Origin of the sequence: Actinomycetospora lutea, from assembly GCF_028737205.1 — a bacterium.
Taxonomy (GTDB): Bacteria; Actinomycetota; Actinomycetes; order Mycobacteriales; family Pseudonocardiaceae; genus Actinomycetospora; species Actinomycetospora lutea.
Genome location: NZ_JAQZAL010000023.1, coordinates 1 through 55963 on the forward strand (window position 1 = coordinate 1; position 55963 = coordinate 55963).

At 75.0% G+C, this 55963-nt stretch carries 58 protein-coding genes and 1 tRNA gene (1 of these 59 cut by a window edge); 24 read left to right on the forward strand and 35 right to left on the reverse strand.

Going from position 1 to position 55963, the window contains the following annotated elements:
• Positions 1-310: 310 nt before the first annotated feature.
• The 3 genes from PHK61_RS22825 (at position 311) to PHK61_RS22835 (ending at position 3159) form a co-directional block, all read left to right on the forward strand.
• On the forward strand, positions 311-1042 hold the full coding sequence (locus PHK61_RS22825; RefSeq protein WP_274283316.1) for a GntR family transcriptional regulator: 732 nt from the start codon (positions 311-313) through the stop codon (positions 1040-1042).
• A gap of 75 nt (positions 1043-1117) precedes the next feature.
• Positions 1118-2278, forward strand: a complete 1161-nt coding sequence (locus PHK61_RS22830; protein WP_274283317.1) for an acyl-CoA dehydrogenase family protein — start codon at positions 1118-1120, stop codon at positions 2276-2278.
• A complete protein-coding gene (locus tag PHK61_RS22835; protein ID WP_274283318.1) occupies positions 2275-3159 on the forward strand; it encodes an HTD2 family dehydratase in 885 nt (294 codons plus the stop codon). Before PHK61_RS22830 ends, PHK61_RS22835 begins: the two co-directional genes overlap by 4 nt.
• A 10-nt stretch (positions 3160-3169) precedes the next feature.
• Here the strand turns inward: PHK61_RS22835 and PHK61_RS22840 are convergent, their stop codons facing one another.
• The 3 genes from PHK61_RS22840 to PHK61_RS22850 all read right to left on the reverse strand — a co-directional run bounded on the left by PHK61_RS22840 (position 3170) and on the right by PHK61_RS22850 (position 5387).
• A complete protein-coding gene (locus PHK61_RS22840) occupies positions 3170-3499 on the reverse strand; it encodes a putative quinol monooxygenase (RefSeq protein WP_274283319.1) in 330 nt (109 codons plus the stop codon).
• Positions 3500-3521: 22 nt separating this feature from the next.
• Positions 3522-4253 carry a TetR/AcrR family transcriptional regulator gene (locus PHK61_RS22845; protein ID WP_274283320.1) on the reverse strand — a complete coding sequence of 244 codons (732 nt, stop codon included), beginning with the start codon at positions 4251-4253 and terminating at the stop codon, positions 3522-3524.
• 66 nt (positions 4254-4319) lie between these two features.
• Positions 4320-5387: a homocysteine S-methyltransferase family protein gene (locus PHK61_RS22850; RefSeq protein ID WP_274283321.1), complete on the reverse strand. Its 1068-nt coding sequence runs from the start codon at positions 5385-5387 to the stop codon at positions 4320-4322.
• A 252-nt stretch (positions 5388-5639) separates the two neighbouring features.
• Here PHK61_RS22850 and PHK61_RS22855 point away from each other — a divergent pair, with 252 nt between their 5' ends.
• Positions 5640-6425, forward strand: coding sequence for a hypothetical protein (locus PHK61_RS22855; RefSeq protein WP_274283322.1), 786 nt, complete (start codon positions 5640-5642; stop codon positions 6423-6425).
• Here PHK61_RS22855 and PHK61_RS22860 read toward each other — a convergent pair whose 3' ends face one another.
• Positions 6426-7256 (reverse strand): AraC family transcriptional regulator, encoded by an 831-nt coding sequence (locus tag PHK61_RS22860; protein ID WP_274283323.1) that lies wholly within the window; start codon positions 7254-7256, stop codon positions 6426-6428.
• A gap of 82 nt (positions 7257-7338) precedes the next feature.
• On the opposite strand from PHK61_RS22860, the gene PHK61_RS22865 reads away from it, so the two are divergent.
• Entirely contained in the window at positions 7339-7761 is a 423-nt protein-coding gene (locus PHK61_RS22865) for a pyridoxamine 5'-phosphate oxidase family protein (protein ID WP_274283324.1), read from the forward strand.
• A 132-nt stretch (positions 7762-7893) separates the two neighbouring features.
• Entirely contained in the window at positions 7894-8511 is a 618-nt protein-coding gene (locus PHK61_RS22870) for an amphi-Trp domain-containing protein (protein ID WP_274283325.1), read from the forward strand.
• On the opposite strand, the gene PHK61_RS22875 is transcribed toward PHK61_RS22870, so the two are convergent.
• Both PHK61_RS22875 and PHK61_RS22880 read right to left on the reverse strand, forming a co-directional pair.
• Positions 8512-8919 (reverse strand): VOC family protein, encoded by a 408-nt coding sequence (locus PHK61_RS22875; RefSeq protein ID WP_274283326.1) that lies wholly within the window; start codon positions 8917-8919, stop codon positions 8512-8514.
• 96 nt (positions 8920-9015) lie between these two features.
• Positions 9016-9495: a MarR family winged helix-turn-helix transcriptional regulator gene (locus PHK61_RS22880; RefSeq protein ID WP_274283327.1), complete on the reverse strand. Its 480-nt coding sequence runs from the start codon at positions 9493-9495 to the stop codon at positions 9016-9018.
• Positions 9496-9548: 53 nt separating this feature from the next.
• Between PHK61_RS22880 and PHK61_RS22885 the strand changes: the two genes are divergently transcribed.
• Entirely contained in the window at positions 9549-9926 is a 378-nt protein-coding gene (locus PHK61_RS22885; protein WP_274283328.1) for a cupin domain-containing protein, read from the forward strand.
• A gap of 2 nt (positions 9927-9928) precedes the next feature.
• Here PHK61_RS22885 and PHK61_RS22890 read toward each other — a convergent pair whose 3' ends face one another.
• The 3 genes from PHK61_RS22890 to PHK61_RS22900 are packed head-to-tail and all read right to left on the reverse strand — an operon-like array spanning position 9929 to position 11291.
• Positions 9929-10075 (reverse strand): hypothetical protein, encoded by a 147-nt coding sequence (locus tag PHK61_RS22890; RefSeq protein ID WP_274283329.1) that lies wholly within the window; start codon positions 10073-10075, stop codon positions 9929-9931.
• A gap of 5 nt (positions 10076-10080) precedes the next feature.
• Positions 10081-10455, reverse strand: a complete 375-nt coding sequence (locus PHK61_RS22895; protein WP_274283330.1) for a VOC family protein — start codon at positions 10453-10455, stop codon at positions 10081-10083.
• The gene (locus PHK61_RS22900) at positions 10452-11291 is read right to left on the reverse strand and encodes a helix-turn-helix domain-containing protein (RefSeq protein WP_274283331.1); all 840 of its coding nucleotides are present in this window, start codon (positions 11289-11291) and stop codon (positions 10452-10454) included. Before PHK61_RS22900 ends, PHK61_RS22895 begins: the two co-directional genes overlap by 4 nt.
• A 47-nt stretch (positions 11292-11338) precedes the next feature.
• On the opposite strand from PHK61_RS22900, the gene PHK61_RS22905 reads away from it, so the two are divergent.
• Positions 11339-12826, forward strand: a complete 1488-nt coding sequence (locus PHK61_RS22905) for a flavin-containing monooxygenase (protein WP_274283332.1) — start codon at positions 11339-11341, stop codon at positions 12824-12826.
• Positions 12827-12911: 85 nt separating this feature from the next.
• Positions 12912-13697 (forward strand): type I methionyl aminopeptidase, encoded by a 786-nt coding sequence (map, locus tag PHK61_RS22910; protein WP_274283333.1) that lies wholly within the window; start codon positions 12912-12914, stop codon positions 13695-13697.
• Positions 13698-13719: 22 nt separating this feature from the next.
• On the opposite strand, the gene PHK61_RS22915 is transcribed toward map, so the two are convergent.
• Entirely contained in the window at positions 13720-14352 is a 633-nt protein-coding gene (locus PHK61_RS22915) for a hypothetical protein (RefSeq protein WP_274283334.1), read from the reverse strand.
• A gap of 82 nt (positions 14353-14434) precedes the next feature.
• Here PHK61_RS22915 and PHK61_RS22920 point away from each other — a divergent pair, with 82 nt between their 5' ends.
• Positions 14435-14965 (forward strand): ester cyclase, encoded by a 531-nt coding sequence (locus PHK61_RS22920; RefSeq protein WP_274283335.1) that lies wholly within the window; start codon positions 14435-14437, stop codon positions 14963-14965.
• On the opposite strand, the gene PHK61_RS22925 is transcribed toward PHK61_RS22920, so the two are convergent.
• The 3 genes from PHK61_RS22925 to PHK61_RS22935 all read right to left on the reverse strand — a co-directional run bounded on the left by PHK61_RS22925 (position 14962) and on the right by PHK61_RS22935 (position 16842).
• Positions 14962-15201 (reverse strand): helix-turn-helix domain-containing protein, encoded by a 240-nt coding sequence (locus PHK61_RS22925; protein ID WP_274283336.1) that lies wholly within the window; start codon positions 15199-15201, stop codon positions 14962-14964. The two genes, PHK61_RS22920 and PHK61_RS22925, sit on opposite strands and share 4 nt — an antisense overlap.
• A 151-nt stretch (positions 15202-15352) precedes the next feature.
• A complete protein-coding gene (locus tag PHK61_RS22930) occupies positions 15353-16018 on the reverse strand; it encodes an MT-A70 family methyltransferase (RefSeq protein ID WP_274283337.1) in 666 nt (221 codons plus the stop codon).
• Between the two features lie 77 nt (positions 16019-16095).
• Positions 16096-16842, reverse strand: a complete 747-nt coding sequence (locus PHK61_RS22935; protein WP_274283338.1) for a BglII/BstYI family type II restriction endonuclease — start codon at positions 16840-16842, stop codon at positions 16096-16098.
• A 122-nt stretch (positions 16843-16964) separates the two neighbouring features.
• Between PHK61_RS22935 and PHK61_RS22940 the strand changes: the two genes are divergently transcribed.
• The 3 genes from PHK61_RS22940 (at position 16965) to PHK61_RS22950 (ending at position 20853) form a co-directional block, all read left to right on the forward strand.
• Entirely contained in the window at positions 16965-18479 is a 1515-nt protein-coding gene (locus PHK61_RS22940) for a glycosyltransferase family 39 protein (protein ID WP_274283339.1), read from the forward strand.
• A 21-nt stretch (positions 18480-18500) separates the two neighbouring features.
• Complete coding sequence (locus PHK61_RS22945; protein ID WP_274283340.1) at positions 18501-19991, forward strand: alpha/beta hydrolase; 1491 nt, start codon at positions 18501-18503, stop codon at positions 19989-19991.
• A 73-nt stretch (positions 19992-20064) separates the two neighbouring features.
• A complete protein-coding gene (locus PHK61_RS22950; RefSeq protein ID WP_274283341.1) occupies positions 20065-20853 on the forward strand; it encodes a class I SAM-dependent methyltransferase in 789 nt (262 codons plus the stop codon).
• On the opposite strand, the gene PHK61_RS22955 is transcribed toward PHK61_RS22950, so the two are convergent.
• The 7 genes from PHK61_RS22955 to mug form a co-directional block, all read right to left on the reverse strand.
• Positions 20850-21167, reverse strand: coding sequence for a DUF5313 family protein (locus PHK61_RS22955; protein WP_274283342.1), 318 nt, complete (start codon positions 21165-21167; stop codon positions 20850-20852). The two genes, PHK61_RS22950 and PHK61_RS22955, sit on opposite strands and share 4 nt — an antisense overlap.
• On the reverse strand, positions 21164-24118 hold the full coding sequence (locus PHK61_RS22960; RefSeq protein WP_274283343.1) for an FAD-binding and (Fe-S)-binding domain-containing protein: 2955 nt from the start codon (positions 24116-24118) through the stop codon (positions 21164-21166). Before PHK61_RS22960 ends, PHK61_RS22955 begins: the two co-directional genes overlap by 4 nt.
• A gap of 6 nt (positions 24119-24124) precedes the next feature.
• The gene (locus tag PHK61_RS22965; protein WP_274283344.1) at positions 24125-25348 is read right to left on the reverse strand and encodes an amidohydrolase family protein; all 1224 of its coding nucleotides are present in this window, start codon (positions 25346-25348) and stop codon (positions 24125-24127) included.
• Positions 25321-26046 carry a dipeptidase PepE gene (gene pepE, locus PHK61_RS22970; RefSeq protein WP_274283345.1) on the reverse strand — a complete coding sequence of 242 codons (726 nt, stop codon included), beginning with the start codon at positions 26044-26046 and terminating at the stop codon, positions 25321-25323. The genes PHK61_RS22965 and pepE overlap by 28 nt, the downstream gene beginning before the upstream one ends.
• A gap of 407 nt (positions 26047-26453) precedes the next feature.
• Positions 26454-28166, reverse strand: coding sequence for a GMC oxidoreductase (locus PHK61_RS22975; RefSeq protein ID WP_274283346.1), 1713 nt, complete (start codon positions 28164-28166; stop codon positions 26454-26456).
• Between the two features lie 48 nt (positions 28167-28214).
• The gene (locus tag PHK61_RS22980; RefSeq protein WP_274283347.1) at positions 28215-29195 is read right to left on the reverse strand and encodes an NADPH:quinone reductase; all 981 of its coding nucleotides are present in this window, start codon (positions 29193-29195) and stop codon (positions 28215-28217) included.
• A gap of 29 nt (positions 29196-29224) precedes the next feature.
• Positions 29225-29785, reverse strand: coding sequence for a G/U mismatch-specific DNA glycosylase (mug, locus tag PHK61_RS22985; protein ID WP_274283404.1), 561 nt, complete (start codon positions 29783-29785; stop codon positions 29225-29227).
• Positions 29786-29891: 106 nt separating this feature from the next.
• On the opposite strand from mug, the gene PHK61_RS22990 reads away from it, so the two are divergent.
• Together PHK61_RS22990 and PHK61_RS22995 are read left to right on the forward strand one after the other, a co-directional pair.
• Positions 29892-30194, forward strand: a complete 303-nt coding sequence (locus PHK61_RS22990; protein ID WP_274283348.1) for a hypothetical protein — start codon at positions 29892-29894, stop codon at positions 30192-30194.
• Positions 30191-31594 (forward strand): alpha/beta hydrolase, encoded by a 1404-nt coding sequence (locus tag PHK61_RS22995; RefSeq protein WP_274283349.1) that lies wholly within the window; start codon positions 30191-30193, stop codon positions 31592-31594. The genes PHK61_RS22990 and PHK61_RS22995 overlap by 4 nt, the downstream gene beginning before the upstream one ends.
• Positions 31595-31684: 90 nt before the next feature.
• Here the strand turns inward: PHK61_RS22995 and PHK61_RS23000 are convergent, their stop codons facing one another.
• The gene (locus PHK61_RS23000; RefSeq protein WP_274283350.1) at positions 31685-32476 is read right to left on the reverse strand and encodes a hypothetical protein; all 792 of its coding nucleotides are present in this window, start codon (positions 32474-32476) and stop codon (positions 31685-31687) included.
• 146 nt (positions 32477-32622) lie between these two features.
• Here PHK61_RS23000 and PHK61_RS23005 point away from each other — a divergent pair, with 146 nt between their 5' ends.
• Positions 32623-33150, forward strand: a complete 528-nt coding sequence (locus PHK61_RS23005; protein ID WP_274283351.1) for a peptidylprolyl isomerase — start codon at positions 32623-32625, stop codon at positions 33148-33150.
• Between the two features lie 22 nt (positions 33151-33172).
• Positions 33173-34051 (forward strand): rhomboid family intramembrane serine protease, encoded by an 879-nt coding sequence (locus PHK61_RS23010; protein ID WP_274283352.1) that lies wholly within the window; start codon positions 33173-33175, stop codon positions 34049-34051.
• On the opposite strand, the gene PHK61_RS23015 is transcribed toward PHK61_RS23010, so the two are convergent.
• Both PHK61_RS23015 and crgA read right to left on the reverse strand, forming a co-directional pair.
• On the reverse strand, positions 33959-34492 hold the full coding sequence (locus tag PHK61_RS23015) for a PH domain-containing protein (RefSeq protein ID WP_274283353.1): 534 nt from the start codon (positions 34490-34492) through the stop codon (positions 33959-33961). The genes PHK61_RS23010 and PHK61_RS23015 overlap by 93 nt on opposite strands.
• A gap of 55 nt (positions 34493-34547) precedes the next feature.
• Entirely contained in the window at positions 34548-34802 is a 255-nt protein-coding gene (gene crgA, locus PHK61_RS23020) for a cell division protein CrgA (protein WP_274283354.1), read from the reverse strand.
• A 75-nt stretch (positions 34803-34877) separates the two neighbouring features.
• On the opposite strand from crgA, the gene PHK61_RS23025 reads away from it, so the two are divergent.
• A complete protein-coding gene (locus PHK61_RS23025) occupies positions 34878-35528 on the forward strand; it encodes an aminodeoxychorismate/anthranilate synthase component II (RefSeq protein WP_274283355.1) in 651 nt (216 codons plus the stop codon).
• Between the two features lie 12 nt (positions 35529-35540).
• Here PHK61_RS23025 and pknB read toward each other — a convergent pair whose 3' ends face one another.
• The 7 genes from pknB to PHK61_RS23060 all read right to left on the reverse strand — a co-directional run bounded on the left by pknB (position 35541) and on the right by PHK61_RS23060 (position 45246).
• Positions 35541-37487 (reverse strand): Stk1 family PASTA domain-containing Ser/Thr kinase, encoded by a 1947-nt coding sequence (pknB, locus tag PHK61_RS23030; protein WP_274283356.1) that lies wholly within the window; start codon positions 37485-37487, stop codon positions 35541-35543.
• Positions 37488-37489: 2 nt separating this feature from the next.
• Positions 37490-38902: a serine/threonine-protein kinase gene (locus tag PHK61_RS23035; RefSeq protein WP_274283357.1), complete on the reverse strand. Its 1413-nt coding sequence runs from the start codon at positions 38900-38902 to the stop codon at positions 37490-37492.
• Positions 38902-40383 carry a peptidoglycan D,D-transpeptidase FtsI family protein gene (locus tag PHK61_RS23040; RefSeq protein WP_274283358.1) on the reverse strand — a complete coding sequence of 494 codons (1482 nt, stop codon included), beginning with the start codon at positions 40381-40383 and terminating at the stop codon, positions 38902-38904. Before PHK61_RS23040 ends, PHK61_RS23035 begins: the two co-directional genes overlap by 1 nt.
• Positions 40380-41936, reverse strand: a complete 1557-nt coding sequence (locus tag PHK61_RS23045) for an FtsW/RodA/SpoVE family cell cycle protein (protein ID WP_274283405.1) — start codon at positions 41934-41936, stop codon at positions 40380-40382. Before PHK61_RS23045 ends, PHK61_RS23040 begins: the two co-directional genes overlap by 4 nt.
• Before the next feature lie 53 nt (positions 41937-41989).
• Positions 41990-43366, reverse strand: coding sequence for a protein phosphatase 2C domain-containing protein (locus PHK61_RS23050; RefSeq protein WP_274283359.1), 1377 nt, complete (start codon positions 43364-43366; stop codon positions 41990-41992).
• A gap of 76 nt (positions 43367-43442) precedes the next feature.
• Positions 43443-43925 (reverse strand): FHA domain-containing protein FhaB/FipA, encoded by a 483-nt coding sequence (locus tag PHK61_RS23055; protein ID WP_274283360.1) that lies wholly within the window; start codon positions 43923-43925, stop codon positions 43443-43445.
• Positions 43926-43944: 19 nt separating this feature from the next.
• Positions 43945-45246 (reverse strand): DUF3662 and FHA domain-containing protein, encoded by a 1302-nt coding sequence (locus tag PHK61_RS23060; protein WP_274283361.1) that lies wholly within the window; start codon positions 45244-45246, stop codon positions 43945-43947.
• 173 nt (positions 45247-45419) lie between these two features.
• Here PHK61_RS23060 and PHK61_RS23065 point away from each other — a divergent pair.
• Both PHK61_RS23065 and serS read left to right on the forward strand, forming a co-directional pair.
• Positions 45420-45505: transfer RNA gene (locus tag PHK61_RS23065), tRNA-Leu, on the forward strand.
• A 73-nt stretch (positions 45506-45578) separates the two neighbouring features.
• Positions 45579-46877 (forward strand): serine--tRNA ligase, encoded by a 1299-nt coding sequence (serS, locus tag PHK61_RS23070; protein WP_274283362.1) that lies wholly within the window; start codon positions 45579-45581, stop codon positions 46875-46877.
• On the opposite strand, the gene PHK61_RS23075 is transcribed toward serS, so the two are convergent.
• Positions 46878-47690: a thioesterase family protein gene (locus tag PHK61_RS23075; RefSeq protein WP_274283363.1), complete on the reverse strand. Its 813-nt coding sequence runs from the start codon at positions 47688-47690 to the stop codon at positions 46878-46880.
• Between the two features lie 30 nt (positions 47691-47720).
• Complete coding sequence (locus PHK61_RS23080) at positions 47721-48266, reverse strand: antitoxin (protein ID WP_274283364.1); 546 nt, start codon at positions 48264-48266, stop codon at positions 47721-47723.
• Between the two features lie 308 nt (positions 48267-48574).
• Between PHK61_RS23080 and PHK61_RS23085 the strand changes: the two genes are divergently transcribed.
• On the forward strand, positions 48575-50041 hold the full coding sequence (locus PHK61_RS23085; RefSeq protein ID WP_274283365.1) for a serine/threonine-protein kinase: 1467 nt from the start codon (positions 48575-48577) through the stop codon (positions 50039-50041).
• Between the two features lie 9 nt (positions 50042-50050).
• On the opposite strand, the gene PHK61_RS23090 is transcribed toward PHK61_RS23085, so the two are convergent.
• Positions 50051-50389 carry a DUF397 domain-containing protein gene (locus tag PHK61_RS23090; RefSeq protein WP_274283366.1) on the reverse strand — a complete coding sequence of 113 codons (339 nt, stop codon included), beginning with the start codon at positions 50387-50389 and terminating at the stop codon, positions 50051-50053.
• 65 nt (positions 50390-50454) lie between these two features.
• Positions 50455-51357 carry a helix-turn-helix domain-containing protein gene (locus PHK61_RS23095; protein ID WP_274283367.1) on the reverse strand — a complete coding sequence of 301 codons (903 nt, stop codon included), beginning with the start codon at positions 51355-51357 and terminating at the stop codon, positions 50455-50457.
• 120 nt (positions 51358-51477) lie between these two features.
• On the opposite strand from PHK61_RS23095, the gene PHK61_RS23100 reads away from it, so the two are divergent.
• Positions 51478-51906, forward strand: a complete 429-nt coding sequence (locus PHK61_RS23100; protein WP_274283368.1) for a hypothetical protein — start codon at positions 51478-51480, stop codon at positions 51904-51906.
• Here the strand turns inward: PHK61_RS23100 and PHK61_RS23105 are convergent.
• A complete protein-coding gene (locus PHK61_RS23105; RefSeq protein WP_274283369.1) occupies positions 51903-54260 on the reverse strand; it encodes a glycoside hydrolase family 65 protein in 2358 nt (785 codons plus the stop codon). The genes PHK61_RS23100 and PHK61_RS23105 overlap by 4 nt on opposite strands.
• Before the next feature lie 90 nt (positions 54261-54350).
• Between PHK61_RS23105 and PHK61_RS23110 the strand changes: the two genes are divergently transcribed.
• Together PHK61_RS23110 and PHK61_RS23115 are read left to right on the forward strand one after the other, a co-directional pair.
• On the forward strand, positions 54351-55331 hold the full coding sequence (locus tag PHK61_RS23110) for an aldo/keto reductase (RefSeq protein WP_274283370.1): 981 nt from the start codon (positions 54351-54353) through the stop codon (positions 55329-55331).
• A gap of 25 nt (positions 55332-55356) precedes the next feature.
• A protein-coding gene (locus PHK61_RS23115) for an IclR family transcriptional regulator (protein WP_274283371.1) crosses the window boundary here: on the forward strand, positions 55357-55963 show its 5' portion. The gene runs 218 nt beyond the window's last position; the window shows 607 of its 825 coding nt (coding positions 1-607); its start codon is at positions 55357-55359; its stop codon lies beyond the right edge, outside the window.

The following is a 55963-nucleotide window of genomic DNA, read 5'->3' on the forward strand; positions in this document are numbered from 1 at the left end:
CGCAACGCCTCCGCAGCGACCGGATGGATGTTCTCCAGGAGCAGCGCCTTCACGCCGGGCAGCGTAGGCGCTCGCTCGCGGGGCCGTGGCCCGTCGGTGCGGCGCTACTGCTCGTCGTCGTGGGGCGCGTGGAGGTGCTGGGCCGTGTCCGGGGGCCGCGCCCGGCATCAGGGGCGCCGCGTCGCCGGGGCGCCGGCGTTCTTGCCGGAACGGCAAACCGTGGCCGTGCTGCGGGCCGCCGAGCAGGGCGGACGCCGGTCACCGGTCGGCTATCCTGCGCAGCCGGATCGGCAGCGCGGAAGGGGCGGTCATGACGCGCGGTGGCGGCAAGCCGGCGTTCGAGCCGCGCCGCATGCCGGACCGGCTCGACGAGCGCCACCAGCTCAGCGAGCGGGTCGCGGCGTACGTCCGCGAGGCCATCATGGTCGGCGACCTGCGCGCCCCCGAGTTCATCCGCACCGAGCGCCTCGCCGACCAGCTGGGCGTGAGCGCCACGCCGGTCCGCGAGGCGCTGATGATCCTCCACAGCGAGGGCGTGGTCCGCTGGGAGCCGCGGCGCGGGTTCCGCGTGCAGTCGATCACCGCGCGGGACGTCGAGGACCTCTTCGAGGTGCAGGCCTTCATCGCCGGCGAACTCGCGGCGCGGGCCGCGCAGCTGCTGTCGGCCGAGGACGTGGCCCGGCTGCGCGCCACCCACGCGGAGCTCGAGCGCGCCCACGCCGCCGGTGACACCGACCGCACCGAGCGCCTCAACCACGAGATCCACCGGACGATCAACCGCGCCGGCGGCACCGGCCGGCTGACCACGCTGCTGAACCTGACCGTGCAGTACGTGCCGCGCCACTACTACGGCCGCGTCGACGGCTGGGCGCACGCCTCCGCCCACGACCACGAGGACGTGTTCGCCGCCCTCGAGGCCGGGGACGCCGACGCGGCCCGGGCGGCGATGACCGCGCACGCGAAGCACATCGGACGGCTGCTCGTCGAGCACCTGCACCGGGTGCACGCCTTCGACGGCGACACCGAGCAGTCCGTGTCGTAAGCCCTCGGCTGCGGGTCGTTGTTCGTTGCGAACGGATTCTATAGAATCCTCAGGGTTCGCCCGCGACGACAGGAGATGCCGGTGACCAGCCTCGACGCCGAAGAACAGGCCATCGTCGACACCGTCGCCGACTTCGTCGACCACGAGGTCCGGCCGGTGGCCCAGGAGCTGGAGCACGCCAACACCTACCCCGAGAAGCTCATCGAGCAGATGAAGGAGCTCGGGGTCTTCGGGTTGGCGATCCCCGAGCCCTACGGCGACCTGCAGGTCACCACCCCGTGCTACGCGCGGGTGACCGAGGAGCTCGCCCGCGGCTGGATGAGCCTCGCGGGCTCCATGGGCGGGCACACGGTCGTCGCCAAGCTCCTGCTCACCTACGGCACCGAGGAGCAGCAGCAGCGCTACCTGCCCCGCATGGCCACCGGCGAGCTGCGCGCCACGATGGCGCTCACCGAGCCCGGCGGGGGCTCGGACCTCCAGGCGCTGCGCACCGTCGCGAAGCGCGACGGCGACTCCTACGTCATCAACGGCACCAAGACCTGGATCACCAACGCGCGCCGCTCCGGGCTCATCGCGCTGCTGTGCAAGACCGACCCGAGCGCCGAGCCGGCCCACGCGGGCATCAGCGTGCTGCTGGTGGAGAAGGTCCCCGGCGTCGAGGTGTCCAAGGACCTGCCCAAGCTCGGCTACAAGGGCGTCGAGAGCTGCGAGCTCGCGTTCACCGACGCCCGGGTGGACGCCGACGCCGTGCTCGGCGGGGTCGAGGGCCGGGGCTTCTCGCAGATGATGCGCGGCCTGGAGATCGGCCGCATCCAGGTCGCCGCGCGGGCCACCGGCGTCGCGCGCGCCGCGTTCGACGACTCCCTGCGCTACGCCCAGGAGCGCGAGAGCTTCGGCAAGCCGATCTGGAAGCACCAGTCGGTGGGCAACCTGCTCGCGGACATGGGCACCAAGATCACCGCCGCGCGCAGCCTGCTCCAGCACGCCGCCGAGGCGTACGACTCGGGCGACCGGTCGGACATGGAAGCGGGCATGGCGAAGCTCTTCTGCTCGGAGACCGCCATGGAGGTCGCGCTCAACGCGATCCGGGTGCACGGCGGCTACGGCTACTCCACCGAGTTCGACGTCGAGCGCTACTTCCGCGACGCGCCGCTGATGATCGTCGGCGAGGGCACCAACGAGATCCAGAGCAACGTCATCGTGCGCCAGCTCGTCCAGCGTGGCGGTCTGGGGTGAGCACGCCCGACCTCGCGGAGTGCGTCCGCGGCTGGTCGCCCGCACCGGTGGTGACCTCCGGCTCCACCGACGCCTGGACCGTCGGCGCGGTGTCGGGTCTGTTCGACCTGCCGCCCGTCGCGGGCGACGGCGAGGACCTGCCGCCGCTGTGGCACTGGTTCGGCTTCCTCGACCATCCCCGCCAGGACCAGCTCGGCGACGACGGCCACCCGGCGCAGGGCCGGTTCATGCCGCCGGTGCCGCACCGCCGGCGCATGATCGCCGGGGGCCGGCTGGAGGTCGGCGCCCCGATGCGGGTCGGCGAGACCCTGGAGCGGCACTCCACCCTGCGGCGCTGCGACGTCAAGTCCGGCCGCAGCGGGGACATGGTGCTGGTGACCGTCCGGCACGAGTTCCGCCGCGACGGCACGACGATCGTGGGCGAGGAGCAGGACGTCGTCTACCGCTCCCAGCCGCCGGGGCAGGCCCGCGGCATCGCGCTCGACGCCCCCGACGCCGACCTGCCCGCCCCCGGTCCCGAGGCGGTCGCGCTGACCCCCGACGAGACCCTGCTGTTCCGGTTCTCCGCGCTGACCTACAACACCCACCGCATCCACTACGACCTGCCCTACGTCACGCAGGTCGAGGGCTATCCGGGTCTCGTCGTGCACGGGCCGCTCCTCGCGCTGCAGCTGCTCGAGGTGCCGCGGCGCCACCGCCCCGGCCGTCCGGTGCGGCGGTTCGACTTCCGCCTGCGCCGCCCGGTCTTCGCCGGTCAGCACGTCGTCGCCCGGCCCGCGGCGGACCGGTCGTCGCCGGAGGGATCCGACGACGGCCTGGCGCTGGAGGCGGGCGTGCCGGGCGCGCCGCCGTCGGTCACGGGCACGGTCCGGGGCTCCTGACCGCGCCGGTTCACATGTGCGCGGCGACCTCGCCCATCTCCGTCCAGTCCACCCCGGCGGGCAGGTCCTGGTAGACGATCGTCGGGACGCGCGAGACCACCGAGGGCAGCCACCCGAAGAACCACTGCGCGTGCTCCGAGGCGACGTGGGCCTCGCCCGCGGCCTGGTCGGCGTAGTTCGCCACGACGACGAAGTCGCCGCGTCCCTCGACGCTCTCGTAGCAGGTGAAGTGCCGGTTGCCGGGCTCCTCCCGGACCTGCGCGCTGTAGCGCCTGACGCCGGCGAGGAAGTCGTCCCGCTTGTCCGCGCGGACCTCGATGCTGATCACGATGAAGATCACGGCCAGTCCTTCCGTCGAGCGCTCATCCGGCGCGCACCCGCACGAACTCCGCGGCCTCGGGAGCGGTGCGCTTCTCCCAGTCCGACGCGAGGACCTCGTCGAGCCACGTGGCGGTGGCGACGACCGGCAGGATGCCGAGCCAGGTGTCGGTCATCCGCTCGAAGTGGGTGGGCGACCCGACGATGGTCTCGGCGAACGACCGGTGCCCGCAGGAGGCCGCGACCACGAGCCTGCTCACGCGGTCCGGGTCGGTCGCGGGGCGCAGCAGGCCCAGCTCGAGCGCGGCCCGCAGGTGGGCGGCCGTGCTGGTCGCCCAGTCGCTGTACCAGGCGCGGTGGGCCTCGGCGAAGTGCGTGGTGCCGGACATCGCCCGGCTCGCGCCGCGCACGACGACGTCGTGGGTCCACCGGCTGACGTAGGCGTCGGTCTCGACCAGGAGCGTGCGCAGCGGGTCGAGACCGCGCCCCGCGATCGTCGTACGCACGACGTCCCAGGAGTCGATGACCTCGGTGACGAGGTCGGTGGCGAGCTGCTGCTTGGACCGGAAGTGGAAGTACATGGCGCCCTTGGTGCGCCCGGACGCGGCGAGGATGTCCGAGAGCGAGGCGGCGTCGTAGCCCCGCTGGTCGAACGCGCGCGCCGCCTCGAGCAGCAGGGTGTGGCGCGTGTCGCGACCGCGCTGCTGGGGCGACGAGCCCGCGTCGGACCACCCGACGATGGGCACGTCCCACCAGCGCACGACGGCGGCGTCCATGGCTCACCTCCTGCGGCCCGCCCGTCGGGCCGCTGGGAAGGAGCACGCTAGCGCTCCGGCCCGGCGCTACAAGGAGTTGCGGTAGGCCTGGTTGGCCGCCCGCAGCCGGGTGTCCGCGCCGAGGTAGACGTGCTTGGACATGTCCGGGGAGTACCGGCTCGCCGGCGGGGTCCGCCCGAGGGTCTCGGCCATCGCGCGCAGGTGGTGCGGCGCCGCGCCGCAGCACAGCCCGAAGTAGCGCACGCCGGCGGCGCGGGCCCGGCGGGTGAAGTCGGCGATCTCGTAGCGGTGGCAGGTGAAGGGGTCGAGCGCGGTGGGGAAGGGGAGGTCCTCGGGCAGCGGGGTCGGGCCCGGGTCGCGTAGCGCGTGGAAGGTCGGCTGCTCCGCGGTGGTGCGGTAGGGCACCGGCAGCGCGGCGACCGGGACGTCCACCGCCCCCGCGATCGGTCCGAGCAGCGGCAGCATCGTGGCGGGGCCGCGCACGCAGTTGAGTCCCACGACGTCGGCGCCGCAGGCGGCGAGCTCGCGGCACGCCTCGACGATGTCGACGCCGTCGCGGGTCACCGGCTCGTGACCGGCCACCAGCAGGATCACCGAGGGCAGCCCGGCCTCGCGGATCACCTCGAGGGCGATGCGGGCCTCGCCGAGGTAGCGGAAGGTCTCGCCGATGACGTAGTCGGCGCCGGCCTCCGCCGCCCAGCCCACCTGCTCGGTGAACATCCCGCGCACGGCGGCGTGGGTGGCGGGGTCGGCCGGCTCGTACACCCCGGTGTTGCAGATGTTCCCGGCGAGCAGCGTGCCGGTCGTGTCGGCGACGCCGCGGGCGATCTCGAGCGCCTGGCGGTTGAGCGGCTCGAGGATGCCGTCCTTGCCGATCACGCGCAGCTTCTCGCGGTGGGCGTAGTAGGTGAACGCCTCGACCACGTCGGAGCCGGCGTGCACGAACTGGCGGTGCAGCGCGGCGACCTCCTCGGGGTGCTCGAGGACCACCTCGGGCACGAACGCGCCGGCCTGCAGGTAACCCCGCCGCTCGAGCTCGAACAGGTAGCCCTCCCCGCACACGACGGGACCGGCCGCGAGCCGCTCGGCGAGTCGGTCGCCGGAGTACGACGGCAACGGCGGGGGACTGGTCATGGCTGGCCTCGCTCTCGTGACGGACATCACCAGGATCACGCGCCGCGCGGGAGTTGACCTCGCGCCGTTGATCGGATCCGCCACTGGTCGCAGAAGGCGTGCCTTATGACGGGGCGCCCGCCGGGCGCGGGGGCTCACCCCGCCCGTCCCGGGGGCTCTCCCCGCCGGGGGGAGGGCCTGCCCGATCGTTCCCCGCCGACCGCCGGACAAGGCTCTGAGCAGCAGGAACGGCCTCGAAGCGGAGGAACGACGATGACGGATGTCCGCGACTTCACCCACGGCGCGGGGCCCTACCCCGGGCCCCGCCCGATGGGGCCGCCCCCGGGCGCACCGCCGCCGCCGTACGGGGTCGTCCCCAGTCCCCGGCACCCGGCGACCCCGCCGGCCGGCCTGCCCCTCGGGTACCCGCCGCTGACCCCGCCCGGGGGCTGGGGCCCGCCGCCCTTCCCCGGACCCGTGCCGCCGCCCCCGCCGCCGACCCCGCCGCCGTCCGGGCGCGGGCGGACCGTCCTCGTCGCCGTGGCCCTCGCCGTCGTGCTGCTCGGCGGGCTCCTCGCGGCGGTCGCGGTCATGGCGACGGGCGTGTCGACCGCGCCCACGCCCACCCCGGCGCCGGCACCGGCCCCGACCAGCCACTACACGCTGACGAGCATGTTCGCGGGCAACGGCAGCTGTACGCCGACGACCCCCGAGGAGCAGGTCCCCTCCACCACCGAGGGCCAGGTCTGCACCGGGTCCGGCGACGGCACCGTGTTCGTCTTCTACCGCTACACCGGCGCCGCGGCCCCGTTCGAGGACGCGATGGTCCGCGGCTGGGGCGGCACGGGCCTGACCCCGCACTCGCAGGACGCCTGCAGCGCGAAGTACACCGGCACCATCGACCTCCCGGCCGGCGGGACCGCACCGGTGGTCGTCGACGTCTACCGGAACTCGCCGTTCGTCGCGATCTCCGCGTCCGACACCGGGCAGGGGGCCGAGGCCATGATCGACCCGCGCTACCGCGTCGCGAACCGCGCCGACCTGTGCGCCGGCGGTTGATCAGTCCGCCACCATCGGATCCGCCGGCACCGCCCCGCCATCGGTCCTCGACGAGGGCCGGTGGCGGACCTCGCTGGGCGCGAGGCCCCGGTGGCGACGGAACGCGGCGCTGAAGCTGAAGGGGTTGGCGTAGCCGACGCGCCGGGCGACGGCCGCGACGGTGACCTCGGGCTCGGTGATCAGGGCGCGCTCGGCGAGGTCGAGCCGGTGCTCGCGGACGTAGGACAGCGGCGAGGTGCCGACGGCCTCGCGGAACCGCTTCGCGAACGCCGCGCGGCCCACGCCGGCGTGCCGGGCGAGACCCTCGACGGTCCAGGCCCGCGCCGGGTCGTCGTGCACGGCGGACAGGGCCGCGGACACGTCCGGGTCGGTCACCGTCCCGTGCGGCGCCGCCGCGGTGAGGACGTCGCGGACGGTGCCGGTGACCAGCCAGTCGAGCAGCCGCTCGGACACGACGTCGCTCTCGGGTGCCGCGCAGAACTGGTCGGCGAGCCGTTCGATGAGCAGGCGGCAGAACTCCGAGTCCGCGGGCACGACGACCTCGTCGGGCAGCGCGCGCAGGCGGCCGGTCCCGTGCAGGGCGAACCGGGTGACCAGCAGCGTCGTGCCGGCCTCCCGGGCCTGCGCGGGGAGCTCGCCGCGGTGGCGCGTCAGCACGGCGTCGCCCGGGGTCAGGGTCGTGCCCAGCAGGCGGACCCGGCCGCGCGCGACCGCGACGAGGGCCCACCGGTCCCCGGTCGCGAGGAACGCCGGGCCGTCGCCGAGCTCCTCGACGCGGAACTCCGGGTCGACGACGCGGACCGCGCCGAGCAGTCCGTCGACGGTCTCCACGATCTCGAGGCTAGACGCTCGCGTAGGTGCCGTGGAGCCGCGCGGATGGGCGCCGCGGCCCCGCGCGCCCACGCTGGAGGGCATGGCCGAGGACTTCACCGACACCGACCGCGCCCTGCTCGACCGTCCGCTGCACGGGCTGCTCACGATCCCGCCGGGCCGGGAGCGTCTCCCCGCCCCGCGTCCGGTGTGGTTCGAGCGGACCCCGGACGACGACATCCAGCTGTTCTCGATGGCCGACGCGCTCAAGGTCCGCCGCCTCGCGGCCGACCCGCGGGCCTCGTTCGTCGTGGTCACCCCGGAGGGCGAGCCGGAGGGCTGGGTCTCGATCGAGGCGGACGTGACGCTGCCCGAGGGCGGCGCGGCCGACCTCGCCCGGCGGCTCGCCGAGCGCTACTGGGACGACCTCACGACCCCCGAGCACCGCGAGCTCGTCGAGCTCTACGCGGTGGAGGAGAACCTGCGCCGGATCGTCCTGCACCCGCGCCGGGTCACCCGCGTGTGACGGCGGGACCGGCCCGGGCGGGACATCCCGGGCGGACCGCTCGCCGCTGCTGACGCCCGGATCATCCGATCCCTGCAAAGCTGGTGGGGGGCAGACGCGGCACCGGCCGCGTCCCGGCGGAGGGACGGCGACATGGGCGAGGTCAAGGTCGAGCACGAGCTGACGCTGTCGCGCGAGGAGGTCGCCGACTGGCTGGCCGACCTCGCCGACGCCATCCGCGAGGGCGGGTCGGCCGAGCTGTCGTTGTCCGGGCCGGTCCTGACGCTGCCGCTCGCCGACGACATCGACGTCGAGATCGAGGTGGAGGTCGACGGCGACGAGGTCGAGCTCGAGATCGAGCTGTCGTGGTCGACCCGCCGCGCGGCGAAGGACGACGCCGACGAGGACGCCGATGAGGACGACGAGGAGGACGAGCGCGACGACGAGGGCGCGAAGGGCGACGACGTCGTCGGCGATGCGGCCGACACGGTGGGCGGCACGGTGGGCGGCACGGTGGGCGGCACGGTGGGCGGCACGACGACGGCCGTGGACGACACCGTGGACGACGCCGTGAACACCGTGGACGACACGGTCGAGGACACGACGGCCGCCGCGTCGGCGACGGCCAGGACGGCGACGAAGGCACCCGCCAAGGCTCCCGCGAAGGCCGCGGGGAAGGCGCCGGCGAAGGGCGCCGCCGCCAAGGCTCCCGCGAAGGCCGCGAAGACCGCCTCGTCGACCGCCTCGGGGTCCTCCGGCAACGGCGCCTGATCAGCCCGAGGCGGAGATGTTGACGAGCCAGCGGACGCCGAACCGGTCGGTGCAGTCGCCGTAGAGGTCGCCCCACATCTGCTTCTCCAGCGGCGTGCCGACCGACCCGCCGGCCGACAGCTTCTCGTACCAGCCGCGCAGCGTCGGCTCGTCGTCGCCGGACAGCGAGATCCGGACGTCGTTGCCGCGCTGCCGCGACTCGCCCGGCGGCATGTCGGACACCATGAGCGTGATGCCGTGCTCGTTCTCGAGCTGGCCGTGCATGACCTTGTCCGCGTCCGGGCCCTCCATGCCCATCTGCCCGAAGGTCATGACCTGGGTGGTGCCGCCCAGGACGTCGGCGTAGAAGGCGATGGCGTCCGCGGCCTCGCCGTCGAACTGCAGGTAGGGGTTCAGGGTGACGCCCATGAGGTGCTCCGTGGATCGACGAGTCGGGTCCCCGACGGCGTGGAAGCTAGACCCCTGCCGCGGTCGGCGGAAGCCGCCCGCCGAGCGCTGCGCGGCTCACGACGAGACGAACCAGCCCGCTGCCGCGAACGGGCCCCCGCCGCCGTCGGTGAGCGTCCGCAGCCCGTCCTCGAAGGCCGCGAAGCGCTCGGGGCCCATCGCGGCGGCCCGCTGCGACCGGAGCCGCTCGAGGATCTCGCCGGAGAGCGCGAGCAGCTCCCGCCCGCGCGGGGTGAGGACGACGAGGCGGCGGCGTGCGTCGGCGGGGTCGTCGGTGCGCGCCACGTAGCCGCGCTCGGCGAGCACGTCCACGGTCCGGCCGGCGGCCTGCTTGGTGACGCCGAGGCGCCCGGCCAGCTCGGACCCGGTCACCGGCGCCGGCGCGATCGCCTGCAGCGCGAACCCGTGGCCGGGCCGGACGTCGGGGTGTCCGCGGGCCGCGAGCTCCATGTGCAGCGCGTCGATGAGGTCGCGGAACGCGCCGAGCAGGCGCAGCGCCAGCTCGCCGCCGGGCATGGGGCTGGACGATTCCGTCAACGTTGTTTACCTTTTCGGTCAATCATGTTGACGATCCTAGACGGAGGACACCCGTGAGCACGCTGATCCGGCGGGCCGACGCCCGGCGCACCACCACCCCGAACGCGACCATGACGACCTTCGCGTCCCCGACGCAGGGCGCGAGCCGGCAGGCGCTGTGGCGCGTGGAGATGGCGCCCGGCGCGCAGGGGCCCGACCACGTCATGGCCGGCGAGCAGATCTGGACGGTCGTGGGCGGTGCCGCCCGCGTCGCGGTGGCGGGCGAGGAGGTGGAGCTCGGCCCGGGGGACACCCTCGTCCTGCCGCCCGGCGTGCCCCGGCGCATCCACGCGGACGCCGAGCGCGGGCTCGAGGCCGTGGTGACCGGGCCGGGCGACGACAGGGCGTCCGGCCCGGGCCGCGAGCCGGTGGTGCCGGCCTGGATCGCGTGAGGTCAGGCCGACGGCGGGAGGTCCCGGTCGGCGCGCAGGCGAGGGTCGCGCTCGCGGCGCCGCCGGCGGCGCTCCACCACCGTCAGCGCGGCGGAGAGGATCGCCAGCACGAGCAGGATGCCCAGCAGGACGAGGATCAGCGTGCCCACACCCCTCAGGGTGCCGTACCGGGGCGGTACGTCCCGAAGCTCCAGACGTTGTCCTCGCCGTCGACCACCGCGTACTCCCGCGAGCCGTAGTCCTGGTCGGTCAGGCCCATGACCACCTGGGCGCCGGCGGCGACCGCGCGGTCGTGGTGGGCGTCCGGGTCGTCGACGACGACGTAGATCACCGCCCGGCCCGTGGCGAAGCGGTCGCCCTCGCGGCGCGGGCCGATCAGCACCGCGCCGCCGCCCTGGACGAGCTCGGCGTGCTGGACGGCACCGGCGTCGTCCCGGTGGGCGGCGGCGACGGTGAAGCCGAGCGCGTCGCGCAGCAGGGCGATCGCCGCGTCGGGGTCCTGGTAGCGCAGGGTGGGGTGGACGCTCATGGCGGCGAGGTTAGGAGCGGGCCGGGCTCCGGGTCTTGGACGTCCGGGAACCCGGCCCACCATTCCTGCACGTAGCGGCTGGGCGTGACCCCGGCGAGGTCGCGGAACTCGCGGACCAGGTGCGAGTGGTCGGCGAACCCGCACGCGGCCGCGACGTCGGCGATGGTGGGCCCGTCCGCCACGAGCAGGCGCACCGCCTCCCGGAAGCGCAGGACGCGGCCCGCGGTCGTCGGCGCGAGCCCGACCTGGTCGCGAAACCGGGTGAGCAGGTGCCGGCGGCTCCAGCCGGTCTCCGCGGCGAGGGTGGACACCGCGACCCGCCCGCGCGCCCGGGTCAGGCGGTCCCAGCTGTGGACGACCTCGGGGTCGGGCGAGGTCCGCGACCGGTCGAGGAGGTCGGCGAGCGTGGCGTCGACGAGCGCGTGGCGCGCCGGCCAGTCGGGGAGGTGCGCGAGACGCTCCGGCAGCGCCGCGAGGGCCGGTTCCTCGAGGGCGTCGAGCGGGACGACGCGGTTGGTCAGCGTCGCCGTCGGCCGGTCGAGCAGGCGCAGCACCCCGAGCGGGGTGAGGTCGACCTGGATGCCCTGCTGGTGGCCCGCGAACGCGGTGACCACCGCCCCGTCGTGCATGCCCGCGAGGAACGCCGCGGACCGGGCGCGACCGCCGGGCCCGGCCATCTCCAGCGGGTCGGCCCAGGAGAGGATCAGCGTGCAGGCGCCGTGGGGTGCCTCGCGGCGGCGCAGCGGCGCGGACGGCGACACCTCGTCGTAGCCCTGGTGGCGCCGCACGACGCCCGCCGGCGCCCGGTGCGTGTGCCGGACCGGGGTGACGCTCACGTTGGCAGCCTGCCAAAAGCGGCGCGGAACGGATACCGTCCCGGCCCGTGACGGCACGGAACGGGACGGTGACGGCCCAGGACACCCGGGTGGTGGTCGTGGGCGCGGGCTTCGGCGGCATCGCCGCGGCGATCGAGATGCGCAGCCACGGCATCACCGACGTGGTGATCCTCGACAGCGCGCCCGAGATCGGCGGCACCTGGTACTACAACGCCTATCCGGGCGCGGCCTGCGACGTGCCGAGCCACCTGTACTCGTTCTCGTTCGCCCAGCGCGGCGACTGGTCGCGGCTGTGCTCGCCGCAGCCGGAGATCCTCGAGTACCTCCAGGGCGTCGCGAAGGAGTACGGGCTCGAGGAGGTCTTCGTGCCCTCGGTGCGCGTCGCGGCCGTGCGGCTCGCCGAGGACACGATGACCTGGACGGTCGAGGCCGAGGACGGCCGGACCTGGGACGCCGACGCCGTCGTCCTGGCCACCGGCCAGCTCAACACCCCGGCGATCCCGCCGATCCCCGGCGCGGAGGACTTCGCGGGCCCGCAGATGCACTCGGCGCGCTGGGACCACGACGTCGACCTGCAGGGCAAGCGCGTCGCGGTGGTGGGCACGGGGGCGAGCGCGGTCCAGTTCGTGCCGGCGATCGCGCCCGAGGTCGGCGCGATGACCGTCTTCCAGCGCAGCGGGAACTGGTTCTTCCCCCGCAAGAACCGGTACTACCCGCCGGCGCTGCGCCGGGTGTTCCGCCGCGTGCCCGGTGTGATGCGCTTCCGGCGCTTCTTCCTCAAGGGCTACCTCGAGTCGCTGACGCTCATGATCAGGCACCCGAACACGGTCGGGCGCCTCGGCCGGCTCTACTCGACGCTGTTCATGCGCCGCCAGCTGCGCGACCCGGAGACCCGCCGCAAGGCCTGGCCGGACTACACCTTCGGCTGCAAGCGGATCCTGTTCAGCTCGCACTACCTGCCCGCGCTGGAGCGTGACGACGTCGAGCTCGTGACCGAGCGGGTCACCGCGATCGAGGCGGACGGCGTGCGCACCGAGGACGGCCGCCACCACCCCGCCGACGTCCTGATCTGGGGAACCGGCTTCAGGACGACCGAGTTCATGTTCCCCATGGAGGTCGTCGGGCGCTCGGGCCGGACGCTGCAGGAGGAGTGGAGCGAGGGGGCGCACGCGCACCTGGGGATGACCGTGCCCGGGTTCCCGTCGCTGTTCGTGCTCTACGGGCCGAACACCAACACCTCGGGCGGCTCGATCATCGTGTTCCTCGAGGCGCAGGTCGCCTACGTGCGCCAGGCCCTCGAGGAGACCGCGCGGCGCAGGGCGGCGGCGGTGGAGGTCCGGCGCGACGTGGAGCAGGCCTTCGACCGGCGCCTCCAGGCGGCGTTCGAGGGCACCGCCTGGACGCAGTGCGACTCCTGGTACCGCGACGAGTCGGGCCGGATCGTCGCCAACTGGCCGCGCTACATGGAGCAGTACGTGCGCGCGGTGTCCCGTCTCGATCCCACGGAGTACGACTTCCTGCCGGCGCAGCGGTAGTTCTCCACAGGGGCTGTCCACACTGGGGACGAACTACACCGGTGTCATTTCGGGTGGTCAGGAGGCCGGTGTCTAGGGTCGGGGCATGCTGCGGCGTGCCGAGATCGAGCTCAAGACCGGCGGCGAGGTGGACGCCATGCGCGAGGCCGGCCGGGTGGTCGCCCGCTGCCTCGACGCCGTGCGGGCCGCGGCCGCGCCCGGGGTCTCGCTGAAGGAGCTCGACGGCGTCGCCCACGACGTGATGACCGAGGCCGGCGCCGTGCCCGCGTTCCTCGACTACCACCCGCACTTCGCGCCGAGCCCGTTCCCGGGCGTCATCTGCGCGAGCGTCAACGACGCGGTCGTGCACGCGATCCCCGGGCCCCACCGCCTCGCCGAGGGCGACCTGCTGAGCATCGACTGCGGCGCGTTCCTCGACGGCTGGTGCGGGGACGCGGCGTTCAGCGCGGTCGTCGGCGCCGACCCCGACCCGGCGGACCTCGCCCTCATCGCCACCACCGAGCGCTCACTGGAGGCCGGGATCGCCGCGGTCCGGCCCGGCGCCCGGCTCGGCGACCTCGGCGCCGCGATCAGCGGCGTCGCCCGGGCCGCCGGCTACGGGATGCTCGCCGACCACGGCGGCCACGGGATCGGGCGCGCCATGCACGAGCCGCCGCACGTGCCCAACGAGGGCCGCGCCGGCAAGGGGATGAAGCTGCGGGCCGGCATGGTCATCGCGATCGAGCCGATGCTGCACGCCGGCGGCGGGGACGACTACGTGCACGACGACGACGGGTGGACCCTGCGCACCGCCGACGGCAGCCGTGCCGCGCACGCCGAGCACACCGTCGCCGTCACCGACGACGGGCCCCGCATCCTGACGCTCCTCTGAGCCCACGCTCCCGGAGCGGACCTCAGCTCTGGCTGGCCGCGCGCCGGTTCTGCTCGTCGTCCTGCGGCGAGTCGCCCTGCGACGACCCCTCGCGCGGGGCCTCGGCGCGCTCGCGGTGCGCCTGCTCCCACGCCGAGTCGTCGCGCGCGGCGTCCTCCCCGCCGTCGGAGGACGGCTTGCGCCGCACGCCCCGCCGGTCCAGTCGGTGCAGCTGGCCGTTGCCGTCGCGGCCCCAGTGGGTGCCGTGGGAGTCGGTGAAGCGCATCTCGGGCACCGCCGGTGCCGAGTACAGCTCGTCGCGGCTGACGTCGTCGTGCCCGAACGGCAGCGAGTGGATCTCGTCGCTCGCCGGGGGCAGCAGCGCCATCGACACACTGTGCTGCTCGTCGCTCGACGGCAGGCTGAACAGGCACCGCACCTGGAAGACCGGCGAGTCGCCGCCGTTGTGCACGCAGAGCACGTAGTCCTCGTCGCGGTCGTGCCGCGCGCCCTCGTCGAGCCACGCCGTGACGCCCTGGGCCTGCTGCTCCTGCCGGACCTCGACCTGGTCCTTGCGGTTGAGCAGCATGATCCAGACATAGGCGGCGAAGCCGAGCAGGGAGCCGGCGCTGCCGATCGCCGACACCCACTGGGCGGCGAGCTGGGAAGTGCTCATCGGTGCTGGTCACCATCCGGGACGTTCGGGGAGTCTCGGACGAGGAGGTGCCCGCGCGGCCCGACCTCTACGCTCCCGTCCCGTGAGCTCCGCGCCCGCCCCGGACCCGCCCCGCCCGACCCCGCCGACCGGCGCCTCGCCCGGCGCGCTCGTCCGCTGGACGATCGACGTGATCAACTCCCACGACGCCGAGGCGTTGCGGCAGGTGTACGTGCCGACGATCCGCGCGCGCTTCCCCCCGCGCACCGTGCGCGGCGCGGACGACCTCGTGGCGTGGTGGCGCGGGGTGTTCGCGGCCGTGCCCGACCTCGCGCTCACGATCGAGGGCCTGGCCGAGAGCGGCACGCGCGAGGACGGCGAGGTGTTCCTGCGCTGGCGCCTCACGGGCCACCACTCGGGTGCCGAGTGGGAGGGCCTGGAGGCCACGGGCGCCGCGGTCGACCTCGACGGGATGGACCACTTCGTCGTGCAGGGCGGCGCCCTCGCGAGCAACTTCGTGATCTTCGATCAGATGCAGTTCGCGCGGCAGATCGGGCTCCTGCCCGCCGAGGGGTCGCGCCTCGAGGTCGGGCTCCGGCGCGGCTTCAACGCGCTGGCCCGCCGGCGGCGCTAGCTCGAGCTCTTGCTGCCGTCCTTGCGGCTGCGGCCCTGCGTGCCGCCGCGGCCGCGGAACTCGACGCCCGCGTCCACGAGCAGGCGGCGGACCCGGCCGATGCTGTAGCCGGTCTCGGCGCAGATCTCACGGATGCTGGCGCCCTTCTGGTACCGCTTGAGCAGTTCGCTGCCCAGTTTGGAGCGCTCCGCCCCCGTCACCCGCTGGTTGCGCGCCAGCTCTGGTGTCTTCGCCATACGGGGAAGTATCACAGCGCGTGGCCGAATGTCGCCACTGTCGAGGATTACTCCTGAGTCAAGCGGTCGCACGCGTACTGCGAACGAGATCAAGGTCCGTCCGACGGCCCAGCGACGTGACGGGGCGTGAGAGAAACAGTCCAGCCGTGTACTACCTGTAGGCGGGGTACTGACGGCCGCGCGGGGCCACGTCCTCGGCCGACTCGGCGCCCCAGCTCGACCACCCCGGGCGCGCGTAGCGGGCGAACATCTCGAGGTACGGCCCCGGCGAGCAGGCCTCGATGAGGTCGTAGGCCTCCTCGGGCTTGCGGGAGTGCTCGCGCTTGCGGGTCTCGATCATGTTGACCTGGCGCCGGCCCGGGTCGAGCGTGCGCAGGGAGCCCCGGACACCGAAGAGGATCAGCTCGGTGACGTTGCGGAAGTAGAAGCCCACGCCCCGCCCGTCCGGACCGCCGTCCTTGCGGCGCTTGGCCCACACGAGGTTGCTCACGTACCGGAAGCCCCAGCCCTGCATCACCGCGAGGCCCTCGGGCAGCAGGGCGTTGGGCACCCAGAGGTAGAGGTGCGCGTTGGCCGACACGACGTCCGCCACCGGCAGCGAAGCGATCTCGGGCGCGCTCATCGTGTCGTAGCGGTCGAGGCGGCGGTGCTCGGGCGCGACCTTGCCGGTGCGGTTGGTGAACCGCCACGGCGGGTCGGCGTACACGCAGGAGAAGCCGCCCGCCGTCCGGGGGAGCGCGATGCTCTCCAGGGGCGTCGCGTCCGCGCGCAGCGGCGTCGCGCGCACACGTCGTGGCGCGTCCTCCGCCAGGGTCATCGTCTCGGGCCTCCTCGCCGGGGTCGGGGCGGGCGGGACGCTAGCGCCGGGGTCCGACAGCCCCGGGGGATCCGCGGTCACAGCAGGCCGTCCGTGAGCATCAGCGGCGCCGGGGGCTCGGGACGCGCGCGCTCGCCGTCCGCGGGCGCCCAGCAGCGGCGCGAGATCGCCACGGCGAGCAGCGGGCAGCCGCCGGCGTCGCCGCGCGTCATGCGCGACTCGAGCTTGCCGAGGTGGGTGGTGGTCGAGGTCGACAGCCTGCTGCGCACCTCGTCGTCGCTGCCCCCGGCCGCGCGGGTCAGCTCGCGGGCGAGCTCGCGCAGGTCGTCGTGGGTGCGGGTGAGCAGGACCGCGCCGTCGATGAGGCCCGCGTCGTAGAGCGCGCGGTAGGCGCCGATGTCGCGGTCGAGGTTGCCGTCCTTGGCGTTCCACTCGACGTCGAGCGCGACCCGGCCCTTGACGTTGTCGACCTTGTAGCCCTCGTTGACGACCTCGCTCTCGCGCACCGTCACGCCGACCTCGCCGGCCGGTGCCCAGGGCTGCACCTGCAGGCGGGAGGTCACCACCGTGTCCACGCGGCCCTCGCGCCAGCCGCGGGCGCGGAAGGCGGCGTTGAGCCGGGCGGCGAGCCGGGACTCGTTGCCGCCGGCCTCGACGAGGTCGGCGGTGGTGAGGGCGAAGTCGGCGAGGACCGCGCAGATCTCGGCGAACTCCTCGCGGCTCGTCGCGGCCAGGACGGCGGCGGCGTTGCGCGTCTCGCGGAGCTCGTAGCGCCCGGCCACGTCCGGCGGCACGACCGTCGACCACCCCTGCGTGAGCTCCATCGCGGCACAGTCTCGCACCACGATCCGCGCGGGCCCGCCGGCGTGGCCGGGGCCCTGACGGGCCGCTGTGACGAATCGCCTAGGGTCCCTCGAATGGGTCACCTCCCCGCTGGAGATCCCCGGTGACCACCACGGCCCCCCTGCCGGTCGTCGCACCCCCCGTCCCGGAGACGCCGGCCGCCGTGCGCGTGGCCTGGCGCCCGCTGCTCGTGCTGGCCGGTGCGGTCGCGCTCGTGCACGGGGTCAGCTCCGCCTGGTACGGCGCGTTCGGCGACGAGCTGTACTTCATCGGCGCGGGCCGTCACCTCGCGTGGGGCTACGCCGACCAGCCGCCGCTCGTGCCGTGGCTCGCCGCGGCGCTCGACGCGCTGGCGCCCGGCAACCTGGTGGTGCTGCGCCTGCCCGCCACGCTGACCAGCGCCGCGCACGTCCTGGTCGGCGCCCTGATCGCGGCCGAGATGGGCGGCCGGCGCCGCGCGCAGCTGCTCGCCGGCGCCGCCGTCGCGATCTCCCCGTTCCTCCTCGCCACCGGCCACCTGCTCGCCACCTCGACGCTCGACCCGTTCCTGTGGTCCCTGCTGCTGTGGCTCGTCGTGCGCTGGCTCCGGACGCGGCGCGACCTGCTGCTGCTCGCCGCCGGCCTCGTGCTGGCGGTGGCCCTGGCCGTGAAGTTCCTCGTGCCCGTCCTCGTCGCGGGGCTGGCCGTCGGCGTGCTCGTGGCCGGGCCGCGCCGGTTGCTGGGCCGGCCGCTGCTGTGGGTCGGGCTGGTCCTCGCGGCCGCCTCGACGGTGCCGACGCTGCTCTGGCAGGCCGCGCACGGGTGGCCGCAGCTGCACATGGGCGAGGTCGTCGCCGGCGAGGGCGGGCTCACGGGCAACCGGTGGAGCTTCCTGCCCATCGCCGGCTGGGACGTCGGCCTCGTGCCCGGCATGGTGCTCGCCGGCGTCGGGCTCGGGGCGCTCCTGCGGAGCGACGCCCTGCGGCCCTTCCGCGCCGTGGGGATCGCCGCCGTCGCCACCACCGCGGCCATGATCGTCGCCGGTGGGCGGCCCTACTACGTCATGGGCCTCGCCGCGGTCCTCCTCGCCGCCGGCGCGGTGGCGCTGCAGGACCGGCGCCCGGCGCGCTGGTGGAGCTGGTCGGTGTCGGTGCCCGCGTACGTGGCGTCCGCGCTGGTCGTCGCCGTCATCGCGCTGCCGCTGGGGCCGGCGTCGTGGCGCGTCGAGCGGGGCGACTTCCTCGCCGGGGGCCAGGTCGGCTGGCAGAGCCTCGCCGCCGACACCGCCGCCGCCCACCGCGCCCTTCCCCCCGAGCAGCGGGCGCGCACCACCGTGCTCGCCTGGTCCTACTGGTACGCCGCCGCCCTCGACGTGTACGGGCCGGGCGCCGGGCTCCCCCCGGTCTACAGCGGCCACCGCGGGTACGCGTTCCTCGGCCCGCCTCCCGACAGCGCCACCGCGGCGCTGCTCGTCGGGCCCGTCGAGGGCGCCGCGCAGCTCTGCGGCACGATCACGCCGCTGCCGCCGCACCGCGACCCGAGCGCCAACGCCGTGATCAACGGCGACGTCCCGCTCGCCCTGTGCACGCTGCGCGCCCCCTGGTCGGCGTCGTGGGCGTCGGTCACACACATGCGCTGATCCCCGGCCCATGATGGGGCCGTGAGACGCGGCCACCGACGAACCCGGGCGCTGCTCGCCGTCCTCGTGCTCGCCGCGGTGGTGGGCTGCGCCGGGCGGGCCGGCCCGGGACCGCGGGAGGCCGAGCCCGCCGCGCCGCCGATGGGGACGAACGGGGCGCCCGTGCCGGCCCTCGACTGGCGCGCGTGCGGCGGCTCCCAGTGCGCCGACGTCGTCGTCCCGCTCGACTACCGCCGCCCGACCGGCCCGACGATCTCGCTCGCGGTGCTGCGGATGCCCGCCACGGACCCCGCGGCGCGGATCGGGACGCTGGTCGTCAACTACGGCGGCCCGGGCACGCCGGGGACGTCGAGCCTGCGGCGCCTCGCGGGCCGCTTCGACGCGCTGCGCGCCCGCTTCGACCTCGTGGCGATCGACCCGCGCGGCACCGGCGCCTCGTCGCCCGTGGCGTGCGGTCCGTTCGGCGGCGACCGGGTGCCCGTGCCCGCCGGCCCCGCGCGCACCCCGGAGTTCTGGGCGTCGGCGGCCGAGCCCGGGCGGGCGTGCCTCGCCGGGACCGGCGAGCGCCTGGGCCACCTGTCGACCGCCAACGCCGCCCGCGACGTCGACCTCGTCCGGCAGGCGCTCGGCGAGCAGACCGTCAGCCTCTACGGCTACTCGTACGGCACGTACTCGGCGGCCACCTACGCGAACCTGTTCCCGGCCCACACCCGCGCGATGGTGCTCGACGGCAGCCTCGACCTCGTCGCCAACGCCGCCGGCGCGCCCGGCACCGAGCGGGTGCCGGTGGACGTGCGGGCGGCGGTCAGCGAGGCGTGGGAGGAGACGTTCGGGGTGGCCCTCGACCGGTGCGCCGCCGGCCCCGCCTGCCCGCTGGGTCCCGACGCGCGGGCCCGCGCCACCGACGTCGTGGCGGCCGCGGCGAGCGGCACCCTGGGCGCCACGACCTCCGCCGACCTCGTGGCGCGCATCGACCGCGCCCTGCAGACCGAGGGCCGGCTGCCCGGGCTGATGCGCGCGCTCGGCGCGCTGGCGCCGGGCGCGCCGCCCTCGGGCGGGCGGATCCCGCTGCCCGCCGCCCCGTGGGCGCCGGAGCACTCGCCGTCCTACCTCGCGGTCCAGTGCACCGACAGCGTGACGCCCTCCGCCGCCGACATGGACGCGGCCGTGGTCGCCGAGCAGGCCGCGCACCCGATCGTCGGGGCCTCCACGGCGCTCAACCACGCGATGTGCGTCGACTGGCCCGCCATCGACCCCGACCGCTACCTCGGCCCGTGGAACGCGCCGCTGGCCGCGCCCGCCCTGCTGGTGAACTCGCGCTGGGACCCGACGACCCCGCTCGCGGACGCCCGCGCGACGGCCTCGCAGCTCGCGGCGGCCCACGTGCTCGTCGTCGACGCCATCGGCCACACGACCCTCGACGCGCCGAGCCGCTGCGCCGCCGAGGCCTACACCGCCTACCTGCTCGACCCGCGCGTCACGCCGCCCGAGCAGTGCCCGGCGGGGCTCTGACGGGTCCGCGACTACCGGCCGCCGCGCGGGTGCGCGAGGGTGACGGCATCGCGAGCGGACCCGGGAGGTCGACGTGGCGGAAGCCCTGCGCCCCTACATCCTCGACGACGCGGCGACGGTCGAATACCAGCGCTTGGACCTCATGTCGAAGATCCTCGATCCGTGGACCCGCCGCTACCTCGACGGGATCGGCGTCGGGCCCGGCTGGCGGTGCCTCGAGCTCGGCGGCGGCAACGGCAGCGTCGCCGAGTGGCTCTGCGAGGTCGTGGGCACGTCGGGGAGCGTGACCTCGGTCGACATCAACACCGCGCTGCTCGACCTGGTCCCCGCCCAGAACCTCACCGTGGCGCAGGCGGACGTCCGGACCAGCGAGCTCCCCGGCGGCGGCTACGACCTCGTGTCCTGCCGCGCGATGCTGCACCAGATCGCGGAGCAGGCCCCGGCGGTGCTCGGGAAGATGGCCGCGGCGGTCCGGCCGGGCGGGTGGCTGCTGGTCCAGGAGCCGGACTTCCACCTCGCGCCGACCACCGAGCCCGCCGCCTGGGCCGACACCTGGTCGGCGATCCTCGGGTGGGGACGCGACAACGGCGTCGACTGGTTCATCGGCCGCCGCCTGCCCCGGATGGTCGTCGACGCCGGGTTCGCGCGCCCGCAGGCCTCCACCGACGTGGAGAACATCCGCGGCGGCGAGCGGGGCGCGCTCTACTTCAAGCTCTTCTTCGCCGAGGTGCGCGACCGGGTCCTCGCCGCCGGCGGGCTGGACGCGGCGACCCTCGACGCGGCCACAGCCCTGCTCGACGACCCGACCTGCTGGACCCAGTGCTGGATGATGACCGCCGTGTGGGGGCGCAAGGCCGGCTAGTCCTCGTCGCGGAGGACGACCTCGGGCAGGTAGCCGTGCTGGTAGAGCCGTTTCTCGCGGACCATCGGCGAGAACAGCGTGGCCATGAACAGGGTCGAGACCAGCACGAACACCGGCAGGGCGACCTTCAGCCACACCGGCCCGGGCAGCAGCGCCAGCAGCGCGGCGGGCGTGGCCTGCACCGCGGAGCGGGCGAGGTGGCGCAGGAACCAGGTCCGGCAGGTCAGGTCGTGCAGCACCCACGGGGCGTACCGGACCGGCAGCCGCGCCCCGAACGCGTAGGCGATCCAGCGCAGGACGCCCGGGCGGGTCATCGCGCGGCGGCCGCCGGGGCGCGTTCTCCGGACCCCCGGGCCGACCGCAGGCCCAGCGCCGTCGCCGCGACGTGGGCGAGGTGCACCGGCTCGGAGCCCGCCTCGAGCTGGCGGATCTGGGTGCGGCACGAGAAGCCGTCGGCGAGCACCGCGGTGTCCGGGTCGGCGGCGCGCACCGCGGGCATGAGCCCCCGCTCGGCGCACGCCGTCGAGACCTCGTAGTGCCCCTCCTCGAACCCGAAGTTGCCCGCCAGCCCGCAGCAGCCCTCGTCGAGCACCCGCACGTCGACCCCGAGGGCGTCGAGCACCGCCCGGTCGGCGTCGAAGCCCATCGCCGCGTACTGGTGACAGTGGATCTGGGCGACGGCCTTCTGCCCGGAGCGGACGGCGCCGGCCCGCAGCTCGTCGGTGTGCTGCGCGAGGACCTCGGCGAGCGTGCGCGTCGACTTCTCGAGCCGGACGGCGTCCTCGTCCCCGGGTCCGAGGAGCTCGACCACGTCCTGGCGCAGCGCGGCGGTGCACGAGGGCTCCAGGCCGACCACGGGGACGCCGTCGTCGAGCCACGGCTTGACGACGTCGAGGCTGCGCCGGGCGACCGCGCGCGCGGTGTCGAGCTGGCCGGTGGTGTGCCAGGTCAGCCCGCAGCAGACCTGCCCGGTCGGCAGCTCGACGCGGTAGCCGAGGTGCTCGAGCACGGCGATCGCGTCGAGGGCGAGGTCGGGGTCGAACGTCGAGGTGAACGTGTCGGGCCAGAGCAGCACGCGGGGCTGGGTGCTGTCGGCGTGGGCGCGCCGGTCGCCCACGAGGCGGCGCAGCGGACGCGGGGCGAGCGGCGGGATCTCGCGCTGCGGGGCGATGCCCCCGAGCCGCTTCGCGATCGACGCCAGGGCGGGCCGGCGCGCCAGCGCGTTGGCCACCCGGGGCAGGCCCGGGACGGCGGTGGCGAGGCGCAGCCAGCGCGGCAGGTGGCCCATCGACCAGTGGCTGCGCGGGCGGTGCCGTGCCCGGCCCGCGTAGTGCTGGGCGAGGAACTCGGCCTTGTAGGTGGCCATGTCCACGCCGACCGGGCAGTCGCGCTGGCAGGCCTTGCAGCTCAGGCACAGGTCGAGCGCGTCGCGGACCTCGGTGGAGCGCCAGCCGTCGGGCACCAGCTGCCCGCTGGCCATCTCGAACAGCATCCGGGCGCGCCCGCGGGTGGAGTGGCTCTCCTCGCCGGTGACGCGGTAGCTCGGGCACATGTAGCCGCCCGAGTCGGAGATGCACTTCGCGACGCCGATGCAGCGGCGGCTGGCGCGGGTGAAGCTGCCGCGGTCGTCGGTGTAGGCGAGCTCGGTGCTCGGGCCGATGGTGGGCACGCCGACGAACACCTTGAGGTCGGCGTCCATCGGGGCCGGGTCGACGACGCGGCCCGGGTTCATGCGGCCCTCGGGGTCCCAGACGGCCTTGAACGCGCCGAACGCCTCGAGCAGCCGCGGGGAGTAGGTGCGTGCGAGCAGCTCGGCGCGCGCCTGGCCGTCGCCGTGCTCGCCGGAGACGGAGCCCCCGTGCGCGGCGACGAGGTCGGCGGCGTCGGTGAGGAAGGCGCGGAAGTTCGCCAGGCCGGGCCGGGTGAGCAGGTCGAAGTCGATGCGCACGTGCAGGCAGCCGTCGCCGAAGTGCCCGTAGTAGGCGCCCCGGCGGCCGTGCCGGGCCAGCAGCGCGTCGAACTCGCGCAGGTAGGCGCCCATCTGCGCGGGCGGCACGGCGGCGTCCTCCCAGCCGGGCCAGGCCTCGCCGCCGTCGGGGGACCGGGTGACGATGCCCGACCCGTCCTCGCGGATCTTCCACAGCGCGCGCTGCGCCGTGGGCTCCGAGACGACCTTGACGCTCGCGCCGTAGCGCGCCATCTCGCGGCCGATCGCCTCGGCCCGGGCGGTGGCCTCGGCGCGGTCGGCGCCGCCGGTCTCGACGTAGAGCCAGCCCTTGCCCTCGGGCAGGGCCTCGTGGGTGCGGTCGTCCGGGCGGCTCGCGCGCAGCGCCCCGATGACCCCGACGTCCATGCCCTCGATCGTCAGCGGGGCGTGCTCGCGGATGGGCATGACGTGGTCGGCGGCGGTGTAGGCGTCGGGGAACCCGAGCACGCACAGCGCCCGCGCCGGCGGGGACTCGACCAGGTCGACGGTCGCCTCGAGGATCGTCGCGCACGTGCCCTCGGTGCCGACCAGCGCCCGGGCGAGGTCGAAGGACCGGTCCGGCAGCAGCTGCTCGAGGTTGTAGCCGCTGACCCGCCGGGTCATCCCCTCGACGACGAGCTCGTCGCGGATGGTGGCGTCGTAGCGGTCGCGCAGCGTCCGCAGCTCGCGGTGGACCGCGCCCTCGCGGCCGGGCAGCATCGCCGCCGCCTCGAGGTCCGGAGTGGGGCCGACACCCATCCGCGTGCCGTCGGCCAGCACCACCTCGAGCGCGCGCACGTTGTCGACGGTCTTGCCCCATGCCACGGAGTGCGACCCGCACGCGTTGTTGGCGATCATCCCGCCGAGCGTGCAGCGGTTGTGCGTCGAGGGATCGGGGCCGAACGTCAGGCCGAAGGGGCGGGCGGCCTCGCGCAGGTCGTCGAGGACGACGCCGGGCTGGACGCGGGCGGTCCGGGCGTCCGGGTCGATCTCCAGCACGCGGGTGAGGTGGCGGGAGAAGTCGATGACGACCGCCTCGTTGACGGCCTGGCCGCCGATGCTCGTGCTCGCGCCGCGCGGCAGCAGCGGCACCCCGTGGCGGCGGGTGACGTCGACGACCGCCTCGACGTCGTCGATGTCGACGGGCTGCACGACGCCGATCGGCACGTGGCGGTAGTTCGACGCGTCCGCCGACCACATGGCCTTGCTCGCCGTGTCGAACCGGACCCGGCCGCGGACGGCCGAGCGCAGGTCCTCGGCGAGGAGGGAGTCACGGGACGGGCGACGCGTGGCGGTCATCGGGGATCAGTTTGCGCCGGTCGACGAGCCTTCGCCGCCCGGGGCCCGCGTGAGGTCGGCGACGGGGGTCCGCGGTGCCCGATCGAGGAGGCCGGTGGGGGCGTCCGGGGCGTCGAGGAGGACCAGGTCCGCCCGGGCGCCGGGCACGACGTCGTGGTGCCCGTCGCCGAGCAGTGCGGCCGCCTCGGCGGTGCCCATGTCGAGCAGTGTGTCGAGAGCGAGGCCCTGCATGTGGCCGAGGAGCAGGGCGGCGTCGAGGAGGTCGACGGTCCCGAACGGGGTGAAGGCGTTGCGGACGTTGTTCGACGAGTACGCGACGCGCACGCCGACGTCGCGCAGCTCCCGGACCGGGGCCGACGCACCGACGAGGTAGAGGTCGGTGGGCGGGAGGACGACGACGCCGACGCCCGCGGCGGCGAGCGCGTCGGCGGTGCGGCGCCGGCGGTCGTCGCCGAGGCCGGCGAGGGTCGTGACGTGGCCGAGGACGACGCGGCCTCCCATGCCGGCGGCCCGGGTCATCGTGGCGATCTCGGCGGCGAGGTCGTGGCGCGGGTCGGCGACACGCCCACCCTCCCCGGCGGCGAAGTCCGCGTGCACGTCGACCGGCACGCCGTGGTGCTCGGCGAGGTCGAGGACGTCGCGGACGTGGTCGCGGCAGGCGTCGACGTCGTCCTCGGCGTAGCTGCACGCGCCGAGCACGTCGGCGCCGCGGCGCAGGGCCTCGACGAGCAGGTCGCGGGTGCCCGGGCGGGCCGCGATGCCCTCCTGCGGGAACGCGACGACCTGCAGCGCGATCCGTCCCGCCCACTCCTCCCGGAGCTCCAGGAGGACGTCGAGGCTCGCCAGGCCGACGGTGGGGTCGACGTCGACGGGCGTGCGGACGCGCGTGGTGCCGGCGGCGTGGGCGCGGGTGAGCACGTCGGTGGCGCGGGCGCGCACGTCGTCGGGCGTGAACCGCGCCTTGTGCTCGGCGGTACGGGCGACGGCGGCGTCGAGGCCGGCGTCCGGGTCGGGGCCGGGGTCGAGCATGGCCTTGTCGAGGTGCAGGTGGGGCTCGACGAGGCCGGGGAGGACGAGCCTGCCGGCGCCGTTCTTCCTCGGCGTCTCCCCGTGTCGCTCGAGACCCGGACCGACCGCGCTGATCCGTCCGTCGTCGACGGCGACGTCGACGGGCCCGGCGTGGTGCCGGGTGCGGACGTCGGTCAGGAGGTAGGTGTCGCGAGCAGCCACGTCAGGTCGGTACCCGCCGCGAGCTCCGCCGGCTCGTGGCCGCGGCGGAAGAGGCGCGCGGTGTGGCCGTCGAGGGTGAGGGTGTCGTCGCGGTGGAGCAGCCACGCGCCCTCGCGCAGCCCGATGACGGCGACGGCGTTCTCCTCGTGGAACTCCTGGATGCGCTGCTCGCGGGTCTCGCCGCGGTGGGTCGAGTGCGGGTCCGGGTCGAGGTAGTGCGGGTTGATCTGCACGGGGATGCGGCCGACGGCGTCGTACCCGCCGGGGTCGACGATCGGCATGTCGTTGGTCGTCATGATCGTCGGGCAGGCGAGGTTGGAGCCGGCGCTGGCGCCGGCGTACCCCAGGTCGGTCCGTTGCCTCAGCGCGTCGAGCACGCCGTTGTCGCCCGTGCGCCGGCGCAGGCGGAACGTGTTGCCGCCGCCGACGAACACGGTCTCGCGGTCGGGGTCGGCATCGCGGATCGTCGCGGCGGGGTCGGGCTCGCGGTGCAGACCGCGGACGTCGAGGGGACCGAGGACGTTCTCCAGCGCCTCGGCGACGAAGCCGGTGTACGCGTCGAGGTCGCCGCCCGCCCACGCCGCGAACCACAGCGTCCGGTCTCCGAGGTGCGCGCGCAGCGGCTCGGCGGCGTGCGCGAACGGCACCGCGGCCCCGGGCGGGCGGGAGTTGGAGAACAGCAGCGCGTCGGCGGGCACCTATCGATCCCACCATGGTCGCGAGGGACGGGGTGTCTCGTCGGCGTGGCGGCCACGTTGACGTTCACCGTCAGCTTCCCCACCGGCTCGATCCCGCCCGGCGATGAGCGCTGCATGGTCGCGGCGTCCGGCGGGCCCGATGACCCGGCCTCTCCGGGTGATCACGGGCACCTCATGCGCATCGCCGCGCCCTCGCAGAGGCGTGGTGTACCCGTGATCTCCGCTGCCGCGGGGGCCGGCGTCCGCCGCAGCGGAGATCGTCGTGGCTCTCCTGACGTTCGACGTCGATGTGCCGGGCTGGGACACCCCCGGGCCCCGAGAACCCTCTCGGCGTGTCGCGCGGGCGAGGATGTGGCGATCCTGGCGTCACACGCCAGCGATGCCGCATCGCTCGCACCGGCGGGGCGCTACACCGGGGTGCGCGGGGGGACGGAAGGGGTGCCGAGGGGCACGAGGCGCAGGGCGCCCGGGGCGTCGGCGGGGACGACGGGGGCGTGCGGGGCGACCGGGTCCACGCGGCGGTACGCCGACCCGAGCGGCGGGCGCGGGTCGGGCTCGCCCTTGTTCGGCCAGAACGCCATCGCCCGCTCGGCCTGCGCGGTGATCGTCAGCGACGGGTTCACGCCGAGGTTCGCCGAGAGCGCCGAGCCGTCGACGACGTGCAGGCCCGGGTGCCCGAACAGGCGCTGGTAGCCGTCGACCACGCCCGTCTCCGCCGAGTCGCCGATCGGGCAGCCGCCGATGAAGTGCGCGGTCATCGGCATGTTCACCGCCTCGCCCCAGGTGCCGCCGGGATCGCCGTCGATGATCTCGGCGAGCCGCCGGGTGGTCTCGTTCGCCGCCGGGATCCACGTCGGGTTCGGGGTGCCGTGGCCCTGGCGCGAGACGAGGCGCCCGAAGCGCCGGCGCACGGTGATCGAGTTGTCCAGCGACTGCATGACCAGCGCGATCACGGTGCGCTCCGACCAGTGCCGCTTGTCCAGCGAGCGCGCGAACACCCGCGGGTGGCGCACCATGCCGCCCAGCAGCTTGAGCAGGCGCGGCACCCGCCCGCCGCCGTCGGTCATCAGCGTCGTCAGCAGGCCCATCGCGTTCGACCCGCGCCCGTAGCGGCACGGCTCGATGTGCGTGTCGTCGTCGGGGTGCCACGACGAGGTGATCGCGACGCCGCGGGTGAAGTCGCGCGGCCCGCCGGGCTCCGGGGCGCGGTGTGCCATCGCGCCGACCAGTGCCTCGGAGTTGGTGCGGGTGAGCTCGCCGAGGCGCCGGGACACCCGCGGCAGCACGCCGGTGTCGCGCAGGCGGTGCAGCAGCGACTGCGTGCCCCACGTGCCCGCGGCGAGCACGACCTGGTCGGCCGTGAACGTCGTGCGTCCCCGTCCCCGGGTCGCGCGCGTCTCCACCACGTAGCCCGACGGCGACGGGCGGACCGTGCGCACGGTCGTCTCCGAGTGCACGGCGGCCCCGGCGCGCTCGGCCAGCGCCAGGTAGTTGGTCTCGAGGGTGTTCTTGGCGCCGTGCCGGCAGCCGGTCATGCACTCGCCGCACTCGAGGCACCCCGTGCGCGCCGGCCCCGCGCCGCCGAAGAACGGGTCGGGAGCCGTGACGCCGGGGCCGGCACCGAAGTACACGCCGACCTGCGTCGGGGCCACCGTGTCGCCGCGCCCCCGCTCCTCGGCGACCTGGCGCATGACCACGTCCGACGGGGTCACCGACGGCTGCGTGACGACGCCGAGCATCCGGCTCGCCTGGTCGTAGAACGGGTCGAGCTCGTCGCGCCAGTCGGTCAGCGACGCCCACTGCGGGTCGCGGTAGAACGCGTCGTTCTTCGGGCGGTAGAGCGTGTTCGCGTAGTTCAGCGAGCCCCCGCCGACGCCCGCACCGGCGAGCACCACGACGTCGCGCAGCACGTGGATCCGCTGGATGCCGTAGCAGCCGAGCTTCGGCGCCCAGAGGAAGTTCCGGATGTCCCACGACGTTGCCGGCAGCGTCTCGGGCGTGAACCGTCGCCCCGCCTCGAGGACCCCGACCCGGTAGCCCTTCTCCGCGAGCCGCAGCGCCGTGACGCTGCCCCCGAACCCGGACCCGACGACGAGCACGTCGTAATCGTGTGGTGGCACCGCAGGACGGTAACCCGCCAGTAGCTGTAACACCAGGTCACAGGTACATCAGGGCGTGAGGATCACCTTGCCGACGGCACCGTGCTCCACCGCCTCGTGCGCGGCGACGATGTCGTCGAGCCCGTAGCGGGTCACCGGCAGCGGCGAGAGCGCGCCCTCGCCCGCCGCGTCCGCGGTCCAGGCCACCGCGGCGTCCAGCTCGTCGGCGGGCACGCCGTAGAGCAGCACGTAGCTGATCGAGGTGTTGGCGACCATGAGCCGGCGGGTCGGGATCACCGGGTCGTCCGGCTCGTTGGCGTACACCGCGATCACCGTGCCCGCCCCGGCGAGCGCGAGGTCGAGCTCGAGGTTCGCGCCGAGCGCGACCTCCACGACCCGGTCGACGCGGTCGGTGAACCCCTGGATCCGCTCGACCACGCCGGGCTCGCGGTAGTTCACGACGAGGTCGGCGCCCGCGGCCCGCGCGAGCTCGCCCTTCTCCTCGGAGCTCACGGTGGTGACGACGCGGGCGCCGGCGTGCTTGGCGAGCTCGATCGCGTAGTGGCCGACCGCGCCGGCGCCGCCGGCCACGAGCACCGTGCGGTCGCGCAACGCCTCCCGGCCCTCGCCGCGCACGAGCAGGCAGTGCGCCGCGGTCACCGCCGGCACGCCGAGGCAGGCGCCGAGCTCGTCGGGCGCGTCGCCCGGCAGCGGCACGGCCCGCCCGACCGGCACGACGGCGTACTCCGCCGCCGTGCCGTAGCGGTTCTGGAACGCCGCGAGGTGCAGCCAGACGCGCTGCCCGGACAGCGACGGGTCCACGCCCCGGCCGACCGCGTCGACCACCCCGACGCCGTCCTGGTGGGGGATCTGGAACGTCTCGGGGTCCTGCCCGGTGAGACCCGCGCGGGTCTTCCAGTCCGTCGGGTTGACCCCGGAGGCCGTGATGCGGACGCGGACCTCGCCGGCCCCGGGCTCGGGGGTCTCGACGTCCTCCACCGAGAGCACCTCGGCGGCCGGTCCGGTGCGGCGGTAGAGCGCTGCCTTCATGTCCGCCCAGTTCCCCCCGCGGGCCACGTCTACCCCGCTACCTCGCGCAGCGCGCGGAACGCCGCCGCCAGGGTCGCCGGGGTCTGGTGGGCGTTGAGCCCGCTCGGGTTGGGCAGCACCCACAGCCCCGTCGGGCCGAGCGTGCGCTCCTGGCGGCCCGCGGCGGCGCGCCGGTCGCCGAACGCGACCCGGTAGGCGCCGATCCCCACGACGGCGAGCCACCGCGGGGCGACGTCCGCGACGAGGGCGCGCAGCCGCTCGCCGCCCGCGACCAGCTCGGCGTCGTCGAGCTCGTCGGCGCGCGCGGTCGCCCGCGGCGCCACGTTGGTGACACCGAGGCCGAGGGACGGGAGCAGACCCTGCTCGGACGGGGCGAACAGCCGCGGCGTGAACCCGGACGCGTGCAGCGCGGGCCAGAACCGGTTGCCGGGACGGGCGAAGTGGTGCCCGGTGAACGCCGAGACGAGCCCGGGGTTGATGCCGCAGAACAGCACGCGCACGGGCGGGTCGCCGGGCCCGGGCAGGACGTCGGGCAGCAGGCGCGAGCGCGCGGCCTCGAGCTCGTCCTGGGTCGGTGCCACGGAGGGCAGTATCGCCCGCCCACGATCGTCCGGCTGCCGTCCCCATCGGCCGGGTGCGTCCCCAGGCCGCCGAACCCGCGGGATCCCCGGCGGGGCGCGCCGCGTCGGACCCGGTGTGGACGAACAGGACGGGTCGGCGGTGCGGCCCGAGGAGCTGCGGGAGGCCGGGGCGGCGTGCGTCGCCGCCGGGCTCGAGGTGCCGGTGGGCGCGCCGGCGGAGGCGGTGCGCGGAACGGAGGTGGACCCGGGGGGAGGCGCCGGGGCGGCGGCCGCCGCGCTGGCCGAGCGGTGGGAGGCCGCGCACGCGCAGTGGTGCGCCGACCTCGTGGCCCACGGCGAGGCGCTGGCCGCGGCCGCGGTCGCCTACGTCGCCGGGGACGGGGCCGCGGCCACGGGCCTGATGGGCGCGGGCGGGTGAGCGCTCCACCGGCGCTCGCGGCGGCGCGCCTGCTCGCGGCCCGCCGGGGTCTGGCGCGGGCCGCGGAGGTGCTCGCCGACCCGGCGCCCGGCTGGCGCGGTCCGGCCGCGCAGGAGGCCGCGACCGCGCGTGCCGCCCTGCTCCGCGGACACGAGGCCCTGCTCGACGACCTCGACGGCGTGCTCACCGCGCTCGGGGTCGCGGCGCTCGCCCTCGGCGTCGGCACCCCGCCCCGCGCCGTCGACGCCGCGCTGGCGACGGCCCTCGACGCCGCCGGGCGCGCCGCACCCCCGACCGTGCCGGCGACCGCGCCCGCCGGTGTCCCCGGGCTCGACCCCGGCGCGGTGGCGCGCTGGTGGGCGGGCCTCGACCCCGACGCGCGGGCGGCGCTCGAGAGCGACCGCCCCGCCCTGGTCGGCGGCCTCGACGGGCTCCCGGCCGCGGTGCGTGACCGCGCCAATCGGCGGGTCCTCGCCGCGGAGCAGGAGCAGGCGCGCGCCGAGGAGAGCGCGGTCCGCGACCGTCTCGCACGCAGCCGCGACCCGGCCGAGCTCGCGCGCTTCGGCGGTGAGCTGCACGAGGTCCGCGCGCGGCTCGCCCGGCTCGGCGCAGTGGCCGCGGCCGTCGACCGGCCCGACCGCGCGCTGCTGGACCTCGAGGTGGACCGGCACCCGGCCGCCGGTCAGGGCGTCCGCGCGGCCGTGGCCCGGGGCGACGTCGACACCGCCGCGCACGTCGGGGTGTTCACGCCCGGGTTCACCACCGGGGTCGACGAGCTGCCCGCCCGCCTCGGCGAGCTCGACGCGCTGGCCGCCGCGGCGGGTCCGGGCACGGCCGCGGTCGCCTGGTACGGCTACGACGCGCCACAGCTCGGCGAGGTCGCCGACCCCGACCGCTCGGTCCTCGCCCGCGGGCCCGCCGAGGAGGGCGGCCGGCGGCTGGCCTCGTTCCTCGAGGGGCTCGACGCGGCGCGACCCGACGACGCGCACGTCACCGCGGTCGGCCACTCCTACGGTTCGGTGGTCACGGCCGCGGCGGTGACCCCCGCGAGCGGCGTCGACGACGTCGTCTACCTCGGCAGCCCGGGGGTGGGGCCGCTGCCGGGACGTCCACCGGGGCACGCCTGGGTGGTCGAGGCGGCCGGCGACCCGACGGCGGACACCGCCTGGTTCGGCCCCGACCCCAACCGGACGCCGGGCGTCACCGGGCTCTCGGCGCGCGAGGTGGCGCTGCCCGACGGGCGGGTGCTCGCCGAGTCGCGCGGCCACCACCACTACCTCACGCCGGGCTCGACGAGCGCGCAGAACGTCGCCGCGGTGATCGGGGGACGCCCGCAGGACGCGGTGCTCGACCGGGGCGTCGACGCGGGCGACCGCCTGCGCCGGCTGGTGGGCCGGTGACCTGGGGCCCGGCGCGCGCGAACGGCCCGCCCCCGGTCCGCGAGGGACCGGGGGCGGGCCGTCCCGACGAGCGGGTGCGGCCGGAGCGGGTTACTCCTTGCCGCCGGTGGCGGGCTTGTCGGAGGACACCGCGCCGTTGGAGGTCGAGCCGCTCACGGCGTCGGTGGCCGTGTGCGTCGGGATCTCCTGGCTGCTCGCCGGGGCGGGCGACACCGGCGTCGTCCCGGCGGGCTTCTCGGTGCTCACCGGACGCGGCCGCGGGGCGGGCGGCGGCGGGGGCGGCAGCTCCGGCTCGCGGCGGGTGGCCACGACGGCCGCGCCGGCGCCCAGCAGGGCGATGACGACCAGCCAGAGGCCCCAGCGGCGACGCTTCTTCGGCTCCTCGGGCTCGATGCGGGCCGCCAGGTCCTTGCGGACCGAGACCAGGCCCTCCTCCAGCTGGCCGCGGACCGTCTCGCCGAGGTCGCGGAGCTCGTCGGCGCTGGTGGGCACCGGCGAGTCCTCGAGGCGCTTGCGGGCCTCCTTGGCGTAGCCCTTGGCCTGCTTGCGGGCCTCCTTGGCGGCCTTGTTGGCGCGCTTGCGGGTCTCCGCGCGGGCCTCCTGGGCGCGCGCACGGGCCTCGGCCTGCGCCTCCTCGGCACGCCGGCGGGCCTCGGCGCGGGCGTCGAGCACCCGCTGACGGGCCTCGTCGGCGGCCTTGCGGACGTCCTTGCGGACCTCCGCGCGCTTCTTCGCGCCCTGCTTGCGGGCCTTCTCACGGTCCTTGCGGGCCTGCTCCGCGGCCTTCTGCGCGCGCTTCTCGGCCTTCTTGCGGGCGCGCTGGCCCTCCTTGCGCAGATCGTCCAGGTCCTCCCTGGCGCCGATCAGAGTCTTGCTGCTCAACGACTTCACCTCACTCGTCGGTGGGCGGCCATGATGCCCCCGGCCCTCTGGTGCAGGTGCCCGACCCGCCGGGCCGTCACACCCGCTACTCCGTTCGAAGGTCGCCACCGTCCCTCGCCCGACAGTCCTAGTGGCACGATGGCCCGGTGACCACCGCCGACACCCAGACCGCCACGCTGCACACCTCGAACGGGGACATCAACCTGGTGCTGTTCCCCAACGAGGCGCCCAAGACCGTCGCGAACTTCACGGGGCTGGCGACCGGCGAGCAGTCGTACAGCGAGCCCAATGCCAAGGGCGGCAGCAACGGGCCGTTCTACGACGGCACCATCTTCCACCGCGTGATCGCGGGCTTCATGCTGCAGACCGGAGACCCCACGGGCACCGGACGCGGGGGCCCGGGCTACAAGTTCGCCGACGAGTTCCACCCCGACCTGCGCTTCGACCGGCCCTACCTGCTGGCCATGGCCAACGCGGGGCCCGGCACCAACGGCTCCCAGTTCTTCATCACCGTCGCGCCCACGACGTGGCTCAACCGCAAGCACACCATCTTCGGTGAGGTCGCCGACCAGGCCTCGCGCGACGTCGTCGACTCGATCGCCGCGACCGCCACCGGTCCCGGCGACCGCCCCGTGCAGGACATCGTCATCACCTCGGTGACGGTCGGCTCCTGAGCACCACGACGGCGAGGACGGGGTGACCGCGCCGGGCGGGCCGACGGCCGGGCCCGACGCGTCGCCGGTGTGCGTCCGGCACCCGGACCGGCCGACGGCTCTGGCCTGCACCCGGTGCGGGCGCCCGGCGTGCCCGGACTGCCTGCGCCCGGCGCCGGTCGGCGCGCACTGCGTCGACTGCATCGCGGAGGCCAACCGCGCCGCGGCGGCGACCCGCCCGCGGACGGTGGCCGGCGGCCGGGTCGCCTCGGACGCGCGGCCGGTCGTCACGACGACGCTGATCGTCGTCAACCTCGTCGTCTTCGTGCTCACCGCGCTGTCGGCCGGCAGCGTGTGGACGAACTACGCGTCGCCGTGGGTGGAGGCGACGTGGCTCGTGCCCGCCGACGTCGCCGCCGGCCAGTGGTGGCGGCTGGTCACGGCGGGCTTCCTGCACATCGGGCCGCTGCACGTCGCGGTCAACATGTTCGCGTTGTGGGTGCTGGGCCGGGACCTCGAGCTCGTCCTCGGCCGGTTGCGGTTCTCGCTGCTCTACGGGGTGTCGCTGCTCGGCAGCTCGGTCGCCGTGGTGCTGCTCGGCGAGCCCGCGCGTCCCGTCGCCGGCGCGTCCGGTGCGGTGTTCGGGCTGATGGGCGCCCTGCTCGTGGTGCTGCGCCGCCTGCGGATGAACCAGGGCCCGGCGCTGCTGACCATCGGCATCAACGTCGTGCTGAGCTTCACGATCCCGGGCCTGTCGCTGCTCGGGCACCTCGGCGGTCTCGTCACGGGCGTGCTCGTCGCCGTCGTGCTCGTGCACGGCCCGGCCCGCTCACGTCCCGCGGCCGGGCTCCTCGCCGTCGGCGGGATCGTCGTGGTGCTGATCGCCCTGGTCGCGGTCCGCTCGCTCGCGCTGGCCGCCTGAAGGCGCGCCCGACGCCCGCCGCCCCGCCCGGGCGCGCCGGTCCTGCAGGGCGTCGGCGACCTCCACCGGGTCGGTGCCGAGCTCGAGACGCCCCAGCACGAGCAGGCGGCCGTCCTCGTCGGCGTCCCGGACCTCCACCTCGAGGTAGGCCGCGGGCAGACCCATCCGGCGCATGCGCACCGCGCGCACGGCGTCCACCCGGGCCCAGGGCCAGGAGCGCCGGCCGGAGACACCGCGCAGCACGAGGCCGTCGTCGTCGGCGCGCAGCCGTGGCCGCGCGAACGCCCCGAACGCGGCGCCGAGCGCGAGGGCGAGCGCCGCGAGCCCGGTGAGCAGGCGCCCGGGCGGGTCGGTGGCGGCCACCGCCCAGGCACCCAGCCCGAGCGCGCCGGCCACCGCGAGGCCGACCGCGGGCCACGGCGGGGCCCAGGAATCGGTCATCGGGAGTTGTCCACAGGGTCCGTCCACAGCGGTGGACGAATCACATCGGTGTGGTTCAGCGCCACTTCATGGTCATCAGCAGCGACACGACGATCAGCCCGAAGCCGATGAGGAAGTTCCACGCGCCGAGGTCCTGCATGAACGGGATGGACTCGGAGGCGAGGTAGTTGACCACCAGCCACGCGAGCCCGAGCAGGCCGACGCCGAGCATGATGCCGACGTACGCCGGGTGCGACGGGCCGGCGGGCGCGGGCCCGGCCTTCGGGGGCGGGGTGTAGGCCGGCTTGCGGCGGACCTTGGACTTCGGCACGTCGGCTCCGATCAGCGGGACTCCCCCCGGAGTCTAGTGCACCCGTCCTGATCACCTGGCTCGTACGCTGGGGAGATGCGCGTCCTGGTCGTCGACAACTACGACAGCTTCGTCTACAACCTCGTCCAGTACCTCGCGCAGCTCGGCGCCGACCCCGTGGTGCGCCGCAACGACGTCGACGGGGTGGTCGACCTCGTCGACGAGGTGGACGGCGTGCTCGTCAGCCCCGGTCCCGGCACGCCCGCCGACGCCGGTGCGAGCACCGAGGTCATCCGCCGGTGCGCCTCGCTCGGGCGCCCGATGCTCGGCGTGTGCCTCGGCCACCAGGCGCTGGGTGCGGCCTACGGCGGCGTCGTCGACCGCGCGCCCGAGCTCCGCCACGGCAAGACCTCGCTGGTGCACCACGAGGGCGCGGGAGTGCTCGCCGGGCTGCCCAGCCCGTTCACGGCCACGCGGTACCACTCGCTGACCGTCCTGCCCGACACGATCCCCGCCGAGCTGGAGCCCACCGGCTGGACCGCCGACGGCGTGCTCATGGCGATGCGCCACCGGGAGCTGCCGCTCGAGGGCGTGCAGTTCCACCCCGAGTCGGTGCTCACGCAGGACGGCCACCGGTTGCTCGCGACCTGGATGGGCGCGAGCGGCCACCCCGTGGACGACGGCGTGGTCGACCGGCTCACCGAGGGCCTGCGGGCCCTGGCGCTGGCCGCCGCCCCACCCGCCTGAGCACCGGGGAGCTCAGTTCCCGCCCGGGAACAGCCCGCCGCCGTCGTCGCTGCCGGGCTGGTAGCGCCCGACGACGACCGCCACGCTCGAGCCGGGGTCGGCCGACGACCCGGCGGTCGGGTTCTGGCTGAGGATCTTCCCGTCCTGCGACGGGTCGTTCACCGACTGGGACGTCCGCTGCAGGTTGCCGCCGCGGAACCCGGCCGAGACCAGCGTCTGCACGGCGTCGGAGGGCAGCTGCCCGACCAGGGAGGGCACCTGCACCTGTCCCTGGTTGCCGCGCGAGACGCGCAGCGTCACCGACGAGTTCCGCGGCACCTGCGCGCCGGCGCTCGGCGAGGTCGAGACGACCGTCCCCGCCGTGCCGCCCCCGTCGACCTCGGTGACGTCGACCCGCAGGCCGACGCCCTCCAGCGTGGTCGTCGCGGTCTGGCGGTCCTGGCCGGTGACGTCGGGCATCCGCAGCGTCTCGCGCTGGCGCCCGATGGTCAGCTGCACCGGGGTGCCGGGCGCGAGGAACTGCCCCGCCGCCGGCTCCTGGGCGAGCACCCGGCCGATCTGGCTCGCGTCGTCGACCTCGCGCTGCTGGGGGACCGGGGCGAGGGAGAGACCGAGGCGCTGCACGGACGCCTGGGCCTCGTTGGCGGTCTGACCGGTGAGGTCGGGGACCTGCACCCGGTCGGGCCCGCGACCGACGCGCAGCTCGACGACGCTGCCCGGGGCCACCTCGAGCCCGCCCGTCGGGTTCGTCGTGACGACCTGGCCGACCTGCTCCGGGGTGGACGCCACCGGCACGACGGTGGGTCGCAGGCCCGCCGTGGACAGCGTCTGCAGGGCCGCCGCCTGCGGCTGGCCCACGACCGTCGGCACCGCGACCGCGTTGGCCGACGGGGAGAACAGGAAGTACGCCCCGGCCAGCGCCGCGAGCAGGGCCAGCACGGCGGCGAACCCGATCGCCCGTCGCCGGCCGCGGCGCCGCCGGGCCTCGGCCTGCTCGGCCTGCCACTCGGCGAAGTCGTCGACCTGGTCCACGGGCCCGGTGACCCCGGCGACCGGGTGGCCGCCGGTCATGTACTCGGTGCGCTCCTGCTCGGTCATCACCATCGGCGCGCCCGGCTGCTCGCCGGACAGGACCCGGTAGAAGTCCTCGCGCATCTCGTCGGCGCTCTGGTAGCGGTTCGACGGGTTCTTGGCCAGCGACTTCAGCGTGATGGCGTCGAGCGCCGGCGGCACGTGCGGGTTGATCTCCGACGGGGCCGGCGGGTCCTCCCGCACGTGCTGGTAGGCGATGGCGACCGGCGAGTCGCCGGTGAACGGGGGCCGGCCGGTGAGCAGCTCGAAGAGCACGCAGCCGGTGGCGTACACGTCGGAGCGGGCGTCGACCGACTCGCCGCGGGCCTGCTCGGGTGAGAGGTACTGCGCGGTGCCGATCACCGCGGCGGTCTGGGTGACGGCGGGCTGGGCGTCGGACAGCGCCCGCGCGATGCCGAAGTCCATCACCTTCACCGCGCCGGCCGGCGTGATCATGATGTTGGCCGGCTTGACGTCGCGGTGGATGATCCCGTGGCGGTGGGAGTAGTCCAGCGCCGCGCAGACGTCGGCGAGGACCTCGCAGACCCGGAAGGGCTCCATCGGGCCCTCGGTCTTGACGATGTCGCGCAGCGTCCGCCCCGCCACGTACTCCATCACGATGTAGGGCAGCGGCACGTCGTCGGTCGGGGTCTCGCCGGTGTCGTAGACGGCCACGATCGCCGGGTGGTTCAGGGCGGCCGCGTTCTGCGCCTCGCGGCGGAACCGGACCTGGAACTGGGGGTCGCGCGCGAGGTCGGCGCGCAGGACCTTGATCGCCACGTCGCGGCCCAGGCGGACGTCGCGCCCGCCGTGCACCTCGGACATGCCGCCGTAGCCGAGCGCGGGCCCCAGTTCGTAGCGCTCGGACAGCAGCCGTGGCGTCGTCATCCTCAGAACTCCTGACAGGTGACGGTCACGGTCTCGCCGCGGGGGACGTCGCCGGTGGGCGACAGGTAGAGCACTCGGCAGCGCGACGGGTCGGACGGCTCCCCGCCGAGGATCGTGGCGATCTCGGGGTCGAGGCCCGACTCGCGCAGGGCGGCCGAGGCCACCGACGCGGGACGCCCGACGTAGTCGACGGGGTTGACGCTGACGCCGTTCGCGGCCGACGAGGACGTCGTCGTGCGGGAGCTGCGCGTCGTGGTCGGGCTCGCCGTCGTGGTGGTGGACGACGCGGTCGTGCTCGCCACCGGGGGCGGTGGGGCCGACGTCTCGGCCGAGTTGACCACCCAGAGCACGCCCGCGAGCAGCAGCAGGGCGACCACCGCGAGGGCGGCGACCGTGCCCCAGGGCCCGCGCCGGCGCGGCTGCTCGGGCTGGGACGCCCAGCGGTCGGGGCGCTCGGCGCCGCGTGGCGGCGAGGGCTCGCGCGACATCGCGGGCGCGACGCGGGTGGACGGGTTCACGCGCTCGGTGAGCGCGGTGGCCTGGCCGGGCAGGGGGAGCGGCTCGCCGCGGCGGACCGCGCCGACCGCCTGCGCGAACTCGCCGCCCGTGGCGTAGCGCTGGCGCGGATCCTTGGCCAGCGTCGCCTCGATGAGCTGGCGGACGACCGGCGGGACGTCGTTCGGCAGCGGCGGCAGCGGGTCGCGGATGTGCATCATCGCGACCGTGACGGCGTTCTCCGAGAGGTACGGGCGGCGCCCGGCGAGGCACTCGTAGCCCACGACGCCGAGCGAGTAGACGTCCGAGGCGGGCCCCGCGTCGCCGCCGCCCGCCTGCTCCGGGGCGATGTAGTGCGCGGTGCCCATGACCATGCCCGAGCGGGTCACCGGCGCCGCGTCGACGGCCTTGGCGATGCCGAAGTCGGTGATCTTCACCTGGCCCGACGGCATCACCAGGATGTTGCCCGGCTTGACGTCGCGGTGGACCAGCCCGCGCTCGTGCGCGGCCTCGAGCGCCCAGCCGGACTGCTCGAGGATGTCGAGGGTGTAGTCGACGCCGAGGCGCCCGTGGACCGCGAGGATCTGGGCCAGCGGCTCGCCGCGCACCAGCTCCATCACGAGGTAGGCGGTGGGCACCTGGACCGTGCCGTTGGCGGTGGACCACTCGGTGGTTGTCTCGCCGTAGTCGTGCACGGCGGTGATGCCGGAGTTGTTCAGCGAGCCCGCGGTGCGCGCCTCGGTGCGGAAGCGGTGCAGGAACTCGGGGTCCCCGGTGAGCTCCGCCTTGAGGATCTTGACCGCGACGGTGCGGCCCAGCCGGGAGTCCTCGGCCTCCCAGACCTCGCCCATGCCGCCGACCGCGATCCGCCGGCCCAGCCGGTAGCGGTCGCCGATCAGCGATCCCGTCGTGGGCGCCACTAGGAACCACTCCCCAGGGCGGCCGCGATCACCGCGCGCCCGATCGGGGAGGCGACCGAGCCGCCGGTGGCCTCCTCGCCGCGGTTGCCGCCCCGCTCGACGATCACCGACACGGCGATCTGCGGGTTCGGCACCGGCCCGAAGGCGTCGTACCAGGTGTGCGGCGGGTTGGTCTTGGGGTTCGCGCCCCACTCGGCGGTGCCGGTCTTCGACGCGATCTGGACCCCGGGGATGCGGCCCTGCCCGGACCCGTTGTTCTCCGAGCCGATCATCAGCTGGGTCAGGGTGTCCGCCGTCGACTGCGAGAACGCGCGGGCCAGCCGGTCGGGCTCGGTGGACTCGACGGTCGAGAGGTCCTGGCCCTGGATCTGGGCGACCGTGGTCGGGGTCATCGGCACCCCGCCGTTGGCGACGGTGGCGGCGATCTGGGCGTTCTGCAGCGGGGTCAGGCGCACGTCGCGCTGCCCGATGCCCGACTGGGCGGTGGAGGCGCCGTCGGCGAGGTCGCCGAGCCGCGAGGCCTGCACCGGCATCGGCACGGTGAGCGCCGGGTTCTCGAAGCCCAGCGAGGTCGCCATCGCCCGCAGCCGCTCGGCGCCGACCTGGGCCGCGAGGTTCGCGAACGGCCCGTTGCAGGACTTCGCGAACGCGGTCGCGAACGGCACCGTGGCGCCGGGGCCGCAGGGCTTGCCGTCGTAGTTCTCGAGCGTCGTCGTGCTGTCCGGCAGCGTGATCCGCGGCGCCGCGGTCACCGGGGCCTCCGGCGTGATCGCGCCGGCCTCGAGCGCCGTCGCCGTCGTGACGATCTTGAACGTCGACCCGGGCGGGTAGGTCTCGCTGGTCGCCCGGTTGGTCAGCGTCGGCGGGTCGTCCTCGGTGAGCTCGTTCCAGGCGTTCTGCTGGGTGGTGCCGGAGTGGCTCGCCAGCGGGTTCGGGTCGTACGACGGCGTCGAGACCATCGCGAGGATCTCGCCGGTCTGCGGCCGGATGGCGACCACCGAGCCCTGGTAGCCGCGCGAGGTCATCGCCTCGTAGGCGGCGCGCTGGATCCGCGGGTCGATGCTCAGCACCACGTTGCCGCCGGCGGGGTCGCGCCCGGTGACGGCGTCGGAGATGCGGCGCACGAACAGACGGTCGTCGGTGCCGTTGAGCACCGGGTCCATCGCCCGCTCCATGCCGCCCGCGCCGTAGATCTGCGAGTAGTAGCCGGTGACCGGCGCGTAGAGCGGGCCGTCGGTGTACTGGCGCTGGTAGCGCAGCCGGTCGCCGGGGTCGGGGCTCTGCACGCTCTGGGCGAGCACCTCGCCGCCGGCCGAGATCTGGCCGCGCTGGCGGGAGTACTCGTCCAGCAGGACACGGGCGTTCCGCGGGTCCGCGCGGTACTCGTCGGCCTTGACGACCTGGATCCAGGTGGCCTGCCCCAGCAGGAGCAGGATCAGGACCATGACCGCGAGGGAGACCCGTCGCAGCGGGGTGTTCACTCTCCTCGGGTCCTTCCTCGCGGGGCCTGGTCGGGGTGTCCGGCCGGGGCGCCGGCCTCGTGGCGCACGCTGCCGTGCGGCGGGGTGCGCACCTGGTCGCGCGAGACCATCTCGGTGCTCGCCTCGGCCAGCGGCGCGAGCGGGGCCTGCTGCCCGGGCACGGGCGTCCCGGGCCGCTTGTCCTGGCTCGGCTGGCGGGCAGCGTTCGACACCCGCAGCACGAGCGCGACGAGAGCGTAGTTGGCCACCAGCGACGAGCCGCCGTAGGACACGAACGGCGCGGTGATGCCGGTGTTCGGGATGAGGTTGATGACGCCGCCGACGACGACGAACACCTGCCAGGCGATCGCGAAGCCCAGCCCCGCGGCGAGCAGCTTGCCGAACGTGTCGCGCACGGCCAGCGCACTGCGCATCGCGCGGGTGGCGAGCAGGCAGTAGATGAGCAGCAGCGCCGCGATCCCGACGAGGCCGATCTCCTCGCCGAGCGAGGTGAAGATGAAGTCGGTGCTCGAGAAGGGCACGAGCTCGGGGCGCCCGGCGCCGAGCCCGGTGCCGCCCATCCCGCCCGTCGCGAGGCCGAAGAGGCCCTGGCTGACCTGGAACCCGCGGCCGTTGTAGTCCGCGAAGGGGTCGAGCCACACCGAGACGCGGACCTGCACGCGGGACACGAAGGTCCACGCGGCGAAGGCGCCCGCGCCGAAGATGGTGAGGCCGATGAGCACCCAGGAGATGCGCTCGGTGGCCACGTAGAGCATCACGAGCACGATCCCGAAGAACATGAGGGACGTGCCGAGGTCGGACTCGAAGACCAGGACGGCCATCGCGACGCCCCAGGCCACGAGCAGCGGACCGAGGTCGCGGGGCCGGGGGAAGGTCATGCCGAGGAAGTGCTTGCCGGCGCTGGTGAACAGGTCGCGCTTGACCACCAGGAACGACGCGAAGAAGACGACGAAGAGGATCTTCGCGAACTCGCCGGGCTGGATGCTGGCCGGCCCGAGGCGGATCCAGATGCGGGCGCCGTTGACCTCGGAGAGCGAGGCCGGCAGCACCGCGGGCAGGGCCAGCAGGATCAGGCCGACGAACCCGGCCGTGTAGCCGTAGCGCGCGAGCGTGCGGTGGTCGGGCACGAGCCACAGCACGCCGACGAAGAACACGAGGCCGATCGCGGTCCAGCCGACCTGGCGCACCGCCTCCTGGGCGGGCTCCTCGTTGCCGAGGCTGACCGCGCGCGCGATCCGGGCCAGGTCGATCCGGTGGATCATGACCAGCCCGATGCCGTTGAGCAGCGCCGCGAGCGGGAGCACCAGCGGGTCGGCGTAGGGCGCGAACTTGCGCACGGCGAGGTGCGCGAGCGCGAGCAGCGCCATGTACGCGGCGCCGAGGTAGAGCAGCGCCCAGGTGAGCTCCTGCTCCTGGTTGGCCTCGACCAGGACGAGCGCGCCGGTGGTGATGACGGCGGCGAGGCCGAGCAGCGCGAGCTCGACCCCGCGGCGGGTCGAGACGGCGGCCGCGACCGCCGGCCGCAGCGCGGTGCGGTCGGCGGGGCGGTCGATCCCGGAGACCCCGGGCGCACCGTTCTGGGCGCCGGGAGCGGTGGGCCGCGTCACTACGGCACCCGGCAGTCCCGGCCCGGGACCTGCGGCTCGGTCGGTGCGGGCGAGGCCACGGGGGCCTGACCGGCGACGTCGGGGGTGCCCGGCGGGACGGGCGCGGGGGTGGGGACGCCACCGGCGGGCGGCACGGCGCCCGGGACGGCGCCGGCGGGAGCGGGCGGCTCGCACGGCGGGAGCATCTGCTCGGTGCGCAGCCGGTCGACGGTCGCCTCGGCGCGCGGGAGGTCCTCGACGCGGATGCCGTCACCGGCCAGCTGCTGGCGGGCGACGGGGGTGAGGTCGGCGACCCGGACCCCCGAGTCCTGCGCGACGCTCTGGAGCGCGACGCCGAGGAACGTGCCGGGCACGCCCTGGTAGATCACGACGGTGTCGTCGTCGCCGGCCACGTAGTACTGGCTGCTGACGTACACGGTGGCGGCGAGCACGGCGATGCCGGCGAGGGCGACCACGGCCAGCGCGGCGAGCGCCAGGCGCAGCCGGCCGCGGCCGGGGCGCCGGCGGGAGGAGTCGGAGGACACCGGGGCCGGGCGGGGCTCGGGCTCGCTGCGGGTCAGCGTGGCGGCGGAGGCGCGCGCGGCCGCGGAGTCGCCGGGCGGGGGGTCGGCGCGGCCGTCGCCGGCGGCGCCGCCGTAGATGGGGTCGTGCTCGCCGAAGTCGACGTCGACCACGTCGGCGACGATGCAGGTGACGTTGTCGGGGCCGCCGCCCTTGAGCGCGAGCTCGATGAGCCGGTCCGAGCAGTCCTGCGGGTCGGCGATCGTGAGGGCCTCGGCGAGGGTCTCGGCGCTGACGACCCCGGAGAGCCCGTCGGAACAGAGCAGGTAGCGGTCGCCGGAGCGGGCCTCGCGCACGGTGAGCGCGGGCTCGACGTCGTGGCCGGTCAGCGCGCGCAGGAGCAGCGAGCGCTGGGGATGGCTCGCCGCCTCGTCCTCGGTGATCCGGCCCTCGTCGATGAGCGACTGCACGAAGGTGTCGTCGCGGGTGATCTGGGTGAGCACGCCGTCGCGGAACAGGTAGGCCCGCGAGTCGCCGACGTGCACCATGCCCAGCCGGCTGCCGGCGAAGAGCACGGCGGTGAGCGTCGTGCCCATGCCGTCGAGGTCGGGCTCCTCGGCGACCAGCTCCGTGATCGCGTCGTTGCCCTGGGCGGTGGCTTCGGCGAGCTCGCCCAGGAGGTCGTCGCCCGGCTCGTCGTCGTCCAGCGGCACGAGGGCGGCGATGACGAGCTTCGAGGCCACCTCACCGGCCGCGTGTCCGCCCATGCCGTCGGCGAGGGCGAGCAGGCGCGGGCCCGCGTAGACCGAGTCCTGGTTGTTCTGCCGCACCAGGCCCCGGTCACTGCGAGCGGAGTAGCGCAGCACCAGGGTCACGGGTCGATCCTGCACGGAAGGGGACGGGGCGTCGTCACCCGGGTCCGGATGGGGGGCCGACCGCCCGGCGAGCTGGTCATGAGCGGAGCTCGATGACCGTCTTGCCGATCCTGATCGGTGTCCCCACGGGGACGCGGGTGGGTCCGGAGACCTTGTTGCGGTCGAGGTACGTGCCGTTCGTCGACCCGAGGTCCTCGACGTACCAGTCGTCACCCGACTGGGAGATCCGGGCATGCCGGGTCGACGCGTAGTCGTCGTCGAGCACCAGCGTCGAGTCGTCCGCCCGCCCGAGCATGATCGGACGACCGTCCAGGGCGATGCGGGTGCCCGCGAGGGCGCCGGCGGTGACGATCAGGGCACGGGGCCCCGAGCGTCCGCCGCCGCGGGCCGGCTTGGACGAACCCCCTCGGGTGGAGGGACGTCGGCCGCCGGGCGCCGCGGCCCGCAGACCCGAGGCCGCGTAGAGGTCGCTGCGGACGACCCGCAACGCGGCGAGGACGAACAGCCACAGGAGGGCCAGGAATCCGGCCCTCGTGATCTGGAGGACGAGTTCGGGCACGCCGTCGGGCCTTCGGGCCTCAGCCCTGCGCGCGGAAGAGCAGCGCGCTGTGCCCGACCCGGATCGTGTCGCCGTCGGCGAGCTGCCAGGTCTGGACCGGCGTGCCGTTCACCGTGGTGCCGTTGGTCGACCCGAGGTCGGACAGGGTGGCCTGCTGGCCGTCCCAGTTGATCTCGAGGTGGCGACGCGAGACGCCGGTGTCGGCGAGGCGGAACTGCGCGTCCTGGCCGCGGCCGATGACGTTCGAGCCGTTGACGAGCTGGTACGAGCGGTTCGAGCCGTCGTCCAGCGTCAGCGACGCGGTCAGCTGGCGGGTCTGGACGCCGCCGTAGCCCTGCTGGCCGTACTGGTCGTAGCCGCCCTGCTGCTGGCCGTAGGGGTCGTAGCCGCCCTGTCCGTACTGGCCGCCGTAGCCGCCCTGCTGCTGGCCGTAGGGGTCGTAGCCCTGCTGGCCGTAGCCCTGCTGGGGCTGCCCGTACTGGTCGTAGCCGGGCTGGCCGTAGCCCTGCTGCTGGTAGCCCTGCTGCTGGTAGGGGTCGTAGCCCTGCTGCTGGCCGTAGCCCTGGGGCTGCCCGTACTGGTCGTAACCGCCCTGCTGCGGGTATCCCTGCTGCTGGCCGTACCCCTGCTGCGGCTGGCCGTACTGGTCGTAGCCGCCCTGCTGCGGGTAACCGCCCTGCTGGCCGTACGGGTCGTAGCCGCCCTGCTGGGGGTAGCCGCCCTGCTGCGGGTAGCCCTGCTGCGGCTGGCCGTACTGGTCGTAGCCGGGCTGGCCGTACCCCTGCTGCGGGTAGCCGCCCTGCTGCGGGTAGCCGCCCTGCTGGCCGTAGGGGTCCTGCTGGCCGTAGTTGCCGTCGCGACCCTGCTGGTCGTCCGGGTAGCGGCCGGGTGCCTGACTCATGGGCTGTTCTCCTGCGGATCGGGGGCTCGCGGCCCGTCGCCGCGACGCGTCGGGGTCAACGGACGACCTGGTGCGGAACTGTCCCGTGTGCAGCGCGTCGGAACGCTCCAGAGAGACTACGACCTCACCGTAAGTCTCCCACCCGCCCTCCGTGAGGTGCTCCTCGACGACCTCGATGAGCGAGTGGGTGATGGTCTCCTCGTCGCCGGCCAGGCGTTCGTGGTCCGCGGGACTGAGCACCACCGTGTACTGATTGGGCGCCAGGCGGCGCCCACCTGCCAACTCTCGCACGCCGTCCTCCGCCTCACGGCGAAGACCCTGTGCGATCTCCTGCGGGACGACCTTGCCACCGAACACGCGTGCGAAGGCGTCACCCACCAGACCTTCGAGCTTGCGCTCGAAGCGCTGTGCGCGCCCCACCGCGATCCCTCCTCGTCCGACGCTCGCGCCGTCGTCCCGACACCTGCTGCCCCGTCCGGCATGTCGCCACACCGGCCGGGAGGATTCGATGGTATCGGTCGCCGCGAGCGGGGCGCCGACCTCCTTCCGGGAGGCCGGATCCGTGCGTGCTAGCGTTTCCGGCAGATCACTCCGGGCGAGTGGCGGAATGGCAGACGCGCACGGTTCAGGTCCGTGTATCCGGAAGGATGTGGGGGTTCAACTCCCCCCTCGCCCACCAGAACAGCAGGGCCCCGGTCGTGACCCACGGCCGGGGCCTTCGTCATATCCCCACCCGGGAGAGGAACGGCACGATGCACGACGCACGCCTCCTGCTCGAGCTCGGCGACGAGGCGGTGCGCCGCCTCGCCCGACGCGGCTACTCGCTCGACCTCGCGGGGCTGGAGGCGATGTCGTCGCGGCGGGCGGCGGCGATCGGCGCGGTGGACGAGCTGCGGGCGGAGTCGAAGCGGGCCGCCGGCGAGGTGGGGAAAGCTGCGAAGTCGGGCTCCTCGTCCGCGGAGGTGGATGCGCTCAAGGAGCGGGCCCGCGAGCTCAAGGACCGCATCCGCGAGGCCGAGGACGAGGTCGACACCGCGGAGACCGCGCTGCGCGACCTGCTGCTGACGATCCCGAACCTGCCGGCCGACGACGCCCCCGACGGCGACTCCGACGCGGACGCCGTCGAGGTGCGCCGGGTCGGCGAGGTCCCGGCCCTCGGGTTCACCCCGCGCGACCACGTCGAGCTCGGCGAGGCCATGGGGATCCTCGACCTCGGCCGGGCGGCCAAGCTCTCCGGCGCCCGTTTCTCGGTGACGCGCGGCCCGGGCGCGGTGCTCGAACGGGCGCTCGCGTCCTTCTTTCTCGCGCTGCACACCGGCCGGCACGGCTACACCGAGTTCTCGGTGCCCTACCTCGTCACCGCGGCCACCATGACCGGCACCGGCCAGCTGCCCAAGTTCGAGGAGGACCTCTTCCGCACGGGCACCGGCGACCGGGACCTCTACCTCATCCCCACCGCCGAGGTGCCGCTCACGGCGATGCACGCCGACGAGATCCTCGAGACCGAGACGCTGCCGCGCGCCTACACCTCCTGGACGCCGTGCTTCCGCTCGGAGGCCGGCTCCTACGGCCGTGACACCCGCGGCATCCTGCGGCTGCACCAGTTCTCGAAGGTGGAGCTGGTGCGGGTCTGCGCGGCCGAGGACTCGCGCGCCGAGCTCGAGGTCATGCTCACCCACGCCGAGGCCTGCCTGCAGGAGCTCGGGCTGGCCTACCGCGTGGTGAAGCTCGCCGCGGGCGACATGGGCTTCAACGCGCAGCTCACCTACGACATCGAGGTCTGGCTGCCCAGCCAGGACACCTTCCGCGAGATCTCCTCGTGCTCCGACTGCGGTACCTTCCAGGCGCGCCGCTCGGGCATCCGCAGCAAGGACGTCCGGGGCGGGCGCGGCCAGGTGGCGACGCTGAACGGCTCGGGCCTGCCGATCGGGCGCACGATGGCCGCGGTGCTCGAGCAGTGCCAGTCCGAGGACGGGTCGGTGACGCTGCCCGAGGCCCTCGTCCCGTTCACCGGCTTCCGGCGCCTGCTCCCGGACGGCACGCCCGAGTAGTCACCGCCTGATCGCGGCCAGCTGGTGGGCGTGGCCCACCAGCCGGCCCGCCGGATCCCAGACGCGGCAGGTCTCGTGCATGCGGTCGGCGCCCGCGCGCTCGACCCACTGCACGACGCGCAGCGGACCGGGCGCCGGCGCGGCGACCACGTGCGCGGACAGCGACATGGTCGGCGACCAGCCCGACAGGCCCATGTCGAACGTGGCCGGCGGCAGCACGTCGAGCGCCACGAGCAGGCCCTCGGGGGTCCATGGCTCGCCGGACGCGAGCGAGGCCCAGCCCGCGAGGCGACCCTCGCCCGACGGGCGCCCGTGCAGGAAGCCCGCGGTGCGCGGGTCGAGGCGCGTGTCGACCACATCCATGATCGGCAGCGAGCCGCGGCCGTCGTCGTCGGACCCCGACGGGCTGCGCGGGCATTCCTCGCGGGGCGTGAGCTCCGGCGCCGCGGGCTCGACGTCGTCGGGCGTCGGCGGTGCGGGCGGGCCCAGGACGAACGCGGCCTCGACGGCCGGCCCGCCCTGGTCGAGGCGCACGCGCAGCTGCGAGGCGCCGCGCCCGAGGCGCAGGACGGTGACCTCGAGCGACGCCGGCCCGGGCTCGGGCGCCTGCAGGTAGGTGCCGGTGACCGCCTGCGGGCACGTGTGCCCGGGCCGCTCGGCGGCGATCGTCTCGCGCGCGGCGCGGGCCAGGACGGCGAGCAGGTAGCCCCCGTGGAGCTTCGGGCCGATCGTCCACTGGTCGTCGAGGATGATCGTGAAGCGGCCGGCCTCGTCGGTCGGCTCGGGGCGGGTGGCCTTGTCGTACTCAGCCACGGCGATCCGGACGGTCAGCGGCGACCCGGGTCACGACTGCGGCGGGCGCGGCCAGTCGGCCGAGTCGTCGCGCGGCGGATGCGTCGGACGGCCCGGGTCGGTGGGCGCCTCCGACGGCGGCGTGGCGGCCGGCGGGCCGACGGGACCGGTCGGCGGCTCCGTCGTGGCCGACGCGCCGGGGGCGGTGGGCGTCGCGCCGGGCGGCGTGCTCGACGGGCCGGTGGCCGGACCGGCGCCCGCGGGACCGGTGGTCGTGGGGCCGGTGGCAGTGGGACCGGTGGCGGTGGGGCCGGTGGCCTGCCCGGGGCCCGGGGTGCCGTCACCCGCCGCGGCGCCGGGCGCCTGCGGCTCGCCGGTGCCCTGCTTGGCGGCCCAGCCGACGCCCTCGCCGGCCTTCGCCTCGGCCTTGCCGATCTGCTCGGAGTACTTGCCGCCGGTCTTCTGGTCGACCCAGCGGGCGGCCTTCCCGATCGCGCCGAGGATGCTCTGCTCGTTGTCGGCGACCTTCTTGCTGGCCGTGTCGCGCAGGTCGTTCGCGAACTGCTTGCCCTGCTGGACGTAGTCGTCGCGGCTCATGGGTCCTCCGTGATGACCGGTGATGACCGGTGGTGACCAGGGTTCGGGATCGAACCGTACCCGCGTCGCCACCCGCCCCACACCCGTGCGCGGACGCCCCCCGGGGCGCCGGTGGTATCGCCCGGGGAGGCCTCTGCGGCAGGGTGGCCGTCGGACGCGGCGAGCGGGCCAGGCACGATGGGCAGGCACCCCGGACATCTCGGGGCCGCCCGGATACGTTCGGACTCGGGACGGACGAGGGACGGGCGAGGGACCGACGAGACGGAACCGGCGACCGCCGGAGCACCGGAACGAGGAGGCGCGCGGGCGTGAGTTCGACGGAGGCGGGCCCGCCGCCCACCGTGGGTGGAGGGCGGTACACCCTCGGCGACCTCATCGGCCGCGGCGGTGCCGCCGAGGTCTTCCGGGCGCGCGACGAGCTCCTAGGCCGCGACGTTGCCGTCAAGCTCTTCCCGGCCGGCGTCGGCGAGGCCGACGAGTCCCGGCGCCAGCGCGAGGTCCAGACGCTCGCCGGGATGAACCACCCCGGCCTGGTGACGATCTACGACGTCGGCCAGGAGCGCGACCGCGCCTACTTCGTGATGCAGCTCATCGAGGGCGAGTCCCTCGCCGACCGCATCCGCAGCGGCCCGCTCGCGCTCGGCGACGTCGTCGCCCTCGGTTCGGCCCTCGGCGACGCGCTGACCTACGTGCACCGCCACGGCGTCGTGCACCGCGACATCAAGCCCGGCAACGTGCTGCTCGACACCGACGGGCGCCCGCACCTGTCGGACTTCGGCATCGCGGTGCTCGCGGACGCCACCAACATCACCGCCACCGGCATGGTCATCGGCACCGCGTCCTACCTGTCGCCGGAGCAGGTGCGCGGCCAGCAGGTCGGGCCGGCCTCCGACGTCTACGCGCTGGGCCTGGTGCTCCTCGAGTGCATCACCGCGCGGCGCGAGTACCCGGGCAACGCGCTCGAGGCCGCGGTCGCCCGCCTCCACCGCGCGCCCGAGATCCCGGCGGACCTGCCGGCGCCGCTGGGCAACCTGCTCGCGGCGATGACGCTCGACGAGCCCACGGAGCGCCCGAGCACCGAGCAGGTGGTCGGCGAGCTGCGGATGATGGCCCGCGAGGCCGGGATGGACGCCCAGACCGTGCTCGCCCCGGCGCCGGTCACCGGCAGCGGCGCGATGCGCACCACCGCGATGGGCCCGGGCCCCGGCGCGACCGCCTACGCCCCGATGGGGGGCGCCACGACCAGCGGCCCGACGCGCCACATGGGCACCCCTCCGGGTGGCTACGCCCCGGCGGCCTACGGCGCCACGGGCGCGTACGGCGCCGCCGACCCGACCGCGCTCGTCGGCCCCGACGACCCCCGGACCGCCGGCGGCCAGGCCCCGCAGCGCCGGGGTCGGCGGGCGGCGATCGTCGCGCTGCTGGCGCTGCTGCTCGCCGGCGGCGTCGGCGGGTACCTCCTGCTCTCCAACCAGGAGGAGGCGGCGCCGCCCGCGCTGCCGCCCGCCCCGCCGGTCTTCTCGTCGAGCACGACGACCACCACCGAGCAGGAGACGACCACCCGCTCGCGGCGCACGACCACCGAGGCGCCCACCACGACGACCGTCGCCCCGCCGCCGGTGGTCCCCACCACGCGGACGACGACCACGACGACGGCGGCACCGAACCCCGGTGGCGGCGCCGGGGGCGGCGGCACCGGCGGTGGCGGCACGGGCGGCGGAGGCGGCGCCAACCCGCCCGGCGGCGAGGACGGGGACCCGCTCACCCCGGAGTGAGCGGGCTGCTCAGCCCGCCGGCGCGCCGAACTCGCCCGCGAGCACACCGCGCCGGAACGCGACCCACTCGTCGTCGCGGAAGCGCAGCACCGCGCCCGACGAGTGCTCGCGCACCCGGCGTCCGTCACCGTCGTCCGGCGTGACCTCGACCGCGCCGTTGGCGGACGGGGCGTCGCGGGCGACCTCGTCGAGGAACGCCGTCCAGGCGGGCCCGTCGAGGTGGAGCACCGCGCCCTCGCCGTGCTCCTTGGTGTCGCGCAGACAGGTCGCGCCGTCGGCCTCGAGGACCTCGACGCAGCTCGCACCGTTCGAGCTGAAGCTGGAGGTCCGCCATCCGTGTTCGATCATGGATTCGTCTCCTTGCACCGTGGGGAGCGATGCGGCCGCGGCACGGCGCCGGGGCTCGGGGGGCCTCAGGGGCTCAGCGCAGCGCGCCGGTCGCGGATCACCTCGAGGGAGGCGTCGTGCGGCAGCGCTGCGGAGCGGAGTCTGGCAGCGGCGGTGCGGTATCCGCCAATCCGGTCGGGATCCTGGACGTAGACCGCTCCGTCCTGGAACTCCACGTAACCGATCGATCGCGCAGCGTCGAAATCGAGCAGCGTGAACTCGCCGTCGAGCCCGTCGTGCACGGCCACGGCCAGCGGCATCACCCGGATGCTGACGTTCTCCTGCTCCGACAGCCTCAGCAGGTGCTCGAGCTGCTCGGCCATCACCGCCGGGCCGCCGACGAGACGGTCGAGGATCGTCTCCTCGATCACCGCCTCGTAGTGCAGCGGCCGCGCGGTGTCGTGCAGGCGCTGCTGGCGCGCGAGGCGCAGCGCCACGACGCGGTCGACGTCGACGACGGGCACGCGCAGCGCGTCGGCGAGCAGCGCGGTGGCGTACGCGCGCGTCTGCAGCAGCCCGTGCAGCAGGAGCGGCTCGTAGGCGAACGCCGCGGTCGCCAGGCCCTCGACGCCGACGAAGGTGCGCAGCCAGTCGGGCACGACGTCGGCGAACGGCGCCCACCACGTGCCGCGGTCGGCGGCCGAGGCGAGCGAGGCGAGCCGTTCGACGTCGGCGACCTCGGCGCCGTAGGACCGCAGGAGCCGCGCGACCTCGTCGGGCCGCTGCTGGTTCTTCCCCTGCTCGAGATAATTGATCTTCGCATGGGTGCAGTCGAGCACCCGGGCCGCGGCGGTCTGGGTGTGACCCGCGCTCTCGCGCGCCGACCGCAGCTCGTGCCCGATCAGCCAGCGCAGCGCGCTGGGGTCGGACCGGTCCGGTCCGCCACCCCCGCGTCGTTCCGTCTCCCCCGCTTCGGCGGTGCGATCCACGCCCCGCGTACCTCCTGCAGCCCCCTGCGACACCGCCGGTCGGCGCCGGTCGACCGAAGGGTAGCCACCTGTCACGACACCAACCGGTGAACTACTCTTTCCTCTACATGTAATTGCGCCGTGAACGACGTGGAGGCCGCGGTGTCCGACCCCTCCGTCGATCCGCTCCCGCGAGCGACCGGCGCCCCGGCGGTGCCGTCGACCCCCGGCGAGGCCACGTGGATCCTCCCCGCCGAACCGGTCGGCGGGACGACGACCACCACCGCCACCGGGCACCGCGCGACGCTCACGCACTGCCGGTGCGGGCTGCCGGTCGGCGGCGAGGGCTACGACGTGTCGGTCGATCCCGAGCCGCCCGACCTCGTGACGGTGACCGTGCTCGGCCAGGTCCCGGGCGTCACCCGCTGGGACCGGGGCGCCGACGGGCTCTGGCACGCGGCCCGCACGCGCTACCAGGCGCCGACGCCCCCGGTGCCCTGGCGCGCACTCGGCGTCTGCTCCGCGCGCCGGCGCCACCGCATCGTCCCGGTGACACGACTCGATCGCTAGGCGTGCCGGCGGAAGAGCGGCGCCCGCCCGGGCGGCTGCTCGACGTCACCGACCGCCGGCGCGGGCGGCACCTCCCGCGTCGCCGGCTCGGCGGACGTCAGCTTGACGTCCTCGCCGTGGTGGCCGATCTCGAGGTCGTCGCCGCTCTCGAGCGTGTAGGTCGCCTCCGCGCTCTCGATCGCGACGTGCAGCGAGCGCCCCCGCCACTGGATGCGGAACCGCAGGCCGGAGAGCGCCTCGGGCAGGCGCGGCGCGAAGGTGAGCCGCCCGTCGTGGGTGCGCATGCCGCCGAGCCCCATGACGATCGAGGTCCACGCGCTGCCCATCGCCGCGAGGTGCACGCCGTCGCGGACGTTGTGCTCGAGGTCGGCGAGGTCCATCTGCGCCGACTCGCACAGGTAGTCATAGGCGAGGTCGAGGTGGCCGGTCTCGGCGGCCATCACCGCGAGCGTGCCGGGGGAGAGCGAGGAGTCCCGGACGGTGACGCGCTCGTAGTAGACGAAGTTGTCGTACTTCTGCTGCGGGGTGAAGGCGTCCGGGCACTGCACCATCGCCAGCACGAGGTCGGGCTGCTTGACGACCTGCTTGCGGTAGAGGTCGAAGTACGGGTAGTTCAGCAGCAGCGGGTAGTTCTCCTCGGGCGTGTGCTCGAAGTCCCAGACGGCGTGCCGGGTGAAGCCCTCGCTCTGCTGGTGCACGCCGAGCGCCTCGTCGAACGGGATCACCATCGAGCTCGCGGCCGAGCGCCAGCTCGCGATCTCCTCGGGCGACACGTGCAGCCGTTCGGCCTCGCGGGGCCAGCGCACCGCGGCGTCGGCGGCGCCGCGCAGGTTCTTCTGCGCCATGAGGTTGGTGTAGACGTTGTTGTCGGCCACCGCGGAGTACTCGTCGGGGCCGGTGACGCCGTCGATGCGGAAGGCGCTGTCGCTGTCGTGGTGGCCCAGCGAGCGCCACAGCCGCGCCGTCGCGACCAGCAGGTCGACGCCGATCTCGCGCTCGAAGGCCTTGTCGTCGGTGGCGGCCACGTAGCGCATCACGGCGTCGGCGATGTCGGCGTTGACGTGGAACGCCGCGGTGCCGGCGGGCCAGTAGCCCGAGCACTCCTCGCCGTTGATCGTGCGCCAGGCGAACGCCGCGCCCTCGAGGCCGAGGTGGGCCGCGTGCGCGGTGGCGACGTCGAGCGTGCTGTGCCGCCAGCGCAGGGCGTCGGCGGCGGCGCGCGGCTGGGTGTACATGAACACCGGCAGCACGAACGTCTCGCCGTCCCAGAAGCTGTGGCCGTCGTAGCCCTGCCCGGTGAGGCCCTTGGCGCCGATCGCGCGGTGCTCGGCGCGCGCCCCGGCCTGCAGCACCTGGAACAGGCAGAAGCGCAGGGCCTGCTGCAGGCGCGGGTCGCCGTCGATCTCGAGGTCGGCCTTCGCCCAGAACGCGTCGAGGTACTCCCGCTGCGCGGCGAGCAGGCCGTCCCAGCCGGTGTAGACCGACGCGTCGAGCGCGGCCTCGACCTGGTCGACGATGGCGGGCTGGGAGCGCTGGCTCGACCAGCCGTAGGCCATGTACTTGACGACGCGCAGCGTCTGGCCGGGCTTCAACCGGGTGATCACCGTGGTGCGCCCGACGTTGTTCGAGCACGAGCTCGTGACCTGGGCGTCGTCGGGCCCGTAGACCTGGTGCTCCATGGCCGCGCCCACGCGCAGCTCGGAGCGCCGCGTCTGGTGGGTCATCCGCGCGCCGTGGGTGGAGTTGGAGTGGTGCTCGGGCACGAGCACGTTCTGCAGCGCGGCCGCGACGCGCGGGTCGCCCTCGATGACGGGCATCTGCTCGTTGGCGAAGAGCTCGGACTGGATGACGAGCAGCGCCTCGGAGCCGGCGTCCTCGGGCACGCCGACCTCGTAGGAGATCGCGGCGACCGAGCGCTGCGAGAACGACACGAGTCGCTCGGAGGTCACCGTCACCCGCTGGCCGTTGGGCGAGACCCAGTCAACGTGGCGGGTGAGCGTGCCGGCGCGCATGTCGAGCGTGCGGTGGTGGGCGAGCACCTGGCCGTAGCGCACGTCGAGCGGCTCGTCGTCGACGAGCACCCGGATGAGCTTGCCGTTCGGCACGTTGACCAGCGTCTGGCCCTCGTCGGGGTAGCCGAACCCGCCCTCGGCGTGCGGCAGCGGGCGCGACTCGTAGAACGAGTTGAGGTAGGTGCCCGGCATGGCGTGCGGCTCCCCCTCGTCGAGGTTGCCGCGCATGCCGACGTGGCCGTTGGCCAGCGCGAACAGCGACTCGGTCTGCGGCAGCGCGTCGAGGTCGACGTGCGGCTCGTGCACCGTCCACGGGTCGACGCGGAACGGGTTGCTGATCACGGGTTCTCCTCGTCCACGACGCGGCCACCGAGGTGGCGGGTCGGGCGGAGCGTAGCGGCGGGTCTCCGGGGCCCCGCCTACGGTGGAGCCATGGCCGCCCGCGTCCGCATCCCCCGCTCGGAGCTCGAGGTCCACCCGCTCTGCCTCGGCGGCAACGTCTTCGGCTGGACCGCGGACGCCGCCGTGTCGGCCGCGGTGCTCGACGCCTACACCGAGGCGGGCGGCGACTTCGTCGACAGCGCCGACTCGTACACCTGGCGGGTCGAGGGCAACACCGGCGGCGACTCCGAGCGCGTCCTCGGCGACTGGATGGCGGCCCGCGGGGCGCGCGACCGGATGGTCGTCGCCACCAAGGTCGGCTCGTGGCCGGAGCGCCCGGGGCTGTCGCCGGAGAACGTCCGGGCCGCCTGCGACGACTCGCTGCGCCGCCTGCGCACCGACCACATCGACCTCTACTACGCCCACCGCGACGACCCGGACACCCCGCTCGGGGACGCCCTCGGCGCCTTCGACGAGCTCGTGCGCGCCGGGAAGATCCGCTACGTCGGGCTGTCGAACTTCTCGGCCGAGCGGCTGACCTCGGCGCTCACCGTCGCCGACGAGCACGGCCTCGCCCGGCCCGTCGCGCTGCAGCCGCACTACAACCTCGTCGAGCGCGCGGTCTACGAGGACGAGCTGGCCGACGTCGCCGCTGCCGCCGACCTCGGCGTCATGCCCTACTTCGCGCTGGCCAAGGGCTTCCTGACCGGGAAGTACCGCCCGGGCGACCCGGCGCCGGACACCAGCGGCCCGATGGCCTCGGCCCGCGCCGGCGGCGCCGTCGCGTACCTCGACGACCGGGGGACGCGCGTGCTGCGCGTCCTCGAGGAGGTGGCGGGCGCGCACGCCGTGCCGATGGCCGCGGTCGCGCTCGCCTGGCTCGCCGCGCAGCCGACGGTCACGGCGCCGATCGCGTCCGCCCGCACCGTCGAGCAGCTGGCGACGATCCTGCCGATGGCCGACCTCGCGCTGGCGCCCGACGAGGTCGCCGCGCTCACCGAGGCGTCGGAGGACACCCGACTGGCGGGGTGAGCGCCCCTCGGGTTTCGTAGGAGGTGTGAGCGCGCTCTCCTCGGTGCACCGCGCCCTGCAGGTGCTCGAGGTCGTCGCCGCGGCCGGCGACGGGATCAGCGCGAAGGCCGTCGCCCGGCGGCTCGAGTACAACCTCTCGACGACCTACCACCTGCTCGACAGCCTCGTCTCCGACGGCTACCTCGTGCGCCTCGAGGAGCCGCGCGGGTTCGGCCTCGGGCCCAAGCTGCCCGCGCTGCACGACCGCCTCCTCGCCCAGCTCCCCGTGCCGCGCGGGCTGGGCGGCATCCTCGGCGAGGTGCACGGCACCGCCGGCGCGGGCGCGCTGTACGCGGCGTTCCGCGACGACGACGTCGTGGTCGTCGGGCACGACGACTGCGCCTCCCACCCCGTGCCCGTGATCTCGGCGTGGCGCGGGGCCCTGCACGCCACCGCCGTCGGGAAGCTCTGGCTCGCCGAGTCCGCGGCGCCCGCGCGGCGCGCGATCCTCGACCGCGACGGCCTGCCCTCGCACGCCTACCGCACGATGACCGACCCCGACGCGCTCGAGCGCGAGCTGGACGCGGTGCGCCGGCGCGACCTCGCGGTCGACCGCGGCGAGTTCCGCGAGCGCCTGGCCTGCATGGCCGCCC

Bases quoted from the DNA above. Each gene is read 5' to 3' on its own strand.
- PHK61_RS22845 (WP_274283320.1), bottom strand. From the start codon at position 4,253: ATGGACGCCGCCGTCGTGCGCTGGTGGGACGTGCCCATCGTCGGGTGG.
- PHK61_RS23110 (WP_274283370.1), top strand. From the start codon at position 54,351: ATGGCCGCCCGCGTCCGCATCCCCCGCTCGGAGCTCGAGGTCCACCCG.
- PHK61_RS22855 (WP_274283322.1), top strand. From the start codon at position 5,640: ATGACGGATGTCCGCGACTTCACCCACGGCGCGGGGCCCTACCCCGGG.
- PHK61_RS22930 (WP_274283337.1), bottom strand. From the start codon at position 16,018: ATGACCCTGGCGGAGGACGCGCCACGACGTGTGCGCGCGACGCCGCTG.
- map (WP_274283333.1), top strand. From the start codon at position 12,912: ATGCTGCGGCGTGCCGAGATCGAGCTCAAGACCGGCGGCGAGGTGGAC.
- PHK61_RS23015 (WP_274283353.1), bottom strand. From the start codon at position 34,492: ATGACCGATTCCTGGGCCCCGCCGTGGCCCGCGGTCGGCCTCGCGGTG.
- PHK61_RS22915 (WP_274283334.1), bottom strand. From the start codon at position 14,352: ATGAGCACTTCCCAGCTCGCCGCCCAGTGGGTGTCGGCGATCGGCAGC.
- PHK61_RS23080 (WP_274283364.1), bottom strand. From the start codon at position 48,266: ATGAGCCGCGACGACTACGTCCAGCAGGGCAAGCAGTTCGCGAACGAC.
- PHK61_RS22865 (WP_274283324.1), top strand. From the start codon at position 7,339: ATGGCCGAGGACTTCACCGACACCGACCGCGCCCTGCTCGACCGTCCG.
- PHK61_RS22960 (WP_274283343.1), bottom strand. From the start codon at position 24,118: ATGACCGCCACGCGTCGCCCGTCCCGTGACTCCCTCCTCGCCGAGGAC.
- PHK61_RS22825 (WP_274283316.1), top strand. From the start codon at position 311: ATGACGCGCGGTGGCGGCAAGCCGGCGTTCGAGCCGCGCCGCATGCCG.
- PHK61_RS22830 (WP_274283317.1), top strand. From the start codon at position 1,118: ATGCCGGTGACCAGCCTCGACGCCGAAGAACAGGCCATCGTCGACACC.
- PHK61_RS22895 (WP_274283330.1), bottom strand. From the start codon at position 10,455: ATGAGCGTCCACCCCACCCTGCGCTACCAGGACCCCGACGCGGCGATC.
- pknB (WP_274283356.1), bottom strand. From the start codon at position 37,487: ATGACGACGCCACGGCTGCTGTCCGAGCGCTACGAACTGGGGCCCGCG.
- PHK61_RS22875 (WP_274283326.1), bottom strand. From the start codon at position 8,919: ATGGGCGTCACCCTGAACCCCTACCTGCAGTTCGACGGCGAGGCCGCG.
- PHK61_RS23025 (WP_274283355.1), top strand. From the start codon at position 34,878: ATGCGCGTCCTGGTCGTCGACAACTACGACAGCTTCGTCTACAACCTC.
- PHK61_RS22935 (WP_274283338.1), bottom strand. From the start codon at position 16,842: ATGGAGCTCACGCAGGGGTGGTCGACGGTCGTGCCGCCGGACGTGGCC.
- PHK61_RS22925 (WP_274283336.1), bottom strand. From the start codon at position 15,201: ATGGCGAAGACACCAGAGCTGGCGCGCAACCAGCGGGTGACGGGGGCG.
- PHK61_RS22980 (WP_274283347.1), bottom strand. From the start codon at position 29,195: ATGAAGGCAGCGCTCTACCGCCGCACCGGACCGGCCGCCGAGGTGCTC.
- PHK61_RS22870 (WP_274283325.1), top strand. From the start codon at position 7,894: ATGGGCGAGGTCAAGGTCGAGCACGAGCTGACGCTGTCGCGCGAGGAG.
- PHK61_RS22850 (WP_274283321.1), bottom strand. From the start codon at position 5,387: ATGACCAGTCCCCCGCCGTTGCCGTCGTACTCCGGCGACCGACTCGCC.
- PHK61_RS23090 (WP_274283366.1), bottom strand. From the start codon at position 50,389: ATGATCGAACACGGATGGCGGACCTCCAGCTTCAGCTCGAACGGTGCG.
- PHK61_RS22955 (WP_274283342.1), bottom strand. From the start codon at position 21,167: ATGACCCGCCCGGGCGTCCTGCGCTGGATCGCCTACGCGTTCGGGGCG.
- serS (WP_274283362.1), top strand. From the start codon at position 45,579: ATGCACGACGCACGCCTCCTGCTCGAGCTCGGCGACGAGGCGGTGCGC.